Source organism: Pseudomonas sp. SA233 (assembly GCF_054792385.1).
Genome location: NZ_CP096450.1, coordinates 112,147 through 168,953 on the forward strand (window position 1 = coordinate 112,147; position 56,807 = coordinate 168,953).

Genomic DNA, 56,807 nt, shown 5'->3' on the forward strand with positions numbered 1-56,807 from the left:
TCTGGCGAAGGTGGTAGCCATCCTCAATCCGCCGCCGGTCGAGCTGGAGCCGCTTGCCCCGGCTTCCGTGAAGCAGCGCCGCCCCCGCCAGGTGAAGGTGTATGTGCAGCCAGCTACCGGCAAGCGTATCGAGACCAAGGGTGCGAACCATACCCAGCTCAAGGCATGGAGGGCTGAGTTTGGTGCTGAAGTGGTGGAGGGCTGGCGACTGGCCTGAGCCAACGCGGCCAAGCTTCGGGCAGCCTCACCCCGGCAGGGACTGACAGCTGCTCGACCTTCAGAAGCAGGCCAACAACAGCGGCCGTTAGTGCTGCGAAAAGCTGAGCTGATAGCTTGGCTCGACGGCAAAGTCATCCCGCGAGTAGGTGCTCCTCGAACCTGCCCCAGCGCTTGGCTGCAGCATCGACCGCAGCTACATGGGGCGCATCGAACGTGGCTAGGTGAACATCACCGTCGAGAAGCTGTACAATATGCGCCAGCATGCTGAGCTGTGATCCAGCTTCCCGCTTGCCTCCAGTGCGGGAGTTACGGGGCTAGTCGATTCTGGAACTCAGGAAAGTCCACAGCAGGCCATCGTCACGCTGTTCTTCTATCTTCCCGGCCAGCAGCACCTCATCGGCGGTAGGGTAATGACGCAACAGGCGACGCGCCTCAGTGCGCACGGCCTCAGGCAGTGTCTTGTCGCGAGACAAATCGACCAGAAACTCTCGGGTTTGAATGATCGAGCGGGTGCGCTCACTGGGCATCGTCATTCCGTTCTCCTTGCATAAATCTCATCTGGCTGAAGTGCTCTGCTTGGTCATTGGTGTATGGCGTCAGGCCGGCGGAGGGCCAGCCAGGGCCTTGCTCATCCAGGCGGGCATTTTGCAGGCCGCCAACTGCTTGAGTTCGGCCGGCGTCAGCTCGCTCTTGATCTTCGTTACTGAAGTCGAATTCACGCCTTTCCTGCCCAAGTAGAAGAGCGCTACAAGGGCCAGCCCCACCTTGGTTCCGGCATGCTGCAACTTTTCTGGGGAAACATGCCGGAGCCGTATCGTCAGGGCTCCGATTCGAATCTTTCGACTGGAGCCGCTCGTGTACAGCACAGGCTGTATTTGCATCTGGGTGCTCAGATGAAATGCCCTTGCAGCCTCGGCACCATGCACCTGGATCGTTTCGTGATTCTGCTTGGCGATGACCCGAATCACGGCCAAGGCACTGGGGCGGACACTGCCGACATACGGACTGATCTTCGGCCGCATGTAGATCCCGCGAGTGATCCGCTCCAGCTCGCCAGCGCTCACCAGCCGGGCTATCGCCTTGCCGACAGCAGAGCGTGCCCCCAGCCCTGCAAAACGTCGAGAGCTGAACGGTCGCCCCTTGGGCAGGTATTTCACCTGTTGCCAGAGGGTGGAGGCTATGGACATGGTGCATCCATGCGATCAGAGAGCGTGCCGCTCATGGGCGCCAACCAAATCTACATGCCGTACTTGCCGGTGTTGTCACCGCCGCCCAACCCGCTGGCCGTCGTCAGCAGCTTGTAGATCACCCTGGCGAGCGCCCGGCTCTTGGCCACATTGTCGAGCAATTCCAGCGACAGCTTTTCATGGTCGGTCATGGCATCGAGCGCGATGTCATCCACGCCCTTGGGGAACAGGCCGTGCATCACCTGTTCGGCGGGTTGGCTGTTGACCTGAACCATCACGTACTCCCAGGTGAAGCGGAGGAGAGTTCATTTGCCCGGGACGGCGAGCTATCCAAGAAAAGGTGCCAGTCCCAGAGGGCGGGGGGGCTGTCTGGCCCACTGGGCGAATGGCATCCCAAGGTGTTGATTCCAGTCTGACGTGCTCAGGCAGCCTCATCAAGAGGCTCGTCTATGCCAATCGCGGTCATCTTTGATGGAGTCGGCACTCTGCTCCGGATTCAAAGTGGTCTGCATCCCTACCCTCGACTGCTCAAGCTCGGCAAGGCCCGCGGCTGTAGTTCGCGCACAGACGACATCGATATCCTGAGGTATCGACCGCTGACGCTATCAGGCTCAACCCGATTTTTGGGGATGCGGGCCGCCTCGGATGAGTTGGCTGTTCTGGAGCAGGTACTTGCTGACGAGGTGGAGTGTATTGAGCCTTACCCGGGTGAACGCAATGCAGGCTGTCTGCTGCCGAACCGTGGGATCCGCGTGTGAGGGGGGGGGCGACTCTCGTCTCGGGAGAGCGGCCTCCGACCGACAGAAAGGCATGGCAGCCGTAGCCTGTGCGCTCCTCTAGCTCCCCATTTGAAAAGTCAACAGGCCATTGAGCAAGCGGACTCGCTCTTTACCAGTGCTTGCTGAGCTCGATCAACTGGTCGACCACATAACGGACCTTGGGTCTCAGGTGCGAGGTCTTCGGCCAGAGTGCGTAGATGTCCACCGGATCGGGCTCCAGTTCGGCCAGCACCTCCACCAGTCGTCCGGCAGTGATGTGCTGGTGGAACAGGTAGAGCGGCATCTGGCACAAGCCCAGGCCGGCCAGGGTGGCGTCGATCATGGCAGCGCCATCGCTGAACTGGTGGGTGGAGGGCGGGGTAAAGCGGATGTTCTGACCCTCGCTGCAAAGGCGCCAGGACAAGGGCAATCCACGCCTGAAACCGACGATGCAGTCATGCCGCTCCAGGCTGTGTAGCCCGTCGGGATAGCCCTGTCTCGCAAGGTATTCGGGAGAGCCGCAGATGACCCAGCGCTGGCTTGCCAACTTGCGCGCCACCAGATTGCTCTGGTCGCCGATTTCCCCGAAGCGGATCATCAGGTCGACACCTTCCTCGATGGGATCGATCAGGTGATCGCTGAAGGAGAGGCTCAACTTCAGACGCGGAAACTGTTTGGCCAGTGACAGCAGCATCGGCATGATCACCTGCCGACCGAAGGCCACCGGCATGTCCACGCGTAAGCGGCCGGCTGGCTCGTTGGCCCTGGGGCCGAGGCTGTCTTCGGCGCCCTTGATTTCATCCAGTGCCGCCGCGCAGGCGGCGAAATAGGCCTCGCCGTCGGCGGAGAGGCGAATGCGCCGGGTCGTGCGGTGGAACAACTGGGTTCCCAGCCGTTCCTCCAGCCTGGAGATTGCCTTGCCCACCGCCGACTTGCAGACGCCAAGATGCTCGGCGGCCTCGGTGAAACTGGAGGAGCGGGCGGCGGTGACGAAGGTGATGACTCCGTTCAGCGATTCGATCTGCATCATTCGGCGTTCTTATGTTGACTTATTTTCTACTCAGTTAAGAGTTTTTGCCTGTTTATCTGAATATTTGTCGACTATAGCATGATCCCCCATCAGGATTGGCGCCTTGGAACAAGGGCCACCCTTCGATAGCCCCATCTACCACCGGAGTCATCAATGACCACTGCAGACAAGCAGAAGCACGCCCTGATCCTTGGCGCATCGCGAGGCCTCGGCCTCGGGCTGGTTCAGAAATACCTGGAGCAAGGCTGGAAAGTCTTGGCGACCGAGCGTGCTCCGGGGCCGGACACTCGTCTGGGGCAACTGGCCGAGAAATCCTATCAGGCACTGCGTGTGGAGCAGCTCGACATCAATGACCAGAAGCAGATCGAACAGCTTGCCGAGAAGCTGAAAGGTGCCACTTTCGATCTGCTGTTTGTGGTCGCCGGTGTGAGCGACGATCCGCAGCAGCTGTCCAGCCAGATCAGCAACGACGAGTTTGCCCACCTCATGCTGACCAACGCCCTCAGCCCTATGCGAGCGCTCGAAGCCTTCAGTGCCAATGTTCCTGCCGAGGGGGTCGTGGCCGTCATGTCTTCCGCCCTGGGTAGCGTCAGCACCAACACTGAAGGTGGCTACGAGTCCTATCGGGCCAGCAAGGCCGCACTGAACTCGCTTCTGCGCAGTTTCAGCGCGCGCAAGAAGGATGAGCGGACCTACATTGCCATGATGCCGGGCTGGGTACGCACTGACATGGGAGGCCCAGACGCTCCCGTCGAGATCGAGGACAGCACCGATGGCATGGCCAAGGCCATTGCCGCACGCCAGGGTAACGCTGGCGTGTTCTTCATCGACTTCCAGGGCAACGAAATCGCCTGGTGATGGCTATGGTGGCGGGCATTTCCCGCCCGCCTCTGGCGATCCAGGCAAGGACATTGTCCGGCAACCGTCAAGTCTGCCCGCGCGCCTTCTTGGCCCGGCATGAAGAAACGCGGCCTGAAAGGCCTGCAGGGTAAATACATGAAGGTCTTTGTCACTGGGGTCACGGGCTACATCGGCGGTTCCGTTGCGATGCGATTGCTTGAGGCGGGACATTCGGTGCGCGGCATGGCGCGAAATGAGGGACAGTTCGACGCCCTGCGTGCCCTCGGTATCGAGCCCGTACATGGCGGTCTCGACGATACTCAACTGCTGATGCGGGAAGCGCGAGCCGCTGACGCCGTCATCAATGCAGCCAGCAGCGATCACCGTGGCGCGGTGGAGTCGCTGCTCGCGGCGCTCGCCGGGAGCGGCAAGGCGCTTCTGCACACCAGCGGCTCCAGCGTTGTGGGGGATGCGGCAGCAGGCGCCCGGCTCAATGGCAAGGTCTACGACGAGCACACGCCTCTTGATGTCATGCCGGAGAAGTCCGCACGCCACGCTCTGGATACTCTCGTCTGCCAAACCGAGGGGGTGCGGGGCATCGTGCTGTGCAACAGCCTGATCTATGGCCGGGGCAGAGGCTTGCAGCGCGACAGCGTGCAGGTTCCGGCTCTGGTCAGCCAGGCGCAGGAAAGCGGTGTGGTCCGGACGGTCGGGCCGGGCCTCAATCGCTGGTCGACCATTCATGTCGAGGACATGAGCGACCTTTACCTGCTGACGCTTGAGCAGGCGAAGGGGAGGGGATTCTATTTCGTCGAGAACGGCGAATCGTCCTTTGCCGAGATAGCCCAGTCTATCGCCCAGCGCCTCGGCATTTCTCGTATCGAGCAATGGACCGAAGCGGAAGCGATCAGCTATTGGGGGCTCAACAAGGCGCGCTATTCGCTCGGTTCGAACAGCCGCGTGCGCGCCACGCGGGCTCGCGAGGAGCTCGGCTGGAAGCCCCGCCACCCGTCGGTCATCCAATGGATCCTGGAAAACATCTGACCGGCGTTGTCTGAATCCCGCCTCAATAAATGCGGCGTCACGGGACCTGAATCATTCACCACGAATACCGAAGGCAAACCATGAGCGATGTAATCGTCAATATCTTCAATCTGAGTCTCGAGCCTAAAAACTTTCCGGCCCTCAAGGCGCTGGTCGCGGAGATCGTCGAAGCCACCCGCCAGGAACCGGGTACCTTGACCTACGAGTACAGCGTGAGTAGCGACCAGCGTTCGGTTCACATCATCGAACGCTATCGCTCCGAAGGGTTAGTTGCGCACATCGACCAGACCTTCGCCCCTTTTGCCAAGCGCTTCCTTGACCTGGTTACGGTCACCGGCCTGGTTGTCTATGGCAACCCGGACGCCAAGGCACGTAAACGCTTGGATGGCTTCGGTGCGGTTTACATGACCCCGTTCGACGGCTTCACTCGCTGAGTGATGCGGGGCAGGGCGGAGACGACCTGGCTTGTTGAAGCAGTATTTTTTCCAGCTCCGACCAAGGCTTGTCACTGAGCATCAATCGGGGGCATTTGCAAACCCGCAGGTTTGTTACTGCGGGAGCCTCAATTCTGCGGGTTTGATTCTCTTCCTCAAGGCCTCCAGCGCGAAACGTCAAGAGGGCTTAGGCCATCAAGACCCAGGATGGTGAAGATTTCCACGACTCGCTTCCCGGTTAATTGCAATGCTGCTCCGCTTATGTGAGCAGCATTGCACCACAGGTCTTCTACGGTAAATTACATTCAGATGTGACGTAGAAAGCCCGCATCACAACCAGGTTCCGCCCTGGCGTTCATCCGGCTCGTTGAGATCGCTAGCGTCGAAGCCGTGGATCCAATCGAGGTGATGCAGCATGGCATCATGTGATGCAAGACGTGCATCGCGCCGATCCCTCTCTTCACCCGGTGGCAAGTGCAACATATCGCCAGTGGTCACGGACGCATACACAACCTTGCGCGCCCGGCCACGACGCAGTCGCTCGTAACGTTCAAAGGTTTCTGCAATCGACGCGGAACCCGCAGCGGCAATGCAGTCAGCAAGGACCACGGCATCCTCGATCGACTGGTTGGCACCCTGTCCATGGTGCGGTACTAGGGAATGTGCGGCATCACCGAGCAGCGTTACCCGACCTTTGCTCCAGCGGCCAAGGGTCATACGATAAACCATTCCCCAGCGCTGATTGACTGTCTTCAATGTGTTCGAAGCAATCATCTCGACGAGAGCAGGATGCCAGTCCTTGAAGAGGCGTAGCTGTTCGCCGTCGTCTGTAGGCGCGGTCGACTGTTTTAGTGGCCAGGTCGTCGGAGTGCGTTCTACGAGAAAGAAATTGATGTCTCCTTTCCTGTCTCCGCCGATCGGGTAGTGAAGACAGTGGCCGGACTCACCCATCCAGAATTGAATGGCGGTCGGATCAGGCATGCTCGGTAGTTTATCGATTGGAACAATCCCACGAAAAGCTGTGTATCCCGCGTATATGTAATCCTCATAGCCGAGCATCAAATTCCGTACGGTGGAACGCACTCCGTCAGCACCGATGACTATATCAGCTTCCGCTTTGCTGCCATCCTTGAAATGTAGCACTACCTGTTCGCCAGTATCATCGATATTTACTAGGCGTTTATTCAGGTGGATGCGTTCCATGCCCACCTTGGTGGAGAGAATCCTTTGCAACTCGGCCCGGTGGATGCCGAGATAGGGGCCGCCGAAAAGGTCTCGATACGCCTGCCCCCCGGCGTGCCTGCCGATTTCACGGCCAGTTTTTCCGTCCCGGTAGATCAAAGCAGAAATTTCAAACGCAGCCTCGTCGAACTCCTCGCCCAAACCCCAGTGGTTGTAATAAAAACGCGTGGCATTGGCGGATAATGCGACCGCGGCACCCACCTCACGCAATTCCTCCGCTTGCTCGTATATGTCAACGTCGATACCGTGGTGGCGCATCGCAATCGCAAAGGTCAAGCCACCGATACCGCCACCGACCACAGCAATGCGGCGTATTTTATTGGTTTCTTTTTCATTCATAATTATTATCTCTTTATTATTAGGGGTTGGCGAAAGTTGATATGGTACGAATGGCATCATGCTGAGGCATTTAACAAGGGGCGGTGAGTTGCAGCGTCTCATGCCGTGGCGTGAGATCCCGCTCTGACCACACTCCCATTAATGATGCCTTGGGTGAAAAATAGAGAAGGCTGCTATATAAGTAAATAAGCGAAGTTGTATAGCCTTCATCACTGGTATGAATATTGTGGAGGGAGTATGCAACTGCATTTGTCAAGGCCGATGTAAAACTGACCCACCTGGGCTAACCTCGCGGCCTTGTCGAGGATGCTCATGTTGACCCAGGAGCAAGCAGTGGAGTTCAGGGTATTGCCCCCTTAGGGGCGCAGCATTCGGCAGATCGCCACGACGCTGGGCGTGTACCGCAATACCGTCCGGCGCTAGCTCAAGGAGCCCTAGTTGCGCGTTGTTCAGCGCTGTTCGACAACATAAAGACGGTCGTCCTGGAGTGCGACGCCTATGGCGACGCCAGCCACCGCTTCCACCCCGGCCTGTTCCAGATGGCCGACGGCCTGGGCGTTCGCATCCGCCTGTGCTGCCCGTACTGGGCACGCACCAAGGGCAAGGTCAAGCGCTTCCCCCCCCCTACCTGCGTGAGAGCTTCTACAAACCCTTGCGCAGCCGGGTGAACTCCGCGGGCCTGCTGATGGATTGCGGGACGGCCAATCGACTGGTCGGCGACTGACTGGTCGAAGTGGCCAATGTACGTGTGCACGTTACGCTCGGTGAACGTCCGATTGACCGCTGGCGTTGGGAGCGGGGCCTGCTGCCATCCTTGCCGCAGGCCCCACGGCAGGAGTGGGTACCGTTGCTGGGCGACTGACCACGGCTCGTACCGCATGAGTCCTTGCAGCATCCTCTGTCGCTCTACGAGTCGATCCGGGAGGCCTGCGCATGAACCTGCAACACCAGCGCATCGCCGAACTGTGCCCGGCCCTCAAGCTCGAGCGCGTCGCCGATCACTGCCCGGTGCTGGCCCAGCAGGCAGGGAGGAGTTCAGCTTCGGCGACTTCCTGGCGCAACTGCTGCGAACCGAGCAGAGCTTTCGCCAGCAACGCAGCTGCAAGCTGCTGACGCGAATGGCCTGTTTATCGGCGTTCAAGATGCTGGAGGAGTACGACTTCGGCTTCAGTCCCGGCGTGCCCAAGACACTGCTGCATGAGTTGGCAGTGCTGGCGTTCGTCGAGCGTACCGAGAACATCGTGCTGATCGGCCCCTCGGGAGTCGCCAATGCGCATCTGGCCATTGCTCTGGGCTATCGGGCGACGCAGAGCATCATCATGACCCGTTTATCGATCATGGTTCTCTCTCCTGCGGTGGATTAGTCAAGCTTCAGAAGTGGTCGCAACCACTGGACGAAATCGCTGACTTCTTCACTGATGACTTCGTGGCCCATGTCATAAATGTGGGTCTGATGCGGGACCCCCAAGCGCTCCAGCCATGCATCTGCCTGCTCGGCCCAGCTCAGCGGGAGTTTGTCGTCATGCTTCCCGTGAGCAACGAAGGCGGACAAGGAGCGCAACGCTTCCCGAGGGGCAATGTGTGGCTCCAGCTCCGGCAGTATCCGACCGCTGAGCAAGCCGAAGCCCGCTACACAGTTGGGGGCGCTCAGTCCGACACTGGAGCTGAGGATGCCGCCCTGGCTGAAGCCGGCGATGACCGTCGGCATCTGGGGTTGCGACTGGATGAAGCGCAGTAACCGATTACGGCTTGCCTCCGCTTGATCTGCCTGGATTACCGGCCCTGTACTGGTGAAGTTGACCTGGAACCAGGCAAAGCCTTGCGGGGCGATCTGCAGTGGCGCACGCAGCAAAATTAGATCTAGTGCAGGTGGAAGGAAGCGTGCGAGCCCAGCAAGGTTGCTTTCGTTGCCGCCTACCCCGTGGAGCAGTAGCAGGCGCGCGCGAGGGACATCAGAATTGGTCGCGCGTCGGTAGTACAGGCCGGATTGCGGTTCATGCTGCAATTCAGAGAACGCGATGTTTTGAGTCATAGCGATATCGTCTCGTGTGTGAATGGCTGTTGGGACGGGGTGCTGAACAGGTAGCTGTCCATCGCCAGCACGCCGTAGGCTACGCCCCCCTCTAGCACCTCCAGTTCATAGTCACTGCCGGCGGCACCAAGGGCTACGAACAGCGGTAGAAAGTGCTCGTCGCTAGGATGCGCTCGTTCGGCTTCCGGGGCGTTCTGCCGATAGTCGAGCAGTGTCTGCAGATCGCCTTTTCGCAATGCATCGGCAGTCCAGTCGGCAAAGCGCGTCACATAGTCCGACGCAGGCCCGTGCTGGCCACGGAACTCGTAGAGATTGTGAGTCAGGCTTCCCGAGCAGATGATCAGTACACCGGCTTCCCGCAAGGGTTGCATGGCCTGTCCGAAACGCCAGGCCCCTGCCGGGTCGAGCGGGAGCGGAAGGGAAACCTGAACGACTGGAATATCAGCTGCCGGCACCAGGTGGAGCAGGGGAACCCAGGCCCCATGGTCGAGTCCCCGGCGGGGATCGGTGATTGCCGGGAAGCCTGCATCGCTCAGCAGTCCGCGGATCCGCTCCGCCAGATCCGGGTTTCCAGGCGCCGGATAGCTGAGCCTGTACAAGGCCTCCGGAAAACCGCCAAAGTCGTGAATGGTCTCCGGCGCGGCACTGCTGCTGATGCGCACACTGCCTCGGGTCATCCAGTGCGGGGAGACCACCAGGATCGCCGTCGGACGCGACAAGTCGCGCCCCAGTTCGGCCAAGCGCGCTCCGGCAATGCCGGGGTCAAGGGCGAAGGTCGGGGCGCCGTGGGAGACGAACAGTACGGGGTAAGCGTGACACATGCTGTTGGCTCCGGTTGCAGTTACTTGTGAATCCAGGTGGGGGCGATGGATGTGCCCATCCCAGCCCCATAACCCAGGTAGATGTTCAGGCCCGCGAGTGGCTCGAGGTAGCGCGCGTTGGTCAGACCGCCGGCATCGATAACGTCGAAGCCAAGGCTCTGGGCCAGGGAAATGGCTGTCTGCTTCGCGCGCTCGCTGTTGCTGGCGACGAGCACACTGCTGCGCTGACCGTTGGCGAAAATCGGGCCATCGGCCAGCACCTGGGCGAACAGGGTGTTGAATGCCTTGACCAGCTGAATATTGGGGAATGCCTTGGCGATCTCTTCGGCTGCACTGCTACTGTGGCCGATGGTCAGACCCATGTAGTCCGGGGTTAGCGGGTTAGTGATGTCGATCACCACCTTGCCGCTGAGATCGCCCAAGCTACGCAGCGCCTCGATGGCGTCGGTATAGGCGGTAGCGACTATGACTACCTCGCTGTCTCCCAGGGCCTGTGCAGCAGGGTAGGCCTCGATCTGAGGGTATTGGTTGGCAAGCGCCTGCGCCTTACTGAGGTCGCGCCCCGTAATGCGGACTTTGTGCCCCGCCCGGGACAGTTGACGGGCGAAGGCGGAACCCATGTTGCCACTGCCGATAAGCGTAATGTTCATGCCAGCCTCTTGAGGAGTTCGCTGAAAGGTGGGCTCAGTTTATAGGTTCATCAGCCGAGATAAAGGTGGTTGAATGTGACTTATAGTTCCGATTAGTGAGACAAATATGGATCGCGCACTGGAAATGCAGGTGTTCTGCACGGTCGTTGAAAAAGGCAGCTTCATCGCTGCGGTAGAGCCGTTGAATATGTCCAAGGCGGCGGTCTCGCGACACGTCAATGCGCTGGAGGCGCGTCTTGGTGCCCGCCTTCTGCATCGCACCACACGCCGGCTTTCTCTGACCGAAGAAGGGCGGGCTTTCTACCATCAGGCACGAGAAGTGCTCGGCTTGATGGAGCAGGCCGAGAGTTCGGTGTCCTCCGGTTCACTGGTGCCCAGCGGCCTGTTGCGCGTCAACGCGCCGGTCAGCTTTGGCGTGCAGCACCTGGCGCCGCTGTGGGCCGGCTTCATGAATGCATACCCGAAGATTGAACTGGATATCACCCTGAATGATCGGGTTGTGGACCTTGTTGATGAAGGGTTTGATATGGCGGTGCGCATCGCCCGCCTGGAAAGCTCATCGCTGGTCGGGCGACGCCTTGCGGCCACGCGAATGCGCCTTTGCGCTGCGCCAGCTTACTTGGCCAGGCATGCGCCACTGTCGAGCCCGGCTGATCTCGCCGCCCATAAAGTGATCGCCTACAGCAATTTTGCGACCCGCAATGAGTGGAGTTTCACAGGTCCGCATGGTGAGACTCGCGTGCAGACGCGCCCTGCGGTGCGTTGCAACAACGGTGATACCTGTCGAGCGATTGCCCTCGATGGTGGCGGGATCTTGTTGCAGCCCAGCTTCATGCTTCACGATGACCTGCGTCGGGGGGAGTTGGTGGAAATTCTCCCGGAGTATCGCTCTGTCGAACTCGGCATCTATGCGGTATACCCTTCACGCAAGCAACTGGCGCCGAAGGTCCGAGCACTCATCAACTATCTGGCTGAGCGTTTCAGCGAGACCAACTGGGGCGATTGACGGGGGCGGACGCCTTGGCTAAGGGTTTCCAAGGCGTCTGATGATCAGGTCAGGAGAGGGCTGCATTGTGGACGTGTGCGAGTACCTGGAGCGGCAGGTGGGCTAATCACGGCGCAGAGGCGCGATGCTGATCTAGACTCCAAAGGGCTTGAAGGGGGTTGCCTTCATCGGCTTCAAGCTGCTTGCAAGGTACGCAGGGAAATCTAGCTCAGCAAGGAAAACCACTCCTCAAATCATAGGTGCTGATTCAGTCACAACTCCAGGTTGCCCGTACACGCAAAAAAGCCGGCGCAGCCCAAAGACGGCACCGGCTGTCCGACACAACGGTTCAGTCCACCGCCTTGACCATGTCCTCGACCACCTTCTTGGCGTCGCCGAACACCATCATGGTCTTGTCCATGTAGAACAGTTCGTTGTCCAGGCCGGCGTAGCCGCTGGCCATCGAGCGCTTGTTGACGATCACGGTGCGCGCCTTGTACGCATCGAGGATCGGCATGCCGGCGATCGGCGACTTCGGATCGGTCTTCGCCGACGGGTTGACCACGTCGTTGGCGCCGAGCACCAGCACCACGTCGGCCTGGCCGAACTCGGGGTTGATGTCCTCCATCTCGAACACCTGCTCGTAGGGCACCTCGGCCTCGGCCAGCAGCACGTTCATGTGCCCCGGCATGCGCCCGGCCACCGGGTGGATGGCGTACTTCACGGTGACGCCGCGGTGGGTCAGCTTCTCGGTCAGCTCCATCAGCGCGTGCTGGGCGCGCGCCACCGCCAGGCCGTAGCCGGGGACGATGATCACCGTGTCGGCATTGCCGAGGAGGAAGGCGGCATCATCCGCCGAGCCGCTCTTCACCGGGCGCTGCTCCTGGCTGCCGGCCACTACCGCACCGGCTTCGGCGCCGAAGCCGCCGAGGATCACGTTGAAGAACGAGCGGTTCATCGCCTTGCACATGATGTAGGAGAGGATCGCACCGCTCGAACCCACCAGCGAACCGGCGATGATCAGCATCGAGTTGTTCAGCGAGAAGCCGATGCCGGCCGCCGCCCAGCCCGAGTAGCTGTTGAGCATCGACACCACCACCGGCATGTCGGCGCCGCCGATCGGGATGATGATCAGCACGCCGATGACGAAGGCCAGCGCCACCAGCACGGCAAACGCCGTGAGATCACCGCTGAAGGTGAAGGCCAGGCCGAGGCCGAGGATGGCGAGACCGACCGCCAGGTTCAGCCAGTGCTGGCCGGCGAACTGCACCGGGGCGCCCTGGAACAGGCGGAGCTTGTATTTGCCGGACAGCTTGCCGAAGGCGATCACCGAACCGGAGAAGGTGATGGCGCCGATGGCTGCACCGAGGAACAGCTCCAGGCGGTTGCCGGCCGGAATGGCGTCGCCCAGCTGCGCAACGATGCCCAGCGACTGCGGCTCCACCACGGCCGCCACGGCGATGAACACCGCGGCCAGGCCGATCATGCTGTGCATGAAGGCGACCAGTTCGGGCATCTTGGTCATCTCCACGCGCTTGGCCATGATCGTGCCGGCGCTGCCGCCGAGCAGCAGGCCGAGGATCACGTAGCCGATACCGGCGCCTTCGCCCATCAGCGCGCCGAGCTTGTAGATCAGGCCGACGGTGGTGAGCACGGCGATGGCCATGCCGACCATGCCGAACAGGTTGCCGCGCCGCGAGCTGGTCGGGTGCGACAGGCCCTTGAGCGCCTGGATGAAGCAGATGGACGCCACCAGGTACAGCAGGGTGATCAGGTTCATACTCATCTCAGTGCGCCTCCGCCTTGGCCGGCTTGTCTTTCTTCTTGAACATTTCCAGCATGCGCCGGGTGACCAGGAAGCCGCCGAACACGTTGACCGCGGCCAGCGCCACGGCCAGGGTGCCCATGGTCTTGCCCAGGCCGGTTTCGGTCAGCGCCGCGGCGAGCATGGCGCCGACGATGACGATGGCGGAAATGGCGTTGGTCACTGCCATCAGCGGGGTGTGCAGCGCCGGGGTGACGTTCCACACCACGTGGTAGCCGACGTAGATCGCCAGCACGAAGATGATCAGGTTGTAGAGACCGTCGGAAATCGGGTCCATGGTGTTGTCCTTGTAATCAGGTGAGCGATCAGGCCGCGTTGCGGCGCACCAGCTGACCGCCTTCGCACATCAGGCAGGCGGCGACGATGTCGTCTTCGCGGTTGAGCTGGAAGTTGCCGTCCTGGTCGAGGATCAGCTTGAGGAAATCCAGCAGGTTGCGCGCATACAGGGCCGAGGCATCCGCCGGCACCAGCGCCGGCAGGTTGGTGTGGCCGACGAGGGTCACGCCGTGCTTGAGCACCACCTGGTCGACGACCGTCAGCGGGCAGTTGCCGCCCTGCGCCGCGGCCAGGTCGATCACCACCGAACCCGGTTTCATCTCGGCGACGGTGGCCGCGTGCAGCAAGGTCGGCGCCTGGCGCCCGGGGATCAGCGCGGTGGTGATGACGATGTCGGCCTGTTTGGCGCGCTCGTGCACCGCCTTGGCCTGGCGCTCCATCCACGACGCCGGCATCGGCCGGGCGTAGCCGCCGACGCCCTGGGCGCACTCGCGCTCCTCGTCGGTCTCGAACGGCACGTCGACGAACTTGGCGCCGAGCGACTCGATCTGCTCCTTGACTGCCGGACGCACGTCCGAGGCCTCGATCACCGCGCCGAGGCGCTTGGCCGTGGCGATCGCCTGCAGGCCGGCGACGCCGGCGCCGAGCACCAGCACGCGGGCGGCCTTCACCGTGCCGGCGGCGGTCATCAGCATCGGCATGAAGCGCGGGTAGTGGTTGGCGGCGAGCATCACCGCCTTGTAGCCGGCGATGTTGGCCTGCGAGGACAGCACGTCGAGGCTCTGCGCGCGCGAGGTGCGCGGCGCGGCCTCGAGGGCGAAGGCGGTGATGCCGTGCTCGGTCATGCGCGCCAGGTTGGCGTTGTCGAACGGATTGAGCATGCCGACCAGCACGGCGCCGGGCTGCATCAGCGCCAGCTCGTCCGAGCTGGGTGCCACCACCTTGAGCACCAGCTCGGCGCCGAAGGCGTCGGTCGCGGTGCCGATGCGGGCGCCGGCGGCGACATAGGCGTCGTCAGGAACGCTGGCCTGGATGCCGGCGCCCGACTGGACGACGACCTGGTGGCCCTGGCCGACGAGTTTCTTCACCGTTTCCGGCGTGACGGCCACGCGGGTTTCGCCGGCGTGGGTTTCGAGGGGGATTCCAACCTTCATTTCATCTCCTTGGATAGATCATGAAGCGCGCCGATAGCACGGCGCGTGCAGAAAATGTCTCCCTGGCCGCGAGCGGCAAGGGATGGCGGTCCTGGGCATTGGTGGTGTGCCAAATCACATGTTGGGGTAGGTGGGCCCGCCGGTGCCCTCCGGAGTCACCCAGGTGATGTTCTGCGCCGGGTCCTTGATGTCGCAGGTCTTGCAGTGCACGCAGTTCTGCGCGTTGATCTGGAAGCGCTGGCTGCCGTCGTCGTTGCCGACGATCTCGTACACTCCGGCCGGGCAGTAGCGCTGCGCCGGCTCGTCGTACAGCGGCAGGTTCTTCGCCAGCGGGATGCTCGGATCGGTGAGCTTCAGGTGGCAGGGCTGGTCTTCCTCGTGGTTGGTGTTGGAGAGGAACACCGAGGACAGCTTGTCGAAGCTCAGCTTGCCGTCCGGCTTGGGATACTCGATGCGCTGCGACTGGGCGGCCGGCTTCAGGCAGGCATGGTCCGGCTTGTTGTCGTGCAGGGTCAGCGGGATCTTGCCGCCGAACAGGTTCTGGTCGACGAAGTTGAACGCGCCGCCGAGGATGGCGCCGAACTTGTGCATCGCCGCGCCGAAGTTGCGGCTGCGGAACAGCTCGTCGTACAGCCAGCTGTCCTCGAAGGCCTTGACGTAGTTGTTCAGCTCGTCGCCGCCCTCGCGGCCGACGGCCAGCGCCTCGACGATGGCATCGGCGGCCAGCATGCCGGACTTCATCGCGGTATGGCTGCCCTTGATCTTGGCGAAGTTGAGGGTGCCGGCGTCGCAGCCGATCAGCGCGCCGCCCGGGAACACCATCTTCGGCAGCGAGTTGAGGCCGCCCTTGCAGATGGCGCGCGCGCCGTAGGAAATGCGCTTGCCGCCTTCCAGGTACTGCCTGATCACTGGGTGGTGCTTGTAGCGCTGGAACTCGTCGAACGGCGACAGGTGCGGGTTGCTGTAGGACAGGTCGACGATCAGGCCGACCACCACCTGGTTGTTCTCCAGGTGGTAGAGGAAGGAGCCGCCCGGGTTCTCGTCGTTGAGCGGCCAGCCGGCGGTGTGCACCACCAGGCCCTGCTCGTGCTTGGCCGGGTCGATCTCCCACAGCTCTTTGATGCCGATGCCGTAGTGCTGGGCGTCGGCCTGGCTGTCCAGGCGGTACTGCTTGATCACCTGCTTGCCGATATGGCCGCGGCAGCCCTCGGCGAACAGGGTGTACTTGGCGCGCAGCTCCATGCCCGGGGTGTACAGGCCGTCCTTGGGCTTGCCCGCGTGGTCGACACCGAGATCGCCGGTGACGATGCCGCGCACCACGCCCTGGTCGTCGATCAGCGCTTCCTGGGCGGCGAAGCCCGGGTAGATCTCCACGCCGAGGCCCTCGGCCTGCTGGGCCAGCCAGCGGCACAGGTTGCCCAGCGAAATGATGTAGTTGCCCTCGTTGTGCATGGTCTTGGGCACGGCGAAGTCGGGGATGCGGGTGGCGGCGTCGGCACTCTTCAGCAGATAGATGTCGTCGCGCTTGACCGGGGTGTGCAGCGGGGCGCCGAGGGCCTGCCAGTCGGGGAACAGCTCGTTCAGGGCGCGCGGCTCGAACACCGCGCCGGAGAGGATGTGGGCGCCGACTTCGGAGCCTTTCTCCACCACGCAGACGCTGAGCTCCTGGCCGGCTTCGGCGGCCTTCTGCTTCAGGCGGCAGGCGGCGGACAGACCGGCGGGGCCGGCTCCGACGATGACCACGTCGAATTCCATGTATTCGCGTTGCATTGTTTGACCTCAATTCTCTTCGCAGAAAACCTGCAGGCAAAAAAATGGGCAACCCGACGAGTTGCCCAAGTCCTCAGGCACACGATCAGTGCCGGAGCCAAATCCGCGGCTTGTGCCGCGAGGAGGATCAGGCGAGCAGGGCAGTCAGTTCCGGTATCGCCTCGAACAGGTCGGCGATTAGGCCGTAGTCGGCGACCTGGAAGATCGGTGCCTCCTCGTCCTTGTTGATCGCGACGATGACCTTGGAATCCTTCATGCCGGCCAGGTGCTGGATGGCGCCGCTGATGCCGACGGCGATGTACAGCTGCGGCGCGACGATCTTGCCGGTCTGGCCGACCTGCATGTCGTTGGGCACGAAGCCGGCGTCCACCGCGGCGCGCGAGGCACCGACGGCGGCGCCGAGCTTGTCGGCCAGGCCGTAGAGCAGCTGGAAGTTGTCGCCGCTCTGCATGCCGCGGCCACCGGAGATCACCACCTTGGCGGCGGTCAGCTCGGGGCGTTCGGACTTGGCCAGCTCCTCGCCGATGAAGGCGGAGACCCCGGCATCGCAGGAAGCACCGACGGCCTCGATGCTCGCGCTGCCACCCTCGGCGGCCACCGCGTCGAAGCCGGTGGTGCGCACGGTGATCACCTTGACCGCTGCGGACGACTGCACGGTGGCGATGGCGTTGCCGGCATAGATCGGTCGCTGGAAGGTGTCGGCGTCGATCACCTTGACGATCTCGGAGATCTGGTCGACGTCCAGCAGGGCGGCGACGCGCGGCAGGTAGTTCTTGCCGTTGGTGGTGGCCGGGGCCAGCACATGGCTGTAACCACGCGCCAGCTCGACGATCAGCGGCGCGACGTTTTCCGGCAGCTGGTGGGCGAAGGCGGCGCTGTCGGCGAGCAGCACCTTGGCCACGCCCGAGACCTGGGCGGCGGCCTCGCTCAGGGCGCCACAGCCGTTGCCGGCGACCAGCAGGTGGATGTCGCTCCCGATCTGCTGGGCAGCGGCCACGGTGTTGAGGGTGGCGGCGGCCAGGGCGACGTTGTTGTGTTCGGCAATGACGAGAATGGCCATCAGATCACCTTCGCTTCGTTCTTCAGTTTGTCGACCAGTTCGGCCACCGACTTGACCTTGATGCCGGCGCTGCGCGCGGCGGGGGCCTCGACCTTGAGGGTCTTCACGGTCGAGGCGGTGGAGACGCCGAGCGCGTCGGGGGTGAGCACGTCGAGCGGCTTCTTCTTGGCCTTCATGATGTTGGGCAGCGAGGCGTAGCGCGGCTCGTTGAGGCGCAGGTCGGTGGTGACGATGGCCGGCAGCTTGAGGGCCACGGTCTGCAGGCCGCCGTCGATCTCGCGGGTGACGTTGACGCTGTCACCGGCGACCTCGACCTTGGAGGCGAAGGTGCCCTGGGCGAAGCCGGTCAGCGCAGCGAGCATCTGCCCGGTCTGGTTGTTGTCGCTGTCGATGGCCTGCTTGCCGGTGATGACCAGCTGCGGCTGCTCCTTGTCGACCACGGCCTTGAGCAGCTTGGCGACGGCCAGCGAGCCCAGTTCCTCGTTGGACTCGACCAGCACGGCGCGGTCGGCGCCGAGGGCCAGGGCAGTGCGCAGTTGCTCCTGGGCGGTGTTGGCGCCCACGGAGACGGCGACGATTTCAGTGGCGATGCCCTTTTCCTTGAGGCGCACGGCCTCTTCCACGGCGATTTCGCAGAAGGGGTTCATGGACATTTTCACGTTGGCGAGGTCAACGCCGGAGTTATCCGCCTTGACGCGGACTTTGACGTTGTAGTCGGCCACGCGTTTGATGGCGACGAGTATTTTCATGGCAGCCTCCAGAAAGGAAAGAGGGCCGGAGCGGCAAAGGCGGCTCCGGCGCAAGAGCAGCGTCAGAGATCGCCGAGTTGCTCGATGACACCTTGGGCCTTGAGCTCGGCAAGGCGGACGTCATCCAGCCCGAGACGGCGCTTGAGCACGTCATCGGTGTGCTCACCGAGTTGCGGTGCCGGACGCTGGTACTCCACCGGGGTGTCGGACAGTTTGACCGGGCTACCGACCATGCGGAATCCGGGGTTCAGAGCATGGGGAATGTCGACCAGCATGTCGCGGGCCAGCACCTGCGGCTCGTCCAGGGCCCGGCCGATGTCATTGATCACACCGACCGGCACCTTGACCGCATGGATTCTGGTAACCCAGTTGTCGGCCGTATCACTCAGAAAGTGTTCGGCCAGCTTCCCGACGAGCACCACACGGTTACGCACTCGATCAGCGTTCTTGGTGAACCTCAAGTCCCGGGGCAGTTCCGGCAAGCCGATAGCCTCGCACAACGCGACAAACTGGCTGTCGTTGCCGCAGGCGATGATGAAATCCCTATCGCTGGCGGAGAACACCTGGTACGGCACGATATTGACGTGGGCGTTGCCCAGTCGGCCGGGCGAGCGCCCGGTGCTGAGGTAGTTCTGGCTCTGGTTGCCGAGCATCGCCACCTGCACGTCCAGCAGCGCCATGTCGCAATGCTGGCCACGTCCGGTTTTCTCGCGCGCAAGTAACGCGGCCTGGATGGCTATGACGGAATACAGGCCGGTCATCACGTCCGACACTGCGACACCCACTTTCTGCGGGCCGGCCCCGGGCACGCCATCCTTCTCGCCGGTGATGCTCATCAGGCCGCCCATGCCCTGGATGATGAAGTCGTAGCCGGGCTCTTCCGCACGCGGGCCCGTCAGCCCGAAGCCGGTGATGGAGCAGTACACCAGGCGCGGATTGAGCTTCGCCAGGTTCTCGTAGTCCAGCCCGTACTTGGCCAGCGAACCGGCCTTGTAGTTCTCGATCAGCACATCGCATTCGCAAGCCAGGGCACGTACCAGCGCCTGGCCTTCGGGAGTCGCGAGGTTCAATGCCACCGACAGCTTGTTGCGGTTGGTCGATTGGTAATAGGAAGCTTCGGGACTGTCCGCGCCATCCGCGGTCTTCATGAAGGGCGGCCCCCAGCCGCGGGTGTCGTCGCCCACGCCAGGCCGCTCGATCTTGATCACTTCCGCTCCCAGATCCGCCAGCACTTGGCCGCACCAGGGGCCGGCTAGTACGCGGCTGAGGTCGAGTACGCGATATCCGCTTAATGCACCCATTTTTATCTCACCTTCTTTAGCTGCGCAGTCACACGCGCTCAATGACCATCGCCAGCCCTTGGCCGACTCCGATGCACAAACTCACCACAGCGTAACGCTGGCCGCTGCGCTGCAACTGCCGCGCAGCGCTCAGCGCCAGGCGCGCGCCGGACGCACCCAGCGGGTGGCCCACAGCAATGGCTCCGCCGTTGGGGTTGACCCGCGGATCGTCGAAGGCCACCCCTAGAGCGCTCAGGCAGCCGAGCACCTGGGAGGCGAAGGCCTCGTTGATCTCGATGATGTCCATATCCGCCAGGCCGAGCCCGGCCCGGGCCAAGGCCTTGTTGATTGCCTCCACCGGACCGACGCCCATGATGCGCGGCTCCACACCCACCGCTGCGGCCGACAGCACGCGCGCCATAGGCACCAGGCCATAACGCTCACCCGCTGCTGCGGACCCGATCAGCAGCGCGGCAGCGCCGTCGTTCACGCCTGAGGCGTTGCCGGCGGTGACCACGCCGCCCTCGGACAGCGGCTTCAGGCGTGCCAGGGCCGCCTCGTCGGACTCCGGCCGTGGATGTTCGTCCTGCTTGACCACGTTCGGCGGGGTCTTGCGTCCGGTGGAGACGCTCACCGGGACGATCTCGTCGTTGAAGAAGCCGGCCTGGCGGGCCGCCTCGTAACGCGCCTGGGAAGCGGCGGCGAAGCGGTCGGCCTGCTCGCGGCTGATGCCGTATTCACGGGCCACGTTGTCGCCGGTCTGCGGCATGCTGTCGTTGCCGAAGGCGGCGACGATCTTCGGATTTGGGAATCGTGCGCCGATGGTGCTGTCGTAGACCGTCAGGTCGCGGCTGTAGGCGGCTTCGGCCTTGGCCATTACGAAGGGCGCGCGCGACATGCTTTCCACGCCGCCGGCCACGAACAGCTCGCCCTCGCCGCAGGTCACCGCCCGCGCCGCGTCGATGACCGCCGCCAGCCCGCTGGCGCACAGGCGGTTGATCGTCTGTCCCGGCACCGTGACCGGAAGGCCCGCGAGCAGTGCGGCATGGCGCGCCACGTTGCGGCTGTCCTCGCCGGCCTGGTTGGTGTTGCCGAGGAGCACGTCCTCGATGGCATCGCCCGGCACCCCGTGGCGGTCCAGCAATTCACGGATCACATGCGCGGCCAGGTCGTCCGGACGCACCGGCGCCAGGGCGCCGCCATGTCGTCCGAAGGGCGTGCGCAGGCCGGCGTACAGGAAAGCATTGAGCATTGAAGGCTCCTTATTGAAGTGAAAGTGAAGACTCAACCCAGCGCCGGTTCGGCATGGCGCAGCGACAGGCCGAGGGCGGCCCGGCGGCGCAACCAGGGTCCCGGGCGGTAGCGGGCGTCGCCGGTCAGCGCGGTCATGCGTTCAAGAATCAGCAGCAAGCGCGCGGCGCCAACGCTGTCACCCCAGGCCAGCGGTCCCTGCGGATAACCCAAACCACGGCGCACGCCTTCGTCGAGGTCGTCCACGCTGGCGATGCGCTGCTGCACGATGTCACCAGCTAGGTTGACAATCATCGCCAGCATGCGCTGGGCGATGAAGCCGACGCTGTCGTTGATCACGGTAACCCCGACCCCGTCGCCAGCCAGCAGCGCATGGGCCGCATCGCGCATCGCCGGACGGGTTGCAGGGGACTGCATCAGGCAGCGGTGCCGCATCGGGTCGAGTAGCAGGTCGATGCACAGCGTCCGTGCCGGATCGGTGGCGAAGCGGGAGCAGGCGCTGGTCGCGTCGATGCCATAGGGCGCCAGCAGGCATAGTGCCTCGCACGACGGCGTGGTGCCCTGCTCAATGCGAGCGCCGAGCTGCTCCAGCAAACCGGTCAGGCATTCGCGGTCGGTGTCGTTCTCGGCACCAATCCACACCGGCGGCAACGCCTCCACTGTCGGCACCGCCTGCGGTACTGGCGGGTCGATCATTTGCCCGTCCTGGTAGCGGTAGAAGCCACGGCCCACCTTACGCCCCACATAACCGGCCTCGAGCATCAGCCGGGTCAGCGGCGAGGGACGGTAGCGCGGCTCCTGGTAGAACTGGTTGTAGATCGACTCGATCACCGGATGCGACACGTCCAGCGCGGTCAGGTCGAACAGCTCCAGTGGGCCCATGCGAAACCCCAGCCCCTCGCGCAGGATGCGGTCGACATCCGCCGGTTCGGCTACGCCTTCCCGGAGAATCTGCAGCGCCTCGGTGCTGTAGGCGCGGCCGGCGTGGTTGATGATGAATCCCGGGGTGTCCTTGGCGCGAATGCCGCGATGGCCCATGCGCGCCGCCAGCGCCTGCAGGCAGTCGCCCACCTGCGCGTCGGTGGCCAGGCCGTCGATCACTTCGACCACCTTCATCAGTGGTACCGGGTTGAAAAAGTGGAAGCCGGCCACCCGCTCGGGGTGTCGGCAGCCACGGGCGATGCTGGTGACCGAGAGCGACGAAGTGTTGGTCGCCAGGATGCAATCGGCGGTGATCACGGCTTCCAACTCGCCGAGCAACGCCTGTTTGGCATCCAGGCGCTCAACGATGGCCTCGACCACCAGTTGTGCATCAGCCAGTTCTTCCAAGGTGCTGGCCACCTGCAGGCGCTCCAGTGTGGCCTCGACGTCGGCGCCGCTGATCTTGCCCTTGTCTGCCAGCTTGCCGAGGGTGCGCTCCAGGTTGTCACGGGCGACCTGCGCAGCGCCTTCTCGGGCATCGAAGAGTTTCACCTGGATGCCGGCCTGCGCGGCGATTTGGGCGATGCCGCTGCCCATCACACCGGTACCCACGATGGCCATGCGATCGATCATACGAGTCATGTCTCACTCCCCCTGGAAGTTGGCTTTGCGCTTTTCGAGGAAGGCTGCGGCACCCTCCTTCTGGTCACGGGAGTCGAACAGCAACTGGAAGGCTTTGCGCTCAAGTGCCAGAGCACTGTCCAGCGGCAGATCAGCACCGGCCAACATCACCTCCTTGATCTGCGCCACCGCCAGCGCCGGCAGTGCGGCTATCTCAGCGGCCAGCTCTAGGGCACGCGGCAGGGTGCGCTCATCGGCCACCACTTCGCTGACCATGCCCATGGCCAGCGCCTCCGGCGCCTTGACCAGGCAGCCGGTCAGAGCGATGCGCATGGCCTGGAACTTGCCCACCGCGCGGATCAGGCGCTGGGTGCCGCCAGCGCCGGGCATCAGCCCGAGCTTCACTTCCGGCTGGCCGAAGCGCGCCGACTCACCGGCAACGATGATGTCGCAGTGCATGGCCAGCTCGCAGCCGCCGCCCAGGGCGAAGCCGTTCACTGCGGCGATCACCGGTTTCGGGCAGCGGCTGATGGCCTCCCACAGGTACTCGGTGTGCCGGCGATACATTTCGATCGGGCTGGCCTGGGCGAACTCGCGGACATCTGCGCCAGCGACGAAGCACTCTTCGCCACCGGTGAGGACGATCACCCGTACCTGCGGATCGATGGCCAAGGCCCGGAAATGCTCGGCCAGTTGCTGACGCACATGACTGTTGAGGGCGTTCTTCGCCTCGGGGCGACTGATCCGTACAACGGCCACGCCGGTTTCCTGGAAAGTCACTAGGACCTGTTTCGCTTGCTCTGAATTCATGACGTCTAAAATCTCGCCTTTTGTTTCGCTGCACGAAATCACATTTCGAATACGAACAAATCATAGTGACAGGTTGGTGCCGATGTAAACGCCATTGATCAAAAACCGCTTAAAATCCAGTAAAATCAGGCAATTCAAACCGGAATGTTTTCCGGTTGCTCTTTGTACGGATGCTCACTACAATTTCGCCATACGAAACTTGATTTTATTTTATTGATTTTTTGGAGTTGAGGGTTCTACCATGCGCCACAACAGGACGGATTCGCAGGCATCCGTATCGACTGATCACGAGACTGAACTGGAGCTGCTTGAGAAGGGGCTTCTCGATCCGGTGTCAGCCCTGAGTGAAGAGGAAAATAGCGGCCAGTTCGTTACCGCGCTGGCGCGGGGGCTGGAGTTGCTGCGCTGCTTCAGTCCGCGTGAAAACGTGCTCGGCAATCAGGACCTGGCCAGGAAGACCGGCCTGCCTAAGCCGACGGTGACAAGGCTTACCAACACCTTGATGCGGCTGGGCTGCCTGAAGCGCGAAATTCATTCGGGAAAGTACCAGTTGGATGTGGGAGTGCTGGGCTTCGGCTATTCGATGCTCTCGAATTTGTCGATTCGCTCCGTAGCACACCCACTGATGGAGGAACTGGCGAATCACGCTCAGGCCGCGGTTGCCATGGCTGCCCGTGATCGACTGCAGATGGTTTATCTGGATGTGGTGCAAGGCGAGGGGAACATGACCATGCGCCGACAGATCGGCAGCTACCTGCCGCTGGCCCAGAGTTCGGTTGGGCGGGCGTGCCTGGCGGCGATGCCGGAGAACGAACGGGAGTTTCTGCTCGATCACATCCGCCAGCGTGAAACGGAACAATGGCCGGCCATCCGTAAAGGTCTGGACCGCGCCTTCAGGGACTACGCCGACTACGGCTACTGCCTGTCTATCGGCGAATGGCATCGCGACGTCAATTCCGTCGCCGTGCCCTTGCTACATCCGCAGTACGGGCTGCTGGCCTTCAACTGCGGAGGACCGAGCTTCCAACTGACACGGGAGAGGCTCGAGGACGACATCGGGCCCCGCCTGATCAACATGGTTAACAACATAGGCGCTGCCGCTCGTTGATCCTCGGGTGACAGTGCCTCGCCAGCCGGGCCCACCTGTGGGCCCTTGAGGAGAGCACATGATCCGTGACCCAGAAACCCTGCAGCTTCTGTTGGATTCGATCCATCAGTTCGTCGACGAAGCGTTGATCCCTCGCGAAAACGAAGTTGCCGAGACCGACGCCATCCCGCAGGACATCATCGAGCAGATGCGTGAGATGGGCCTGTTCGGTCTGACCATCCCGGAAGAGTTCGGCGGTCTGGGCGTCACCATGGAAGAAGAGGTGAACATCGCCTTCGAACTCGGCCGCACCTCCCCCGCATTCCGCTCCTACATCGGCACCAACAATGGCATCGGCTCCATCGGTATCCTGCTCGACGGCTCCCCTGAGCAGAAGGACCGATACCTGCCGAAGCTGGCGGCCGGCGAGTGCCTCAGCTCCTTCTGCCTGACCGAGCCTGATTCGGGTTCCGACGCAGCCTCACTGAAGACCACTGCAGTGCGCGACGGCGACTTCTATGTCATCAACGGCACTAAACGCTTCATCACCAACGCGCCGCACGCCGGCATTTTCACTGTGATGGCCCGCACCAATCCGGAGATCAAGGGCGCTGGTAGCATTAGCTCGTTCATAGTCGAAGCCGGCACGCTGGGCATCACCATCGGCAAGCGCGACCACAAGATGGGCCAGAAGGGTGCCCACACAGCCGACGTGATCTTCGAGAACGTGCGCGTTCCTGCCGCCAACCTGATTGGCGGCAAGGAAGGCGTGGGATTCAAGACCGCCATGAAGGTGCTGGACAAGGGCCGGCTGCACATCGCCGCGCTGTCCGTCGGCGCTGCCGAGCGCATGCTCGCAGACACGCTGCAGTACGCCATCGAGCGCAAGCAGTTCGGCCAGCCCATCGCCGAGTTCCAACTGATCCAAGGCATGTTGGCCGACAGCAAAGCGGAGATCTACGCCGCCCGCTGCATGGTGCTGGACGCTGCACGCAAGCGCGACGAGGGCCTGAACGTCAGTACCGAAGCCTCCTGCGCCAAGATGTTCGCCACCGAGATGTGCGGTCGCGTAGCCGATCGTGGAGTCCAGATTCATGGCGGCGCAGGCTACATCAGCGAATACGCCATCGAGCGCTTCTACCGCGACGTGCGCCTGTTCCGCCTGTACGAGGGTACGACCCAGATCCAGCAGGTGATCATCGCCCGCAACATGATCCGCGAAGCTCAGCGCTAACCCTGCCCGCGCGTCCATGCCATTGGCACTCGCTCGGTGGCATAGGTATCCCGGACGCGCGTCCAGATGGGTCCAGCAGCGCGGGGAGGAGGCACTTTTCCCGTTTCGCTAGAACAACAAAAGGCTTCGTTCGTTATGAGCACCACGACAGCCATTCAAACAAGTGTGGACGCCCCCAGGAGAAATACTTGGGTCATTGTCTTCGTCTTCTGCTTCCTTGGCCTGCTGATCACATCAAGGACAAACAGTTCGACCTGCAGAAGCAGTAAGCGACACGGCGTCGTCCACCGGGTGGAAACACCCCGATGGGCGCAGGCCTGCGGGGTGTTTTTCTGAGTGAAGTCAGCCCGGTATGGCTTGAAGAACGCATGTTCATATCCACAATTGCCATTGTCGTGAGGGCTGATCAAGATTCGAGCGAAGTGAGGCTTCTCGAAAGTCCTAAGTGTCTGAGGAGAAGTAACCCGATATTTCAGTCCTGCAGGATCGCCAAAGCCCGTGCTGCTCAAGGGTTGCTGTAAGTCGGAAAGCATCCCTTCATGCCTTGACGATCAGCAGGAGTTGTGGTGTGCTTTGAGGGCATGCTGGATTGATAGCTAATTCGTTTGAAATGCAGGGTTGTCGAATAGAAAAGTCATTTTTTGACTCATGCAAAATGCTGAAAAAAAATATAAGAAAGTCTTTGATGGAATGGAAAAACAATGCGAGAGAGCATTGGTTCCAGACCACATGGAGACATAAGAGGCAGAAAGTAAGATGAAAAAACTTATCTCGCCAGAACAAGTACCAAAGTGGATTCCGGGTGAACTCACCTTAGACAGCGCTCCCCTATCTTGGGAAGGCATGACGCTTAAGGGGTATCGCTACACCGATCTGGACGTAGCGATACCTGAGATGTGTGATTTCATGATCGTCATCTATAAGCGCGGCATGTCCGAGATGAGTCGGCGTAGCAGTGGGCCATGGCATTCCGAAACAGTAGAGCCCGGCGTCATGTCGATTCTCACCCGCGGCGAGCAATCACAATGGCGCTGGAACAAACCGATCGATGTTTCCCACCTGTACCTATCACAAGCCGCCGTCGCGCGTGTCGCAGGCGAGGTGTTCGAGCGCGACATCAAGGACGTCGAAATGTACGATCTGGTCAGCGCCAAAGATCCGACCCTGCCAACTTTGGTGGCGATGCTTGAAAGTGAATTGAAAGAGGGCGGGCTTGGGGGAAGTCTTTACGTGGAGTCGCTGAAAAACCAATTGTGTATTCATGTGTTGCGCCGCTACGCGAACATCATTTTTCGAGAACATTGCGCCTATGGGAAGCTCTCGTCGGCACAGTGTGGGCTCCTTGTTCAATACATTAAGGAGAATATCGATCAGAATATTTCGCTGGAGGATATGGCCGGGCTGACAAATCTAACCGTATTCAGTCTTATTCGGAAATTCCAGAACGAGTTTAACTGCTCTCCGCATGTCTATGTGATGCGGCAACGGATTGAGCATGCAAAGCAGTTAATTGCGCGCCAGGACATGCCGTTGAAGGTTGTCGCTGCCTGTAGCGGATTCTCCGACCAGAGTCACATGACGCGCCTCTTCCGAAAATTTCTCAACGTGACACCGACGGAGTATAGTCGATCGACTGCAATGCATGGATATAAAAAATAATACCTAAAGATAGGGCTTTTGAGGAAGTTATACGTGCACGGACGTGCTGATCATGAACATCCATATCGGGTGATAAGCTCCGAAAGAAAATTTTTCGCATATTTCGAGCTGTTTGCCACGCGCGCGGGTGGCGGAGCCTCCATGGGGCTCTCCATTCTCCGAAAATACGCGAAAACTTTCTTTCTCTCACTTGTTGCGCATCACAGGATTCCTCTTGAAGCCAATCATAATTGTGCAGGCAGAGCGAGGAAAACGCTCCGTAAACTCCATCTGCCGACGATGGAGTCGGTGCGTTACATTGTCGTCGCTGGTTTGTAGGCCCACGGCGGCAGCGCTTCGCAGTCCTCTACTCTGCGCGCCTGCGGTAGGCGTTCGAGGACGTAGCGCAGCCACGCATTGGGCTCCAGACCCCTGACTCGTGCGTTAAATCGGCGTTCTACAACCCCAAGCGGAGGTCGAGTCTCCGGGAAATGGCCTGAGCAAGGTCGCTGGTTGCGCACGGCAGACGGCCATTCACGATGCTCTGCGAGAGCCTAGGTGTGCAGTCCCGGGATGAGGTGGTGCGGGTCAAGCTTGAAACGGTTCGGCGTTCGAGTCCAGGCATCACAGATCGTTTTGAACGGAGTACGCCACCGTAAAGCCTTCAGATGCTTGGCAAAGTTGTATGCCGTAACAAAGGCCCGCACATGGGCCTTCAGCGCATCGAAGTCCGGATAGTGGAACGACTTGATGGTGGCCTCCTTCACGGTGCGATTCATGCGCTCGACCTGTCCGTTGGTCCACGGGTGATAGGGCTTGGTGAGCTTGTGCTTGATGCCATGCTCCTGGCAGACACGGTCGAAAATGTGCCCACCAAACCGATTGGTCAGGCCGTTGCGATACCGTGGCTGCTCGGTGAACGCCACGCCGTTGTCCGTGAGAACTGTGTGAATGGTGTACGGGTATGCCGTCACCACCTCTTCGAGAAACGCCGCGCCGTTCTGCTTTGTTGCAGCATCGAAAAACGCCACATGGGTGAACTTGGTGACGCGATCAATCGCCAGGAACATGTGCTGTTTTCCCTGCTCCAGACGGAGCTCACTGCTGTCGATATGCAGGTAGCCAATTTCGGTTGGCGCAAACTTTCCATGCTTGGCTCCGACCGGCTCTTTGCTGGGCAGTCTGCTGATGCCATGGCGTACCAGGCAGCGATGCAAGGCACTGCGAGTCAGTTGAGGGAGGGGTTCACGCAGATGCCCCAGCAGGTCGTCCAAGGGAAGCAGGGTGCAGCGCCTGAGCTCGACCACCATCGCTTCCTCAGCATCCGAGAGTCGGACGCTACGCGGCTTGGCAGGCCCCATAGGCTTGTCAGCTGTCGTCGAGCGCGTACGCCACTTGGCTACGGTTTTGACGTTCAGTCCGTAGCGGGCGGCAAGGGCGCGCGTCGACTCTTGCGACGCTTGGAGCTCGGCTCGAACTCGCGGCGTTGTGCGGGCTGAGCCATGAAGACCTGTTGCCATAGCGCATCCTCCTGATGAGGGTTCAAGAATGCACCATGACTTCCCGGGACTGCACACCTAACCCGGTGCTCGAATGTAAGGAACTGCACTTTTTTGCCGTCTGGCTAAGCCCGGATCTGTGTTTTTAGAGGTGCCCTTTGGCCGCCCGCGATTAGCAATTCTATTCCAAAAAATGTAAAAAACGTTCAATACCCCCAATCGGTTCAACAATCAGTATACGTGCTAGCTGTTCCACACTAACAATAATAATAGAGCCAATTAGCATGAATACCTCATCCGAAGCAGATTTTCTGCGCGCTCTGTATCAGTCCTGGACCGACCGTATGGCGGCCAATCCCAATCTGACAATTGCTGACTTACGCAGCCTGTTTGACGAATGGCACCAGCCTACGCTGGAGCCCGAGGGTGTGACCTACAAATCAGACGTTGTTGCTGGAGTCGAGTCCATCTGGGCGCTGCCGGAGAGCGCCGATTCCTCCAAGGTGATTCTGTACACCCATGGGGGGGGCTTCGCTGTTGGGTCAGCCGCGAGCCACCGCAAGTTTGCAGGACATCTTGCCAAACAATTGGGTGTCACAGCGGTTGTCATCGACTACCGCCGTGCACCCGAGCATCCCTTTCCCGCACAGATAGAGGATGCGACAGCCGTGTACCGCGAGCTTCTTGAACGCGGCTTCAAATCGCAAAACATTACGACAAGCGGTGACTCGGCTGGCGGCAACCTCGCAATTGCAACAGTGCTCAAATTGCGCGACGAGGGCATGGCCTTGCCGGGTTCCGTCATCGTTTTTTCCCCATGGCTCGATATGGAGCATATTGGCCAGACTCTGGAGGCCAACCATGCAACTGACGCGTTGGTGAGTAAAGCTGTTCTTCAGGGGATGTCGGGTATGTTCCTTGGCGAGACCGGTTCGCGAACCAATCCGCTTACTAATCCACTTAAAGCCAACTACCAGGAATTCCCGCGCCTGTATATCTCGGTTGGCTCGCTAGAGACGCTGCTCGATAACGCCACAGACCTGGAACAGATATCCAAGGCAGCTGGGGTGGATGTAACCCTGTCTGTAGTAGACGGCATGCAGCACGTATTTCCGATCTTGGCAGGGCGTGCCCGCGAGGCCGATGCCGAACTCAGCCGTATCGCTAAGTGGTTCAAGTCCGCGTGACGAGGTAGTCCCTAGCCATTTTCGGGTTTGGCTGCCCGGAGCTTCATCATCTCAAAAAGTTAATGCGGGCACAGGCTTCCGCCAGGCGGAGCTTTGGCCATAAAAAGGAGAAACGTCGTGGTAGCAACTAAAGATTTCGACGCCATCGTCGTTGGCGCAGGGTTTGGCGGTCTGTATATGCTGAAAAAACTGCGCGACGAGCAGGGTCTCAATGTTCGCGTCTTCGACAAGGCAGGTGATGTGGGCGGAACGTGGTACTGGAACCGCTATCCGGGCGCCCTGTCCGATACTGAAACCCATGTTTACTGCTATTCGTGGGACAAAGAACTGTTGCAGGAGATGGATATCACCAGTCGGTACACTACCCAGCCGCAAATCCTCAAATACCTCGAGAAAGTGGCGGACCGCCATGATCTGCGCAAGGATATCCAGTTCAATACTGGGATCACCGCGATGCATTTCAACGAAACGACTAACCTCTGGGAGGTGCATACCGACACGGGTGAGTCGTACACTGCCAAGTTTATCGTGACTGCGCTTGGTCTGCTCTCCGCCACTAATATTCCAAAAATTAAAGGCCTAGAGACCTTCCAGAGAGAGTGTTACCACACGGGTAACTGGCCCCAGGATGTTCAGTTCGAGGGAAAACGTGTGGGCGTGATCGGTACAGGATCCACAGGTACCCAGGTGATCACCGCCATTGCGCCACAGGTCGAGCATCTCACAGTGTTCCAGCGTTCGCCGCAATACAGCGTACCGGTCGGTAACGGCCCGGTCAGCAGAGAGTATGTCGACAACATCAAGAAGAATTACGACAAAATCTGGGAGCAAGTGAAAAACTCCATGGTCGCCTTCGGCTTCGAGGAAAGCACGGTGCCGGCGATGAGTGTTTCTGATGAGGAACGCCAGGCAGTCTTCCAGAAGGCTTGGGAAAATGGTGGCGGCTTTCGTTTCATGTTTGAAACCTTCTGCGACATCGCCACAGACGAACGTGCCAACAAGGCCGCGCAGGATTTCATCCGGTCCAAGATTGCCGAAATCGTCAAGGATCCGGAAACTGCTCGCAAGCTCACGCCGAACGACCTGTACGCTAAGCGCCCTCTGTGCGACAGCGGTTACTACGCAACGTACAACCGCCCGAACGTGAGCCTGCTGGACGTCAAGGCCAACCCGATAGCAGAGATCACCCCCAAAGGGGTGAAAACCGCAGATGGGGTCGAACATGAGTTGGATATGCTGATCTTTGCCACCGGCTTCGATGCGGTGGACGGTAACTACACCAAGATCGATATCCGAGGCCGTAAAGGCCTGACCATCCAGGACCACTGGAAGGCCGGCCCGACCAGCTACCTAGGCGTTGCGAACGTGAATTACCCCAACATGTTCATGGTACTAGGCCCCAACGGCCCCTTCACCAACTTGCCGCCTTCAATCGAGACCCAGGTCGAGTGGATTAGCGACCTGATCCAGGAAACCAATGCCAAGAACCTCAAGACGGTGGAGCCTACGCCCGAGGCCGAGGCCTGCTGGACCAAGACCTGCCAGGACATTGCGAACATGACACTTTTCCCGAAAGCAGAGTCATGGATTTTCGGCGCCAATATCCCAGGCAAAACCAACACCGTGTACTTCTACCTGGCCGGACTCGGTGCCTATCGGCAGCAGCTCACCGAAGTCCGAAATCAAGGTTATCAAGGCTTCCAGTTTCAGTAAAAAATCACTTGAAAACTAAGGGGGGCAACATGAATCGCGTACAAGACAAAGTCATTATCGTTACCGGCGGCGCAATGGGCATGGGGCAATCGCACAGCGAACTGCTCGCTTCGCACGGTGCATGGGTGTTTGTGGCAGACATGAATGTGGAATTGGGCCAGACCACGGTGGCCGGTATCCGCAAGAGCGGCGGCAAGGCCGACTTCCTGAAACTGGATGTAACAAACGAGGCTGACTGGCATGCAGCGGTGGGGCAGGTTATCGAACGTGCAGGTCGCATCGACGTGCTGATCAACAACGCCGGTATCCTTATTTTAAAGCCTGTGCAAGACACGACCAATGAGGACTGGGACCGCATCTTCGATGTTAACGCGCGTAGTGTCTTCATTGGCACGCGGACGGTCATTCCATTCATGAAGAAAGCAGGCAAAGGCAATATCGTTAACGTATCGTCCATCTATGGTTTGGTCGGCGCCCCCGGTGCCAGCGCCTATCAAGCATCCAAGGGAGCTGTACGCATGTTCACCAAGTCGTGCGCGGTGGATCTGGCCCCCTTCAACATCCGTGTCAACTCGGTGCATCCAGGCGTAATTGAGACACAAATGACGCGGGATCTGCTGGCTGACTCCGTCATCCGCCCGGCCCTGCTCGGACCAACCCTGCTCAAGCGTCCGGCTCAGCCAATCGAAGTGTCACAGGCAGTGCTCTTCCTCGCGTCGGACGAGTCGTCCTTCGTGCATGGCGCAGAGCTGGTGGTCGATGGCGGCTACACCGCCAACTGACCGTTCACAACCCTGAGAACCTGAGGACTTCCGGCAGCATGCCTGTCGGCAGCCAACCATCGGGACAGTCGGAAACCGCATTCTGCTTCGGACAACTGCTGGGCGCTGCGGGAAAATTAAAAATAAAAAATAATTAGGCATCAAGGGGAAGAAAAATGATGAAGCTGATGAAGCTGGGGCTCGGAAGAAAGGTTCGGAATTTTACACTTGTCACAACTGCTGTCCAGTGTCTGATGTCGGGGACCATCGCGTATGGGGCGGACTCGCAGCCGCATGACTTCGTGCCCGCGCCGGCGGGAACGCAGATCGGCCTATTGTATTATCTTGGCAGCACTTCAGATACCTATATCGATGGCCATGGCCATGAAGTGGATGACTCGAGCCTCGACACGAATGTGGGCCTGCTTCGCTACGTTTACTATTTCGACATTGCCGGAATGCGTGCCGATGTGAACGTGTTGCAACCCTTCGGAAGCCTGAACAATATGCGAGTCGGGGGTAGCGACATCGACACCAAAGACTTCTCCATCGGGGATGTTACGCTGGTCGGTACGCTCTGGCCGCTGAACGATCCCGAACATGAACGCTACTTTGCCATTGCCACCTATCTCACCCTGCCGACTGGCAACTATTCTGCCTCCGAACCGGGCTTGGGTTCCAACCGATGGTCTCTCTCCATTCAGCCAGCTTACCTGTTCAAGATCGCCCCTCAATGGTCGGTCGATCTTGCGGGGGACGTTACTTTCTATGGTGACAACAACGATGGCCCTGGCGGGGCGGATCTGGAAAAGGATCCAAGCTTTACCATGCTTGGCTGGCTCAACTATGAGGCGAGTGCCAAGACAATGTTCTCGCTGGGATTCACGACAACCCGGGGCGGGGAGGAGTCGGTCAAAGGCGTCGATGGCTCGGATGTGAAATCAACCACGATCCGGGCGGACTGGTCTCAAATGCTCAGCCCAACAACGCAGTTTTTGATGGAGATCGGGCATGATGTGGATGCAGAGAATACGTTCAAGCGCGATGCAACACTGACCTTCCGACTTGCAAAGTTCTTCTGAATGGTGCGGGGCGCGTGGGCCGAACCATTCGAAATGGCTCCATGAACTCCGGATCCTTGATTCAGGCCGTTTGTTTTTTTATCCGCGTGATGCTTCAGGGTAGCGCCCAAGGCTGGCCTGAGGCATCGCGCCTTAGGGTATGGCGCAGTCAGGGCACTGTGAAGCATTGCGTATTTTCATGCATTTTAGCGGGCTGCTGGTGTACCGCTTCCTGAAGACGACTGAGCTTGCATAATCAGAAAGGCCAATGCGCCAGCACGGCCGGAGCGGTTGATCGGCGTTTTTCAAGGTAGTTGTCGGTGTGCCATGAAGGCAGAGCATCTGGAGGATGCCTGCCATGCTGTATCTGTGATGAGGGCGGGCCCCTCGGATTCGCCGATCAGGCGGTGATTCCAAACCACCCTGGGCTGCATACGTAAAGAGCGTGTGTGGTGAGCGCCACGGGAAAAGGCTGACCAAGAGTCAGTCAGGTATGAGTGATTGAGACGAACGTAAGTGAACCATCGAAGAAGTGTCGATAATTGCAGACGATATCGAAACCAGAGACTCGACAACGCTCTGGGACAAGTCAGACGGGCGCCCGGGTTCTGGTCTGGCGGTATCCGGCATAGAGGTGGCGTGACGATCATTCAGGCACATGTACGGAACATGGAAATCTGTCATTGCGATGCCAAGGGAGCGATTCAACCAGAGAGGCGTTATCTCTCCGGTACTTGCGAATTGGACGCTGGATGGCCTGGAAGATGTCGTCCATGCAAGCGTGGCTTCGACAGAGCGCAAGCGTAAGCCATTCAAGATACACGTCGTACGATATGCCGATGACTTCATCATCACAGGGGCCACGAAAGCTGTTTTGCAACATCAGGTTCGTCCTGCAATTGAGGCGTTCCTGAAAGAGCGAGGTTTGGAACTCTCTGATGAAAAGACTCAGATAACGCATATCTCGCAAGGCTTCGATTTTCTGGGCCAGAACGTACGCAAGTACACCGGCAAGCTACTCATCACTCCGGCTCGCAAGAGTGTGAAACCACAGACCATCCGTAGTGACAACGGCCCGGAGTACATCAGCAGTAAGCTTGTTCTGTGGGCGGAAAAGCGCGGCGTTCGCCTGGAGTACATCCAGCCAGGAAATCCACAGCAGAACGCCTACGTCGAGCGCTACAATCGCACGGTGCGTTACGACTGGCTGGGGCATTATTTGTTCGAGTCGATCACCGAGGTGCAGGAACATGCAACTCGCTGGATGTGGACATACAATCACGAACGGCCAAACATGGCCCAGGGAGGTATCACCCCCAAACAGAAGTTGGCCCGCGCGGCCTGACCTCTACTTTTGGCGAGTGCTAAAAATGGGGGGATTACCTGCCGAAGGAACTCAAGAAACTCTTTGGCCCGGTGTCGTTGGGTAATGCGACCGATGACCTGGCCCGTCAGGATGTCGAAGGCGGCATACAAACTGGCCGTACCGCGACGCTTGTAGTCATGCGTCCTGCGTTCGATCTGACCCGGCTTGAGCGGCAGCATGGCTGGGTGCGATCCAGCGCCTGGATCTGGGTTTTCTCGTCCACGGACAGCACCATCGCATTGTCAGGCGGGTTCAGGTATAGCCCAACCACATCGACCACTTTGTCAGCAAAGTGTGGGTCGTTGCTGATCTTGAAGGTTTTCAGCCGGTGGGGCTTGAGGTCGGCAGCGGCCCATACCTGGGCGACTTGCCAGACGGTAACGCCGACGTATTTGGCCATCAGGCGCAGGCTCCAGTGAGTCGCCTCACGCGGTACACGCTGGGTCGTCAGGGTGAGGATTTCCTTAATCTTCGCCTCGTCGAGCTTGCGTGGATGTCCGCTACGCGGGAGATCGCTCAGCCCATCGAGGCCCGCTTCCTGATAACGCTTGCGCCATTTGAATACGACTGGCGACGAAATTTCCAACCGATCACTGACCTGCTTGGGCGTGAGGCCGCTAGCCAGCAACAACAGAATCCGGGCGCGTTGGCCAATGTTTTGAGGCAGAGATCCCATGCACAACCAGCTTTGCAGCGTCTCAACATCAGTGGGTTTTAAACAAAAAGAAGCCGCTGGTCGAGCCATACTACATACGCCGAAAAAGGAGGAATGCACAGTATATTTGTTATCCCTCTATAGGTAAACGAACTTTACGGACAGCCCACTAGCCGCGCACTAATAGCATCCAACGATCGGCGCTGAACCATCCTCCCCGAGCCCCCTTAGATCTTCGTCGTGATAGAGCGGCTGAAACTTCGCCACCAGCTCAGCCACAGCAAAGCCATACATTTTCAGCATAACTTCAATAGAAAATATGCTTTTCTATGCGGGCGGGTAACTTGCTAACGTAAGGCCGAAAGCAGCACCCAGAATTCCCCTGGAGAGCACTATGGTCAGATCCACACCCGCCATGACACTGGTTGACGCCGTCACCTCCAGGTTCTCGGTCAGGGGGTTCCTTCCCGAGCCCGTGCCCCGGGATATTCTTGAGCAGGTGTTCGAGCTTGCCCAGCAGTCTCCATCGAACTGCAATACCCAGCCATGGAAAGCATTCGTCGCTTCCGGAGAGTTGAAAGAGCGCCTTCGCCAGAAATTCTTGGACCGCCAGCAACAAGGTATTCCCGGCACTCCCGACTTTGGATACAACTCCGGCTTTGCAGGCGAATATCGCAAACGCCAGGTCGATTGTGCCGTCGCGCTCTACAACGAGATGGGCATCGCCCGGGATGACAAGGACGGCCGGTCATGGGCCGTAAGGCGTAACTTCGAGTTCTTTGATGCCCCCCCACATCGCCTTCCTCGGCATGGACCGGAGTTTCGGTGCCACCATCGCCCTCGACGTCGGTATTTATGCCCAGACCCTGATGCTCACCCTGCAGGCGTTCGGCATCAGTTCCTGCGCCATGGGCAGCATGCGGGCTTACCCGGATTTGGTGCGCGAGGCCTTCGGCCTTGAGGAACAGACCGGCATCCTGCTGGGCATCAGTTTTGGTTATGAAGACCCGGAAGTCGATGCTAACCGGACATGAACTGTGCGGGAGCCCCTGGAAAATTCCGTGATCTTCGGTGACTGATCGCAACACCCAGGCCCCGCGTACCGGGACTCTCTCGGGCAAGAATAATAAGCAAGCTATTTACATGTGGAGACTGTGTTTTGCATACCACCCTATCAGCAGATGATCTGAAGTTCCGGAAACAGGTTCAGAGCTTCTTCGGCAAAGCGGCTCCCGCGCATGCACAACGACTGCTTAACAAACCGGAGACCTACAAACAGGGGGTTATTCAGTGGCAGAAGCAGCTTTACGAGCAGGGCTGGGTCGCCCCGTTCTGGTCCAAAGAGTATGGCGGTGCTGGCTGGACAGTCACCCAGTCCTACATCTACGAGGGCGAGCGGGTCGCCGCCAATGCACCGGACGTAGTGCCGTTTGGCCTGAAAATGATTGGGCCGATAATCTACACCTATGGCAATGACGAACAGAAACAGCGCTTCCTGCCAGGCATTCTTAATGGTGATGACTGGTGGTGCCAGGGGTATTCCGAACCTGGTGCCGGGTCCGACCTCGCCTCACTGAAACCCCGCGCCGACCGGGACGGCGACGATTACATCGTCAATGGTTCCAAGATCTGGACCACCTACGCCCAGTATGCAGACTGGATATTCTGCCTGGTCCGTACCGATCAGACCGATAAGCCACAAAATGGCATCAGCCTTCTGCTGATCGACATGAAAACCCCCGGTATCACGGTGTCGCCGATTCGCAGCATCAATGGCGTACATTCGCTGAACGAAGTTCATTTCGATAACGTGCGGGTGCCGCTAACCAACCGGATCGGTGAAGAAGGTCAGGGCTGGACCTACGCCAAATCGCTGCTCGTCCATGAACGCACCGTCATTGCCCGGGTTGCCGAGGCCAGAAGCCAGCTGGAAAAGCTGCGCCAGCAAGCTCGCCGTGAATTCCAGGGCGGCAAGGCGATGATCACAGATCCATTATTCCGAGCCCGCTATACCGACATCGAAGTGGAACTGATGGCGCTGGAATATATGGAGCTGCGGGTACTGGCGGCGATGGCCAATAACCAGAGCCCCGGGGCGGAGTCCTCGCTGATGAAAATCAAGGGCACGGAAATCCACCAGGCCATTCACGAACTGAACATTGAGCTGGCCGGAGTTTACGGCGGCCTGATAGTTCGCGACGGCCCGACCGCCGCGGATATCGGCCACGATTTCGGTGATCAGGCCCGCAAGGACTTGATGTACGGCCGTGCAGCACACCATTTACGGCGGATCCAATGAAATCCAGAAGAACATTATCGCCAAGCGTGTACTGGGGCTTTGAGCGTAATCACGGTTTAACTGAAGGATCGGGGTGTGGACTTTTCTCTGACTGAAGAACAACAAATGCTCCAAGACAGTGCCGCGCGTTTTGTCGGCCAGGATTATCCTTTTGACCGCCGGCAAAAGGACATTGATCATCCCCAAGGCTTCGACCCGGAGCTCTGGAAGAAGTTTGCCGGGCTTGGGTGGCTGGCGGTTCCCTTCAGCGAGTGCAACGGTGGGTTCGGTGGCGATGCCACAGACCTCATGGTACTGATGGAGCAACTCGGCAAGGGGTTGGTGGCCACCCCCTATCTGCCCACCATTCTGCTGTTCGGTCGGCTGCTGGAACTAGGTGCCACAGAGGACCTGCGACAGGACCTGATCACCTGCATTATTGACGGGCAGTTGCAGGGCGGTCTGGCGTTTATGGAGCGCCAGAGTCGTTATCAGCTTGCCGATACCCGAACGCTGGCCATTGCCAAGGGTGACCAGTTCGAGATCACCGGGGAAAAAGCCCTGGCATTAAACGGACCTTGCGCCGGCAAACTGATTGTCTCTGCACGGACATCGGGCGGTCAGTTTGACGAAGACGGTATCAGCCTGTTCCTGGTGGACGCGGATGCGGCTGGTCTTGCACGCATAAACTACCGGCTCATGGACGGCCAGCAGGTGGCTAACCTCCGGCTGCAGCAGTTATGTGTCGGAGCCGACCGGCTGATTGGTGCGGAAGGTGCTGGCCTGACACTGTTGCAGAGAGTCATTGCGCGGGCTATACCCGCTATTGCAGCCGAGGCACTGGGGCTGATGAACCGGCTCACCGACACCACCATTGAATACAGTATGACCCGCCAGCAGTTCGGTGTTGCCATTGGCTCCTTTCAGGTACTGCAGCATCGGATGGTAGATATGTTTACCGCTTGCGAACAGGTGCGTTCACTGCTCTATCGGGCCATCTGTTCCGCCGACAAGCCCGACAGCCCGGCACACCACAAAGATCTCCATGCCCTGAAGGTCATTACCGGTCGCAAAGGCAAGGCCGTAGGCAATGACGCTATCCAGCTGCATGGTGGCATGGGCATTACCGATGAGCTGGATGTCGGGCACTATGTCAAGCGCCTGATGGTGCTCAACTCATTGTTCGGTGATGCGGATTTTCATCAGCAGCAACTGGCAGCCCTGTCATTAACCGCGTGAATAGCGTCGCCTTGAGCACCACCGTAGCCACCGGCTCGGCCCTGACCCGCCGTAACCTGGCGACGCTGTGTCTGCTGCTGGTGTCGGCCTGCGCCATAGCCCGGGAGCTTTCGCCAATACCCTGGTTCAGCCCGGTAGCCGGAATTGCCCTGCTGGTATTTGTCCTGCTGCAATGGTCGGGCATCAGTCTTACCTACCGCATCTTTGCGATTGTGGCTCCAGGGCTCGCGGCCGGACTGTGGTTTTCCGCCAAGATCGACAGCGCGGCGCTGGCGGCCGGGCTCGACCGGGCTGCGTTTTTTACCTTCTTCCTGACCTCCCTAGCGGTACTTAGGGAGTCGGCCAAGACCTCTTCCCTGGTACGCAGCTGTGGCAAGGTGCTAGTCAATCAGCCACCGGGGCGACGCTATCTGTTGATGGCCTTTGGTTCCCATCTGTTCAGTGTGATGCTGAACATTGGTGCCCTGAATGTACTAGGCACCATGGTACGCCGCGCCGTCCGGCCGTCATCCGATCTGGAAGCCCTGCGCATTGGCACCATCCGCCGCAAACGTATGTTGACGGCCACCATACGGGGATTCTGCGGCGTGCCCCTTTGGGCTCCCACCTCGGTAACCATGCTACTGGTGCTGTCTGGCATTCCTGACCTGAGCTGGGAGCAATACGCTCCCCTGGGCCTGTTCTGGACTCTTTTGTTTATTCTCTGGGGTGCCGTGCTCGACCGTTTTGCCTACCAGCGCCCCAAGGTTCAATCCGTCAATGGCGGCGGCCTGGTCCAACTCATCCCTCTGGTGGCACTTGTAGCCCTGATTCCCGGTCTGGCCTTTGTGCTCTCACGAATCACCGGGCTGCAATTATTCTCCACGTTGCTGATGTGCGCTCCGGCCATTGGCCTGATCTGGATCTGGGTACAGTATCGCGGCAAGCCTATCGGCATAAAAACAGGCCTGATGCTAAGGCGCATGAGGCGATCCTTCCCGGAAACCTTCACCAGCCAGCGTAACGAGGTGGTGCTGTTCACTTCTTCGGGGTTTATCGGGGTGATTCTGATTCCACTGATCGACCCAGCAGCTGCCAGCGCCTTTCTCACCCAGGCCAATATCAGCAACGCCACCCTGATGGTCTGCATTTCACTGATTATGCTGACGTTTTCTTTCATCGGCATTAACGCGATCATTACCGTTACGCTGATGCTGGGGGCATTGCAGCAGCTACCCGAGCTCAATATTCACCCGCTGATACAAGCCTCGGTTATCGCCATCACGTGGGCGGTTTTTGCCGGAGCTTCGCCGTTCACGGCCTCCTTACGCTTTATTTCCAGTTTCTCAGGAATCTCACCCTTGCGCTTCGGTCTCGAGTGGAACGGGGGATTCAGCGCCAGTGTACTGGCCATCATGTATCTGACCCTCTATCTGGTGCTTTAACACCCCGCCATCACAAACATAACAGCAGGAGAAAACTGCAATGAGCCTTCCAGATAAACTCAAAAACCGACTGACCATTCCAGTGCTGTGCTCACCCATGTTCATCATCTCCACCCCCAAAATGGTCATTGAACAGTGCAAAGCGGGCATCGTCGGATCCTTCCCTGCCCTCAACGCCCGACCGGCTGAAAAACTGGATGAATGGCTGACAGAAATCGAGGAGGCACTGGCGGCATACAAAGCGGAATACCCGGATGCCAAAATAGCGCCCTATGCTGTCAATCAGATCGCCCACCCCACCAATGACCGGCTGGAACACGACACCCAGGTGTGCGTGAAGCACAAGGTGCCGATTATCATCACCAGCCTGCAGGCCAACCAGATGATCGTGGAGGCCGCCCACAGCTACGGTGGGCTGGTGTTTCATGATGTCACCAACATTCGTCATGCCAAAAAAGCGCTGAGCCTGGGGGTGGATGGCCTGACTCTGGTCACCGCCGGCGCGGGCGGCCACGCCGGCACCCTCAGCCCCTTTGCGCTGCTGTCGGAAATTCGCAGTTTCTTTGATGGCCCGGTCATCCTCGGCGGAGCCATTACCAAGGGTAACCATATTCTTGGTGCCAAAGTAATGGGGGCGGATATGGCATATATGGGTACCCGTTTTATCGCCACCAAAGAAGCCAATGCCGAACAAGCCTACAAGGACATGATTCTGGCATCCTCGGCATCCGACATCGTCTATACCAATCTCTTTACCGGCGTTCATGGCAACTACCTGCGGGGCAGTATCGAACTGGCCGGGCTGGACCCGGAAAACCTACCAGCCTCCGACAAGAGCAAGATGAGCTTCGGCTCTGGAGGTAGCAGCAAGAGTAAGGCATGGAGAGATATTTGGGGGGCCGGCCAAGGTGTAGGTGGCATCACTGAGCTGATGTCAGTGGCGGATACCGTCGCCAAATTACGTGACGAATACGAAACCGCCAGACAACAAGTCACCCAGGAAAACTGAACACAGACGGCGAATGGCCTGGCTGCCCCCTTCCTGGGTGTTGGTTATGCTGACCACTTGCATAAGCTCACTCATTGGATTCGGAGACCGATATGGCATTTGAGCAAGAGACTCTCAGACAATTTATCGACACCGTACGTCGCTACGTGCGAGATCGCTTAATCCCTCTGTGTCTGGAAGCAGCTCAGGCGTGAGCGTTTTGATGTCGCGCGCTGCATTGTGGAGCGCTTGATGCGTCAGGCCGGTTTGCAGGGCATACAGCGAGGTCAGTCGGTGCGCATAACGGTGCCGGCCTACAAGGCTGGCTGTCCGCTGGATCGTGTACCGCGGCACTTCCATGCCGACCGACCCAACCAGCTGTGGGTATCGGACTTCACCTATGTGTCGACCTTGCAAGGATGGCTGTATGTGGCGTTCGTGATTGACGTTTTTGCGCGGCGCATCGTCGACTGGCGAGTCAGTGACCGACTTCGTGCTGGATGCTCTGGAACAGGCACTGTATGCCCGGCAACCGCACCGCGCCGGCAGCCTGATCCACCACAGCAACCGTGGCAGCCAGTACGTCTCGATTCGCTACACCGAGCGATTGACAGAGGCCGGTATCGAGCCCTCGGTTGGCAGTAAGGGCGATAGCTACGACAACGCTCTGGCCGAAGCATTCAACGGGCTGTACAAGGCCGAGTGATACACCGTCAATCATGGAAAAATCGCGAGGCCGTTGAGATGGCAACCTTGAAGTGGGTGCACTGGTACAACCACCAGCGCCTGCTGGGCTCAATTGGATATATCCCGCCTGCGGAGGCTGAGGCAAACTTCCATCGGCAACAAGCAGGTCAGGCCCAGCCTGACTTAAACGAAACGGCCTCCACAATAGCCGGTGCGATTCAGTACCCCGAGCGACCTCGCTGCTTATGCTTGTTGACCAACCAGCGTCGGATACGGCGCTCCGTGTAGGTTTGCAGGATCTGGTAGCTTTTGAGCACCGGGCCTTGATCGAAGTAACCGGCCCAGTCCCGAATGATCGAGTTGAGTTCAGCTATCCGATTTTCCGCCGTGTCCCACGTCATGCTGATCGCCGTTTCGTCGTGGATTTTACCAATGATCGCCTTCATCGCCCGCTTCGCAGGCTTGGTGCCGATATAGGGAAACTCTGAAAAAGACTTCCCGAATCTGGTGAAATACGCCCATCCGTTTTTTCGAGCAAACCAATGAAGCAGATCTCCTTCGCCGATGCTGAGTACGCTGGTAAGCGTAAGCAAACCCGTCGTGAACGCTTTCTGATCGAGATGGATCAGGTGGTGCCGTGGAAGGGCTTGATCGCTTTGATCGAACCGCATTACCCCAAAGGTGAAGGCGGACGGCCGTCATATCCGTTGATGGCGATCTTGCGAGTGCACCTGATGCAGAACTGGTTCGGCTACAGCGATCCGGCGATGGAGGAGTCACTCTACGAGACCACGATTTTGCGCCACTTTGCCGGGCTGAGCCTGGAGCGCATCCCGGATGAAACCACCATCCTCAACTTCCGCCGCCTACTGGAGAAACACGACCTGGCCGCCGGGATTCTGGGCGTCATTAATGATTACCTCGGCGACCGCGGCTTACTGCTGCGCCACGGCACCATCGTCGATGCCACGATCATCCATGCGCCCAGTTCGACCAAGAATAAGGAAGGCAAGCGCGACCCTGAGATGCATCAGACCAAGAAAGGCAACCAATTCTATTTCGGCAGTGCGACCTGAAAGTCGCATGGGTTTCTGTTCCGCAGGTTAACGCCCGACGGAACCGACTGTTCCACCACTCGTTCCCTACCCAGACAGGCGTGGCCGGTAACAGCCGGGTCTGAAGCTCTGGGGACAATGTAACCGCCGATATTTCGGTAGGTCGAACCGCGAGGCCAGACTGAATCTGCCAGCATCAAGGCGGAGAGGTGCTAGGGATGAACGGGTACGGCTAACACAAGTGAACCTCATATAAACGTCGTCATAGTAGCCAAGCCAAAGATGCTGACAGGCTTGAACCAAAAAAGGTGCGCGGCCAGGCAGGGGCTCTTACCGATAGCCCCTCGTGGATGTGGTGCCGCCGGCGAAATCGAGGAGCCCGGCCCGTTCGGAAATCCATGCGGAACAGGGTAAGCCCGTAGCGTTGCCGATTTCGGCAGGTGAGCTGTAAAGCAAGCTGTTGATGCTGCGGGTAAAGGAATGTGGAAAAAGCGAAGGTCACCCTGTAATGGGGTGAATACAGATTGAAACATCATCTGGCGCGAAAGCGAGCAGACTTCCACACGGTCTTCCATGGCGAGAAAACCTGATCAATCGTTGTACGGAGGAAAGCAGATGGCAGTGCTCGCACCCAATGCGCAAGCAACGGCGAGCACTGGTGCGCCTTCGAACTTCATATCGGCCTGGCCCCAACACTGGAACCAGATCGAGTCGCAAGTGAAACGACTCCAGGTACGTATCGCCAAGGCAACACGAGAAGGCAGGTGGGGCAAGGTGCAAGCCTTGCAACGACTGCTGACTCGCTCGTTCAGCGGCAAACTGTTAGCCGTGAAACGAGTGACGGAAAACAGAGGCAAGAGAACACCGGGCGTTGATGGCAAGATCTGGTCGACTCCGGTGGCCAAATCGACGGGAGCACAAGCGTTACAGCATCGGGGCTATCGGCCTCAACCGCTGAGACGCATCTACATACCCAAAAGCAATGGCAAGAAGCGTCCGCTGGGAATTCCAACGATGCGGGATCGTGCGATGCAGGCGCTGTGGAAACTGGCATTTGAGCCGGTTGCCGAAACGCGTGCAGATCCCAACTCCTATGGATTTCGGCCGCAGCGATCCACTGCCGATGCAATCGCACATTGCTTCAATGCACTGGCGAAACGTGGTTCGGCGCACTGGGTACTGGAAGGTGACATTCGAGGCTGTTTCGACAATATCAGTCACGATTGGCTGCTCACCAACGTGCCCATGGATAAGGTGGTTCTGCGCAAATGGCTTCGAGCGGGGTATGTCGATCAGGGAGCCTTGTTCGCAACGGAGGCAGGAACCCCGCAAGGGGGAATCATAACAGCGGAAACAATAGAGCAAACTCTCGAGTAAAATGGGGCTTGCGCATTAGCCGGGATTGCCTGGGCCCCGGGTTTGCGGGATGTCCGGATGTCGGGATTACCCTCGTCATCGATGTCGTCACCTCCACCGACGGGGAGCCTCAGCCATGACCCGACAGCCGCGCAACTGGCGCGTTCGCCTGGCTTTCGAGCCGAATCGATTCTCCGCCGAGCAGTTGGAGCGGGTCTATGAGCAGCTGAAGCCGACGGGCGCGCGTACCACGTCGGCGCCATCGAGATCCCAGCCTGCAGCGACAAAACGCACGAACGCGAAGCGGGGTGGGCGATGAGCGATACCCGGATGGTGGCGCTGTATGCCCGCGTGTCTTCGGATCAACAAGCCAAAAGCGGCACGATCGAAAGCCAGATTGCCGCGTTGAAGGAGCGCATTGCGGCCGATGGCGAGCAAATCGCCGAGGACATGCGCTTTATCGATGCGGGTGTCAGTGGCGCCACGCTGATTCGCCCGCAATTAGAACGGCTGAGGGATCGCGCGGCACTCGGCTTGATCGAGCGTCTCTACGTGCTGTCACCGGACCGCCTATCGCGAAAGTACGCGCACCAGGTTCTCCTCATCGAGGAACTATCGGCGTGCGGCGTCGAGGTCGTGTTCCTCAATCACGCCATCGGCGCGACCCCGGAAGAGGCGCTGTTGCTGCAGATGCAGGGCATGATCGCTGAATACGAGCGCGCCAAGATCATGGAGCGCAATCGTCGCGGCAAGCTTCATGGCGCGAAGCGCGGCAGTGTCAATGTGCTCTCGACGGCGCCCTATGGCTATCGCTACATCCGCAAGCAAGCCGATGGCACGCCGGCGCAGTATGTGATCGACCTGTCACAAGCGGCGACGGTGAGACAGATCTTTGCCTGGATTGGCGTCGAGCGTCTGAGCATCGGTGAAGTGGTGCGGCGTCTTGCCGAGGCGTGCGTCCCGACTGCATCGGGCAAACCGCACTGGGACCGCAGCGTCGTGTGGGGGATGCTGCAGAATCCGGCCTATATGGGCCGAGCGGCCTTTGGCAAGACGCAGGCGCGCGATCCCTTGCCCCGCGTGCGTGCACCGCGCCACAGCGCCGACACGCCCAAGAAAGGCTATTCCGCAGTGCGCACCGAACCGAGCGGCTGGATCGAAATCCCGGTGCCGGCGATCATCAACGAGGCGTTGTTTCTGGCCGTTCAGGAGCAACTCGACGAGAATCGCAAGTCGGCGCGGCAACGCCACCACGGTGCCGTCTACCTACTGCAGGGCCTGACAGTCTGCGGCCAGTGTCATTACGCCTATTACGGCAAAAAGGTCAGTAAAGCGGCGGGCAAGGGCCGCCAGCACTATGCCTATTATCGTTGCATTGGAACCGACGCCTACCGCTTCGGCGGCGCACGCCTCTGCGACAATCAGCAGGTGCGGACCGAGCGGCTCGACGAACTCGTGTGGCAGCAAGTCGTCGCGCTGCTGGCCCATCCTGACCGACTGAAGACCGAGTACCAACGCCGCCTGGACGTTCTCGAACAGACCGAAAGGGAGAGTGCCGATACGGCGGCGCTGGAGAGACAGAAGCTCCATCTGGAGAAAGGCAAGTCACGGCTCATTGACAGCTATGCGGAAGGGGTGATCGATAAAGCGGACTTCGATCCGAAGATTCGGCAGCTGAAGATCAAGCTCGAACAGATTGATCATCAGATCGAAGAGTCCCGGCGCCATGAGGCAGGACAATTCGAGCTGTTTCTCGTGATCAATCGTCTCGAAGAATTTGCCGCCGCCGTCAATGGCCGATTGAGCACGATCGACTTCGCCACGAAACGGGAGATCATCCGCGCGCTGGTAAAACGCATAGAGATCCACAAAGAAGAAATCATCGTCGTCTTTCGGGTCGACCCGGATCCGGGGTTCAATGCCGGCGAGGGCTCGCCGGATTCACAAGCGGGGGAGCAAAGTATGCAAGATCGTACGCGGAGTAATCTCTCCGGTACTTGCGAATTGGACGCTGGATGGCCTGGAAGATGTCGTCCATGCAAGCGTGGCTTCGACAGCGCGCAAGCGTAAGCCATTCAAGATACACGTCGTACGATATGCCGATGACTTCATCATCACAGGGGCCACGCAAGCTGTTCTGCAACATCAGGTTCGTCCTGCAATTGAGGCGTTCCTGAAACAGCGTGGACTGGAACTCTCTGATGAAAAGACTCAGATAACGCATATCTCACAAGGCTTCGATTTTCTGGGCCAGAACGTACGCAAGTACGCCGGCAAGCTACTCATCACTCCGGCTCGCAAGAGTGTGAAGGCATTGCTGGATAAGGTGCGGGAAATCGCGAACGCAAACAAGGCGGCGACTCAAGCTAACTTGATCTTGACCCTGAACCCGGTAATCCGAGGATGGGCCATGTATCATCGCCATGTTGTCGCTGCCAAGCGTTTCGCATGGATCGACCATCAGATTTGGCAAGTGTTATGGCGCTGGGCAGTTCGTCGGCACGCCATGAAAAATGCCCATTGGGTAAAACAACGCTACTTTCGTGTCGTGGGTCAACGGCACTGGGTTTTCGCCACTCAGGGGAAAGCGCGCGGCTTGAGTCAACCCACTTGGCTGTATGCCGCCGCCAGTGTTTCGATCGTGCGGCATATCAAAATATGCAGTGCAGCGAACCCGTTCGATCCGGCATGGACGTTTTACCTTGAGCGCCGAAGAGCGCATCGTCAGGTTGCCCAGTCTTACTCAGGCTGCTGGAAGGCTTGAGCCGTATGAGGGGTGACTCTCACGTACGGTTCTTAGGGGAGGCAGGAGTGGTAACACCCCTGCTTTACCCGACTGAAAGCGCACATTGGTGTGGATGCCGATTCGGGCCTGGTGCACAGCGTGGTTGGTACCGCCGCCAATGTGGCCGACGTGACTCAGGTCGACCAATTACTGCATGGGGAGGAAACTCACACGGCCGGTGATGCCGGCTACACCGGTGTCCACAAGCGGATCGAGCATAAAGGCCGGAAAATGATTTGGTCGATTTCCGCCCGACCCAGCTCGTACAAAAAACACGGTAAGAGATGCCCGATTGGCCGAGCGAAACGCAAGATTGAATACGCCAAGTCGCAGGTGCGTGCGAAGGTCGAGCATCCGTTCCGTGTGATCAAGCGCCAGTTCGGCTACACCAAGGTGCGCTTTCGTGGCTTGGTGAAAAACACAGCCCAGCAGGTCACGCTGTTTGCGCTGTCGAACCTGTGGATGGTGCGAAAACAGTTAATGATCGCAGGAGAGGTGCGCCCGTAATGCGGGGAATGAACCCTGCGAAGCGCTCCTCAAGGGAAAAACTATGTATTTGAAGGTTGAAAATGATCCGATTTTCGATTGAGGCTCTGTTTTTTCGAGTTATTGAGAAAAACGCCATGGAAATCGCGACTATTTCAGACCTTCCTGTGCGACACGAAGCTTTACCTGTCATTGTCCACCTATTCCGTGTTTGGAATGGTAGCGGACTCGCTGTGCGACCAGCGATAGCCTAACAAGACATGCATCACTGGTAACGGTGGGGTGTGAAGCTCTTGTGACAATGTAGCCCCTTGATTGATGGTGTGTATTCGCTGCGAGGTGAAGCACAGATGCTCGGAGCCGTACCGGGTTGAGGCGCTAGGCTGGCCAGTATGAGCAACGTAAGTGAACTGCTGATAAACGCCGTGACTGAAAACATGCCAAAACGGCTGACAGGCATGAACCAAAAAGTGTGGAGTCGGTTATTTCTGTGGGATGTGGGAATACGTCGTCATCAGACTTCCGGCAAAAAGGCAGGCTCTAACCTGGACGTGTGACAGGTAAGGAACGTGGTAAGCCCGTATTGCTGCCCTTGTGGCAGGTGAACCGTAAGGTGAGCTGTTGGCGGTGCGGGTATGGGATCGCAGAGAAAGCGAATGCCGGGCTGTAATGGTTCGGATAGGGGTTGGAACATTACTCCACGGGAAACCGGGCAGACTTCTGCGTGGTCGTTGAACACATGAGCGAAGATGAGGTTGGGCCTGAAAGGGTGCAGGTCAGCGCGTAAGAGCATGGGTTTCCCATGTCCGCGGCCTGAGTCCGTATAGCGGAAACTGACCAGCTCAGAGCGGATTGTGAAGATCCATCTGTACCCAGAAGCAATCAAGGCAGATAGATCGGCTCTTGATCGGGCTTACAACGGCTTGAGCCGTATGCGATGAAAGTCGCACGTACGGTTCTTAGGGGGCCCTAGCAGCCTGTCGGACTTGAATTCACGAGGGAGCATCAGTAGCGAAGGTAAAGCGATTCGCTCACTACTCGGGCGTTTTCGGGCGTTTTTTGCCCGAATTTTCTGAGATCGAGCGGATTTAGCCCATCTTTACCTGCATGGGGCGGATTTGTGGCGCAAAACGGCCATGCGTTTCAAATTCCAGGCCAGACAAACCAGGCGCCATTCCCCGCTCACCTTGTCCATGCCCCGCAGCAGAAACTGACGAAATCCCATGACCGATTTGATGATGCCGAACACTGGCTCCACCGTCTGTTTGCGCAGCGCATAGAGGCTGCGTCCCGGCTGACTCTTGAGTTTGTGCGCCATGCGTTGTTGGGCCGTGGCGTCAGCGTCGAGCGGTGTCGGCTCCTCGAAGCGTGCCCGCCAGCCCGGGTGATGATCGTCGCGCGCCACCGCCAGGTAGGGTTCGATACCGGCCGCCTCGCAGGCGGCGATGTTGCTTTCGCTGTTGTATCCACAGTCCCCGAGCATCGCCTGGACCTGGCCCAACGAAGCCGGTAGCGCCTTGAGCTTGGCCAGCATGGGTACAACTTGTTGCTTGTCGTTGCCCGCCTGGGTGAGATCCTGGGCCACTACCAGCAGCGTGTCGGTATCCACCGCCGCCTGGGCGTTGTAGCACTGTTCGAAGCCACCGCCGGCCACCCGCATGATGCGCGAGTCTTCGTCGGTGAGATTGATTTGCTCGTGCGCCGCAGGCCCTTGCACCGGGGCTTTCGGCGGCTTGCCGGTTTGTGCAGTACGCGCCGCACGCTTGGCGAGTTTCTCTTGGTAGGCGGCCTGATCCTGTTCGAAACGCACGCGGGCGCGCGCCTCGATCTTGGCCTTCGCGGCGTCCATGGCAAGCAAGCGGTCTTGCCGGCGCTTAATCTCGTCGGGCAAGTCGATGCCGTCGGGGAGCTCCGCCTGGTCGGCGCTCTCGGCCAGTGCCAGGAGCTCCTGCACTTCGGCCTTGAGCTGGCGCTCGAGCACCTGAATATGGCCATAGGAAAGTGCGCTGTGGCGTGAGGCGTTGGCATGCAGCTTGGTGCCGTCGAGGCTGATGGTGCCGAGCTTGAGCAGCTTCATTTCGCTCGCCAATTCCAGCACCTGGAGGAAGATGCCGGCCAACTCGTCGAGGAAGCGGCGGCGGAAGCTGGCCAGGGTATCGTGATCGGGGTGGCTACCGGCGGCCAGATAACGGAAGGCGAGCGAGTCGTAAGTGGCGCGTTCGATCTTGCGACTGGAAAAGGTCCCGCTGGCATAGCCGTAGACCAGCAGGCTGAGCAGCACCTCGGGGTGGTAGGCGGCGCTGCCGCGTCCGCCATAAGCCCGGGTGAGTGCGCTCAGGTCGAGCCGTTCGATGGCTTCGAGAATGAAGCGGGCCAGGTGGTCTTCAGGCAACCATTCGTCCAGCGATGGCGGGAGCAGGTAGTCGGTCTTGCGGTCGATCGGGCGAAAGCGGCTCATGCGGGGGCGTCGGCTGGGCGGTGCCGGGATTATCCTCGAATGAAGCGAGAAAGTCCGACAGGCTGCTAGTGGACTGTTTGGTTAGTCCAATAACTTATTTTTGATTGCGGTGAGCTTTGCGCGATTAACAGAGCTGATGATGGATTCAGCCGTTTTGTTCCAGCGAAATGGCTTGGCTGAATGTTCATTATGGGCCTCGATAAAACGGCGAATTGCCGCTTTCAGATCAGCCACGCTGCTGAACGCATCGCGATACAGCGCCCGCCTTTCCAATTGAGAAAACCAACCCTCAACGGCGTTCAACCATGAGGCGCTGGTCGGCGTGAAGTGCAGCTTGAAGCGGGGATGCTTCTCCAGCCACGCCTTGACGGTGGCAGTCTTGTGCGTCGAGCTGTTGTCCAGAATCAAATGCAGATCCAGCTCGGCAGGCGTCGCGCGGTCGATCTGCCGAAGGAACTCAAGAAACTCTTTGGCCCGGTGTCGTTGGGTAATGCGACCGATGACCTGGCCCGTCAGGATGTCGAAGGCGGCATACAAACTGGCCGTACCGTGACGCTTGTAGTCATGCGTCCTGCGTTCAATCTGACCCGGCTTGAGCGGCAGCATGGGCTGGGTGCGATCCAGCGCCTGGATCTGGGTTTTCTCGTCCACTGACAGCACCATCGCATTGTCAGGCGGGTTCAGGTATAGCCCAACCACATCGACCACTTTGTCAGCAAAGTGTGGGGCGTTGCTGATCTTGAAGGTTTTCAGCCGGTGGGGCTTGAGGTCGGCAGCGGCCCATACCTGGGCGACTTGCCAGACGGTAACGCCCACGTATTTGGCCATCAGGCGCAGGCTCCAGTGAGTCGCCTCACGCGGTACACGCTGGGTCGTCAGGGTGAGGATTTCCTTAATCTTCGCCTCGTCGAGCTTGCGTGGATGTCCGCTACGCGGGAGATCGCTCAGCCCATCGAGGCCAGCTTCCTGATAACGCTTGCGCCATTTGAATACGACTGGCGACGAAATTTCCAACCGATCACTGACCTGATTGGGCGTGAGGCCGCTAGCCAGCAACAACAGAATCCGGGCGCGTTGGCCAATGTTTTGAGGCAGAGATCCCATGCACAACCAGCTTTGCAGCGTCTCAACATCAGTGGGTTTTAAACAAAAAGAAGCCGCTGGTCGAGCCATGCTATATACGCCGAAAGGAGGGATGCACAGTATATTTGTTATCCCTCTATAGGTAAACGAACTTTACGGACAGTCAACTAGCCATGCATCTGCGTAAACAGTGATCACGCAACGCTCAAGCATCCAGGTGAGCGAACCCCGATCGACAGCCAAGGCCCGTGATAGCTTTGCTGGAGTCGAGGCCATCGAAAAACCGGCCTGCCATACCTTGCTGCCATCACACCCGAGCCTTCGCCATGGCTGACGACCATCCCTTCGATGTGGCCGCCGCAGGCCATGTCGTGCGGTGTTTTCACGTTCATCTGGCTACATTCATGCGCCAAACTATTTGGCGGTTGTTAACGGTTACATAAATCCGCATATATCCGGCGAAATAGCGGCTGCTGAAAGCCGCATGTAGATATCGAGTTTTCGGGCGGTGCGGTCGGGTGCTTGATGGCGGATGGCACAACGGGGCCGCGTGGGCCCCGTTGTGTGCATGGGTCGGTCGATTCGCTGCGATCAGAACAACTCGTCGTCGTCGGCGGCGGCGGGCGGCGGCTGGTACTGTTCGCGATAGGCTTCTATCAGCCGCAGGTCGTACAGGGCCCAGATGTGCTCGCGCAGCTCGTCGAGCAGATCGATAACGGCCATCGCCTGTGTGGGAAGAAAATAAAGTGTCATCCGTATAAATAAAGTTTCATCCTTTCGCCGATTAAGCAGCCATCTGCATGTAAAAAGCTGGAATCTGCGAGGCATTGGTATCGGAAAGGATGATACTTTAGCGATGGACGGCACCGCTGGAGGCCAGGAAAAACGGGACGCTTAGGATGAAACTTTATTTTCATCCAACAGCCTGCTCAGCGCTCCAGTCGGTGGGGATCGTGAAGGGTTTCATCGGGTGCTGGGGGTGCATGGGGGACCTCACTCGCTCGTCTTGCGCCGGGTTGGCGGTGCGCTTACGTTGTTCGGCGCGTTCGCGCGCTTACTTGAGCCGATACGATTCGCCTTCGATGGCGATGATCTCGGCGTGGTGGATCAGGCGGTCGATCAGCGTGACGACGCAGGGCGCGTTGGGGAACACCTGGCCCCATTCGGCGAACGGCCGGTTGATGGTGACGACGGTGGACTTGTGTTCGTAGCGACGGCTGACGATCTCGAACAGCAGGTCGGCGTGGCGGTTGCTGTAGGAGACAGGTAGCCGATCTAGTCGATCAACAGCAGTTGCGGCCGCGCGTAACGATTGAGCCGGCGCTTGAGCGCGCCATCGCCGCCTTGGGCGGCGCCGGCGGTGGTGAACAGCACGGTGTGACCTTTGACCACGGCCTGATGCGCGATGTTGCGGGCAATAGTGCTCTTGCCGACGCCGTTGGGGCCGATTAGCACGGCGTTGCCCGCCTCGTTCATGAGCTCCAGCCGCAGCAGCACCGCGATTGCGGCGAGGTCGCAGTGTTTTGGCCAGTCCCAATCGAAGTCGGCCAGCGGTTTGAAGCGGCCGAGCTGTGCGCTGCGCAGCCGGCGTTCCTGCGAGCGCCGGCCGCGTTCGGTCTCCTCCCAGGCCAGCAGCGGCTCGACCCAGGCGGCATCGGCGAGGTCGGGCGGACAACGGCGCACCGATGAAATCGGTGACGCTGCTGAGCAAGCTGTACGACCTGGGCATCACCCCATCGCGCGGACGCCCGCGGGTGAGCAACGACAATCCCTACTCAGAATCGCTGTTTAGAACCCTGAAATACTGCCCGCAATGGCCGCAGAATGGCTTTGCCGATTTGGACGCAGCACGCAGCTGGGTGCGCGACTTTATCCGCTGGTACAACCATGAGCACCGCCACAGCCGCATCCGCTTCGTGACCCCGGCGCAGCGCCATCGTGGCGAGGATCAAGAGGTGCTGGCCAAGCGTCATCTACTGTACCAGCAGGCTCGTCATAAACACCCGCATCGCTGGTCAGGTGCAACGCGAAATTGGCAACCTGTCGGCGCCGTCACGCTCAACCCAGAGCGGGAGCAGCCGGCACTGAAAATAGCAGCTTAAAACACGGTTCACGCGACAACTACCTTGCAAAACGCCGGGTGCGCCATTGTCCGAGTGCAGCACCAAAGGTTGGCCCGCGCAGCGCTCGCCGAGCACGGTACGCTGCATCAGTTCGGCCGCACGCTCGCCGCTTTCGTGCTCGTAGACCTCCCAGCCCACGGCCTTGCGGCTGTAGATGTCCTCGATCAAATACTTCTTCCTGAAAATCAAGGCTGCCTTCCCCGGGAAAGCGCGATGAACCTTATTTTTTACATCCATGAATTGCAGTTGAACGACGATACTCAGTGGGCGTAATGTTGAAAAAGCTTCGGAAGAGGCGCGTCATGTGGCTCTGGTCAGAGAATCCGCTACTGGCAGCGATAACCTTCAACGGCATATCCTGGCGCGCAAGTAGCCGCTTTGCATGCTCAATCCGTTGCCGCATCACATAGGCATGCGGCGAACAGTTGAACTCGTTTTTAAATTTCCGGATGAGACTGAATACGGTGAGGTGTGTCAGCCCGGCCAGATCCTCAAGTGAAATGTTCTGCTCGATGTTCTCTTTCACATATTGGACAAGGAGCCCGCACTGTGCCGACGAGAGCCTCCCATAGGCGCGATGCTCACGAAAAATGATGTTCGCGTAGCGACGCAATATATGAATACACAATTGGTTTTTCAGCGACTCTACGTAGAGTTTCCCGCCAAGCCCGTCCTCTTTCAATTCGTGTTCAAGCATCGCCACCAAGGTTGGTAGAACCGGATCTTTGGTGCTGACCAAATCGTACATTTCGATATCCTTGATGTCGCGCTCGAACACCTCACCTGCGACACGCGCGACGGCGGCTTGTGTCAGGTACAGATGGGAAACATCGATCGGTTTGTTCCAGCGCCATTGCGATTGCTCGCCACGGGTGAGAATCGACATGACGCCGGGCTCGACTGTTTCGGAATGCCATCGCCCGCTGCTACGCCGACTCATCTCGGCTATGCCGCGTTTATAGATGACGATCATAAAATCACGCATCTCTGGTATCGCAACGTCCAAATCGGAGTAGCGATACCCGGCGGCGGCAAAAACTGAGTGCAACACCTGACCTTTCCGGTAGGGTGTTGCCATGTCTTATCACGAACTCAGCGTTGAAGAACGCTCCGATATCCAGGTCAGTCTGCTGCGTGGCATGAGCCAGCGCGCCATTGCCCGAATGCTCAACCGCAGCCCCTCAACGATCAGTCGCGAGATCCGTCGCAATCGTGATGCCCGGGGTGAGTACACCACCCAGCATGCCCAACAAGCCATGCGCGATCGTCGATTGCCCTGCCGGCCCCGGCAAAAGCTGGTGCCCGGCAACGAATTGTTCGAGCTGGTCGCCCACCTGCTGCGACAGCGCTTTTCTCCCGAGCAGATTGCCGGCAAGCTGCGAACCATGAAATCCCCAAGCTTCGAAGACGCCTACGTCTGCCGCGAGACGATCTACAACGCGATCTATGCCCTGCCGGTCGGCGAACTGCGCAAGGAGCTGATCATCTGCCTGCGGCAAGGCAAAACCTCCCGCCGTCCGCGTTCTGGCGGCGTAGATCGCCGTGGCCAGATCCCGGACATGGTCAGCATCCATGTGCGTCCGCCGGAGATCGAGGATCGCGTGATGCCGGGACATTGGGAGGGCGACTTGATCAAGGGCAAAGCCAACGCATCGGCCGTGGGTACGCTAGTCGAACGCACCAGCGGCTACCTGATGCTGGTGAAGATGCAAGACGCGACGGCGACCTCGGCCGTGGAAGGCTTCAGTTCGGCGCTGAACCATATGCCGCTGGCGGCCCGCAAGAGCATGACCTACGACCAAGGGCGGGAGATGGCGCGTCACGCGGAAATCACCCAGAAGACCGGGGTGGCAATTTACTTCTGCGACCCGCACAGCCCCTGGCAGCGCGGCAGCAATGAGAACATCAACGGACTGATCCGCCAGTACCTGCCCAAGGGCACGGATCTGTCGGTGTGCAGCCAAGAGCAGTTGGATGCGATTGCCTACGAGTTGAACATCCGACCGCGTAAGCGCTTCGGTTTCAAGTGCCCCATCGAGGTCATGACCGAGCTGATGGCCAAGCATCACGAGGCTCCCGCCTCAATCCAGTAACTGTGTTGCACTCAGCTCCTGCAACCGCCCCCCTTAAGCGCCATGCCTTCCCAAGATAAGGGAGCACTGTCCAAGGTGAGGTCACCCGGAATCCACTGTGGTATTTGTTCTGGTGAGATCAATTCTTTCATATTAATGTCTGCTCCTTATGCCTCCAAGTGAGCTGGAGCCAATGCTCTCTCGCATTATTTTTCCACGCCATCAGAGACTTTCTTGTATTTTTGGTTTTTCAGACTTTTGTAAGGCTAAAGAAATTGTCTTTTTCAGTATGTCAATTCTATGTTTCAAATGCTTTAGCCCTGACACACGCATGCTGCTTGAGTATGCACAAATAGCGCATGCGACCTGGGGGGCCATTAAACCAGCCCCCAAGTCGCACTCAATGGCCAGGGTCGACCTGTATCAGACGGTCAAAATCAGCTCTGGAACCGCTTCGAACAAATCGGCCACCAGACCGTAATCAGCCACCTGGAAGATCGGCGCTTCTTCGTCCTTGTTGATCGCAACGATCACTTTGGAGTCTTTCATACCCGCCAAATGCTGGATCGCCCCGGAAATACCGACCGCAATGTACAGCTGTGGCGCAACGATTTTGCCGGTCTGACCGACCTGCATGTCGTTGGGTACGAAACCTGCGTCGACTGCGGCGCGCGAAGCACCCACAGCAGCACCCAGCTTGTCAGCCAAGGCGTACAGGTGTTTGAAGTTCTCGCCGTTCTGCATGCCACGACCGCCGGAAACGACGATTTTGGCAGCCGTCAGCTCTGGACGATCGGACTTGGCCAGTTCTTCGCTAACGAAGGTGGACTTGCCAGCATCGTGAGCAGCCGAGACCGCTTCAACAGAAGCCGAACCGCCTTCAGCCGCCACCGGATCAAAACCGGTAGCACGCACGGTGATCACTTTGACCGCAGCCGAAGACTGCACTGTCGCAATGGAGTTACCGGCATAGATCGGACGCTTAAAGGTGTCAGCACTTTCAACGGCGATGATCTCGGAGATCTGATCGACATCCAGCAGCGCGGCAACGCGTGGCAGGGTGTTTTTACCGTTGGACGTAGCAGCAGCCAGGATGTGGCTATAGGACTTGCCCAGTTCCACGATCAGTGGTGCAACGTTTTCCGGCAACTGATGGGCATAGGCCGCATTGTCGGCAACCAGCACTTTCGAAACACCAGCGATTTTCGCTGCTGCTTCGGCGACTGCGCCAACGTTGGCACCGGCCACCAGTACGTGAATATCACCACCGATTT

General features: G+C 59.4%; 45 protein-coding genes and 15 pseudogenes (2 of these 60 only partly in view). 31 read left to right on the top strand and 29 right to left on the bottom strand.

Translation table 11 applies throughout. The annotated features are described in order from the left end of the window. Window positions 1-217: the 3' portion of a histone-like nucleoid-structuring protein, MvaT/MvaU family gene (locus M1D87_RS27070; protein WP_144000621.1), read on the top strand. It extends 149 nt beyond the left edge of the window; 217 of the gene's 366 nt are visible here — the last part of the coding sequence; its start codon lies beyond the left edge, outside the window; it ends in the stop codon at window positions 215-217. A gap of 148 nt (window positions 218-365) precedes the next feature. Continuing rightward, a pseudogene (locus tag M1D87_RS27075) lies at window positions 366-437 on the top strand (helix-turn-helix domain-containing protein); the annotation flags it as partial. 96 nt (window positions 438-533) lie between these two features. Here M1D87_RS27075 and M1D87_RS27080 read toward each other — a convergent pair. The 3 genes and pseudogenes from M1D87_RS27080 to M1D87_RS27090 all read right to left on the bottom strand — a co-directional run. Further along, window positions 534-752, bottom strand: coding sequence for a BPSL0761 family protein (locus M1D87_RS27080; protein WP_144000620.1), 219 nt, complete (start codon window positions 750-752; stop codon window positions 534-536). A gap of 63 nt (window positions 753-815) precedes the next feature. Then, complete coding sequence (locus M1D87_RS27085; RefSeq protein WP_144000619.1) at window positions 816-1,406, bottom strand: DUF6088 family protein; 591 nt, start codon at window positions 1,404-1,406, stop codon at window positions 816-818. 50 nt (window positions 1,407-1,456) lie between these two features. Beyond that, a pseudogene (locus M1D87_RS27090) lies at window positions 1,457-1,690 on the bottom strand (hypothetical protein); the annotation flags it as partial. A gap of 165 nt (window positions 1,691-1,855) precedes the next feature. Between M1D87_RS27090 and M1D87_RS27095 the strand changes: the two are divergent. Beyond that, window positions 1,856-2,164, top strand: a complete 309-nt coding sequence (locus M1D87_RS27095) for a hypothetical protein (RefSeq protein ID WP_144000618.1) — start codon at window positions 1,856-1,858, stop codon at window positions 2,162-2,164. A 130-nt stretch (window positions 2,165-2,294) separates the two neighbouring features. Here the strand turns inward: M1D87_RS27095 and M1D87_RS27100 are convergent, their stop codons facing one another. Next, window positions 2,295-3,194, bottom strand: coding sequence for a LysR family transcriptional regulator (locus M1D87_RS27100; protein WP_144000617.1), 900 nt, complete (start codon window positions 3,192-3,194; stop codon window positions 2,295-2,297). A 153-nt stretch (window positions 3,195-3,347) separates the two neighbouring features. Here M1D87_RS27100 and M1D87_RS27105 point away from each other — a divergent pair, with 153 nt between their 5' ends. The 3 genes from M1D87_RS27105 to M1D87_RS27115 all read left to right on the top strand — a co-directional run bounded on the left by M1D87_RS27105 (window position 3,348) and on the right by M1D87_RS27115 (window position 5,512). Next, window positions 3,348-4,052, top strand: coding sequence for an SDR family NAD(P)-dependent oxidoreductase (locus M1D87_RS27105; protein ID WP_144000616.1), 705 nt, complete (start codon window positions 3,348-3,350; stop codon window positions 4,050-4,052). Window positions 4,053-4,190: 138 nt separating this feature from the next. Next, window positions 4,191-5,078, top strand: a complete 888-nt coding sequence (locus M1D87_RS27110; RefSeq protein ID WP_144000635.1) for an NAD-dependent epimerase/dehydratase family protein — start codon at window positions 4,191-4,193, stop codon at window positions 5,076-5,078. 80 nt (window positions 5,079-5,158) lie between these two features. Next, the gene (locus tag M1D87_RS27115) at window positions 5,159-5,512 is read left to right on the top strand and encodes a putative quinol monooxygenase (RefSeq protein WP_144000615.1); all 354 of its coding nucleotides are present in this window, start codon (window positions 5,159-5,161) and stop codon (window positions 5,510-5,512) included. A gap of 330 nt (window positions 5,513-5,842) precedes the next feature. Here M1D87_RS27115 and M1D87_RS27120 read toward each other — a convergent pair whose 3' ends face one another. Beyond that, on the bottom strand, window positions 5,843-7,093 hold the full coding sequence (locus tag M1D87_RS27120) for an FAD-dependent monooxygenase (RefSeq protein WP_090348214.1): 1,251 nt from the start codon (window positions 7,091-7,093) through the stop codon (window positions 5,843-5,845). Window positions 7,094-7,548: 455 nt separating this feature from the next. On the opposite strand from M1D87_RS27120, the pseudogene M1D87_RS27125 reads away from it, so the two are divergent. Further along, window positions 7,549-8,030: pseudogene (locus M1D87_RS27125) on the top strand (IS21 family transposase); the annotation flags it as partial. Continuing rightward, window positions 8,027-8,421, top strand: a pseudogene (locus M1D87_RS27130) (ATP-binding protein); the annotation flags it as partial. The pseudogenes M1D87_RS27125 and M1D87_RS27130, both read left to right, overlap by 4 nt. A 32-nt stretch (window positions 8,422-8,453) precedes the next feature. On the opposite strand, the gene M1D87_RS27135 reads toward M1D87_RS27130, so the two are convergent. From M1D87_RS27135 to M1D87_RS27145, 3 genes are read right to left on the bottom strand one after another with little or no spacing between them, the layout of a single operon-like run. Further along, complete coding sequence (locus tag M1D87_RS27135; protein WP_144000614.1) at window positions 8,454-9,125, bottom strand: alpha/beta hydrolase; 672 nt, start codon at window positions 9,123-9,125, stop codon at window positions 8,454-8,456. Further along, on the bottom strand, window positions 9,122-9,946 hold the full coding sequence (locus tag M1D87_RS27140; protein ID WP_144000613.1) for a dioxygenase family protein: 825 nt from the start codon (window positions 9,944-9,946) through the stop codon (window positions 9,122-9,124). Before M1D87_RS27140 ends, M1D87_RS27135 begins: the two co-directional genes overlap by 4 nt. Before the next feature lie 20 nt (window positions 9,947-9,966). Further along, window positions 9,967-10,596 (bottom strand): NADPH-dependent F420 reductase, encoded by a 630-nt coding sequence (locus M1D87_RS27145; RefSeq protein WP_144000612.1) that lies wholly within the window; start codon window positions 10,594-10,596, stop codon window positions 9,967-9,969. Between the two features lie 106 nt (window positions 10,597-10,702). On the opposite strand from M1D87_RS27145, the gene M1D87_RS27150 reads away from it, so the two are divergent. Next, window positions 10,703-11,602, top strand: a complete 900-nt coding sequence (locus M1D87_RS27150; RefSeq protein ID WP_144000611.1) for a LysR family transcriptional regulator — start codon at window positions 10,703-10,705, stop codon at window positions 11,600-11,602. 328 nt (window positions 11,603-11,930) lie between these two features. Here the strand turns inward: M1D87_RS27150 and M1D87_RS27155 are convergent, their stop codons facing one another. The 10 genes from M1D87_RS27155 to M1D87_RS27200 all read right to left on the bottom strand — a co-directional run bounded on the left by M1D87_RS27155 (window position 11,931) and on the right by M1D87_RS27200 (window position 23,298). Continuing rightward, on the bottom strand, window positions 11,931-13,367 hold the full coding sequence (locus M1D87_RS27155; protein ID WP_421091837.1) for an NAD(P)(+) transhydrogenase (Re/Si-specific) subunit beta: 1,437 nt from the start codon (window positions 13,365-13,367) through the stop codon (window positions 11,931-11,933). A gap of 1 nt (window position 13,368) precedes the next feature. Further along, on the bottom strand, window positions 13,369-13,683 hold the full coding sequence (locus M1D87_RS27160) for an NAD(P) transhydrogenase subunit alpha part 2 (RefSeq protein ID WP_041506114.1): 315 nt from the start codon (window positions 13,681-13,683) through the stop codon (window positions 13,369-13,371). A gap of 28 nt (window positions 13,684-13,711) precedes the next feature. Then, window positions 13,712-14,836: a Re/Si-specific NAD(P)(+) transhydrogenase subunit alpha gene (locus tag M1D87_RS27165; RefSeq protein ID WP_144000677.1), complete on the bottom strand. Its 1,125-nt coding sequence runs from the start codon at window positions 14,834-14,836 to the stop codon at window positions 13,712-13,714. 114 nt (window positions 14,837-14,950) lie between these two features. Then, window positions 14,951-16,606, bottom strand: coding sequence for an electron transfer flavoprotein-ubiquinone oxidoreductase (locus M1D87_RS27170; protein WP_144000678.1), 1,656 nt, complete (start codon window positions 16,604-16,606; stop codon window positions 14,951-14,953). Between the two features lie 127 nt (window positions 16,607-16,733). Then, a complete protein-coding gene (locus M1D87_RS27175) occupies window positions 16,734-17,666 on the bottom strand; it encodes an electron transfer flavoprotein subunit alpha/FixB family protein (protein WP_144000679.1) in 933 nt (310 codons plus the stop codon). Then, complete coding sequence (locus M1D87_RS27180) at window positions 17,666-18,415, bottom strand: electron transfer flavoprotein subunit beta/FixA family protein (RefSeq protein WP_461241476.1); 750 nt, start codon at window positions 18,413-18,415, stop codon at window positions 17,666-17,668. Before M1D87_RS27180 ends, M1D87_RS27175 begins: the two co-directional genes overlap by 1 nt. 62 nt (window positions 18,416-18,477) lie before the next feature. Further along, window positions 18,478-19,716, bottom strand: a complete 1,239-nt coding sequence (locus M1D87_RS27185) for a CaiB/BaiF CoA transferase family protein (protein ID WP_041506119.1) — start codon at window positions 19,714-19,716, stop codon at window positions 18,478-18,480. Window positions 19,717-19,744: 28 nt separating this feature from the next. Continuing rightward, complete coding sequence (locus M1D87_RS27190; RefSeq protein WP_144000681.1) at window positions 19,745-20,947, bottom strand: 3-oxoadipyl-CoA thiolase; 1,203 nt, start codon at window positions 20,945-20,947, stop codon at window positions 19,745-19,747. A 32-nt stretch (window positions 20,948-20,979) separates the two neighbouring features. Next, window positions 20,980-22,509 (bottom strand): 3-hydroxyacyl-CoA dehydrogenase, encoded by a 1,530-nt coding sequence (locus tag M1D87_RS27195; RefSeq protein WP_033962532.1) that lies wholly within the window; start codon window positions 22,507-22,509, stop codon window positions 20,980-20,982. A gap of 3 nt (window positions 22,510-22,512) precedes the next feature. Further along, a complete protein-coding gene (locus tag M1D87_RS27200) occupies window positions 22,513-23,298 on the bottom strand; it encodes an enoyl-CoA hydratase (RefSeq protein ID WP_023663046.1) in 786 nt (261 codons plus the stop codon). Between the two features lie 241 nt (window positions 23,299-23,539). On the opposite strand from M1D87_RS27200, the gene M1D87_RS27205 reads away from it, so the two are divergent. The 3 genes from M1D87_RS27205 (at window position 23,540) to M1D87_RS27215 (ending at window position 27,278) form a co-directional block, all read left to right on the top strand. Next, window positions 23,540-24,406 carry an IclR family transcriptional regulator gene (locus tag M1D87_RS27205; protein WP_144000673.1) on the top strand — a complete coding sequence of 289 codons (867 nt, stop codon included), beginning with the start codon at window positions 23,540-23,542 and terminating at the stop codon, window positions 24,404-24,406. A 58-nt stretch (window positions 24,407-24,464) separates the two neighbouring features. Next, window positions 24,465-25,619 (top strand): acyl-CoA dehydrogenase family protein, encoded by a 1,155-nt coding sequence (locus M1D87_RS27210; RefSeq protein ID WP_023049450.1) that lies wholly within the window; start codon window positions 24,465-24,467, stop codon window positions 25,617-25,619. A gap of 756 nt (window positions 25,620-26,375) precedes the next feature. Further along, window positions 26,376-27,278, top strand: a complete 903-nt coding sequence (locus tag M1D87_RS27215) for a helix-turn-helix domain-containing protein (protein ID WP_144000674.1) — start codon at window positions 26,376-26,378, stop codon at window positions 27,276-27,278. A 293-nt stretch (window positions 27,279-27,571) separates the two neighbouring features. On the opposite strand, the gene M1D87_RS27220 is transcribed toward M1D87_RS27215, so the two are convergent. Then, window positions 27,572-27,778, bottom strand: coding sequence for a transposase domain-containing protein (locus tag M1D87_RS27220; RefSeq protein WP_103470362.1), 207 nt, complete (start codon window positions 27,776-27,778; stop codon window positions 27,572-27,574). A gap of 33 nt (window positions 27,779-27,811) precedes the next feature. Beyond that, window positions 27,812-28,777, bottom strand: coding sequence for an IS481 family transposase (locus M1D87_RS27225; protein ID WP_031312623.1), 966 nt, complete (start codon window positions 28,775-28,777; stop codon window positions 27,812-27,814). Between the two features lie 263 nt (window positions 28,778-29,040). Between M1D87_RS27225 and M1D87_RS27230 the strand changes: the two genes are divergently transcribed. The 5 genes and pseudogenes from M1D87_RS27230 to M1D87_RS27250 form a co-directional block, all read left to right on the top strand. Further along, window positions 29,041-29,943, top strand: coding sequence for an alpha/beta hydrolase (locus tag M1D87_RS27230; RefSeq protein ID WP_041506124.1), 903 nt, complete (start codon window positions 29,041-29,043; stop codon window positions 29,941-29,943). Window positions 29,944-30,060: 117 nt separating this feature from the next. Continuing rightward, window positions 30,061-31,656: a flavin-containing monooxygenase gene (locus tag M1D87_RS27235; protein ID WP_461241477.1), complete on the top strand. Its 1,596-nt coding sequence runs from the start codon at window positions 30,061-30,063 to the stop codon at window positions 31,654-31,656. A 29-nt stretch (window positions 31,657-31,685) separates the two neighbouring features. Further along, window positions 31,686-32,438, top strand: coding sequence for a glucose 1-dehydrogenase (locus tag M1D87_RS27240; protein WP_144000676.1), 753 nt, complete (start codon window positions 31,686-31,688; stop codon window positions 32,436-32,438). Window positions 32,439-32,593: 155 nt separating this feature from the next. Beyond that, entirely contained in the window at window positions 32,594-33,499 is a 906-nt protein-coding gene (locus tag M1D87_RS27245) for a transporter (protein ID WP_144000675.1), read from the top strand. Between the two features lie 688 nt (window positions 33,500-34,187). Then, window positions 34,188-34,823: pseudogene (locus tag M1D87_RS27250) on the top strand (transposase); the annotation flags it as partial. A 35-nt stretch (window positions 34,824-34,858) separates the two neighbouring features. On the opposite strand, the pseudogene M1D87_RS27255 reads toward M1D87_RS27250, so the two are convergent. Beyond that, a pseudogene (locus tag M1D87_RS27255) lies at window positions 34,859-35,589 on the bottom strand (IS630 family transposase); the annotation flags it as partial. Between the two features lie 325 nt (window positions 35,590-35,914). On the opposite strand from M1D87_RS27255, the pseudogene M1D87_RS27260 reads away from it, so the two are divergent. The 7 genes and pseudogenes from M1D87_RS27260 to M1D87_RS27290 all read left to right on the top strand — a co-directional run. Further along, window positions 35,915-36,073 (top strand): annotated as a pseudogene (locus M1D87_RS27260) (nitroreductase family protein); the annotation flags it as partial. Window positions 36,074-36,281: 208 nt separating this feature from the next. Then, window positions 36,282-36,533 carry a nitroreductase family protein gene (locus tag M1D87_RS27265; protein WP_263398594.1) on the top strand — a complete coding sequence of 84 codons (252 nt, stop codon included), beginning with the start codon at window positions 36,282-36,284 and terminating at the stop codon, window positions 36,531-36,533. A 125-nt stretch (window positions 36,534-36,658) separates the two neighbouring features. After that, a pseudogene (locus M1D87_RS27270) lies at window positions 36,659-37,841 on the top strand (acyl-CoA dehydrogenase family protein). Between the two features lie 32 nt (window positions 37,842-37,873). Beyond that, complete coding sequence (locus M1D87_RS27275; RefSeq protein WP_144000659.1) at window positions 37,874-39,016, top strand: acyl-CoA dehydrogenase family protein; 1,143 nt, start codon at window positions 37,874-37,876, stop codon at window positions 39,014-39,016. A gap of 11 nt (window positions 39,017-39,027) precedes the next feature. Next, window positions 39,028-40,440, top strand: coding sequence for a hypothetical protein (locus M1D87_RS27280; RefSeq protein WP_144000660.1), 1,413 nt, complete (start codon window positions 39,028-39,030; stop codon window positions 40,438-40,440). A 40-nt stretch (window positions 40,441-40,480) separates the two neighbouring features. Then, on the top strand, window positions 40,481-41,449 hold the full coding sequence (locus M1D87_RS27285; RefSeq protein WP_144000661.1) for an NAD(P)H-dependent flavin oxidoreductase: 969 nt from the start codon (window positions 40,481-40,483) through the stop codon (window positions 41,447-41,449). A gap of 171 nt (window positions 41,450-41,620) precedes the next feature. Next, window positions 41,621-42,286, top strand: a pseudogene (locus M1D87_RS27290) (IS3 family transposase); the annotation flags it as partial. Window positions 42,287-42,333: 47 nt separating this feature from the next. Here M1D87_RS27290 and M1D87_RS27295 read toward each other — a convergent pair. Then, the gene (locus M1D87_RS27295) at window positions 42,334-42,561 is read right to left on the bottom strand and encodes a group II intron maturase-specific domain-containing protein (RefSeq protein ID WP_144000662.1); all 228 of its coding nucleotides are present in this window, start codon (window positions 42,559-42,561) and stop codon (window positions 42,334-42,336) included. A 96-nt stretch (window positions 42,562-42,657) separates the two neighbouring features. Here M1D87_RS27295 and M1D87_RS27300 point away from each other — a divergent pair. The 5 genes and pseudogenes from M1D87_RS27300 to M1D87_RS27320 form a co-directional block, all read left to right on the top strand. Continuing rightward, a pseudogene (locus tag M1D87_RS27300) lies at window positions 42,658-43,179 on the top strand (IS5 family transposase); the annotation flags it as partial. A 606-nt stretch (window positions 43,180-43,785) separates the two neighbouring features. Then, a pseudogene (locus tag M1D87_RS27305) lies at window positions 43,786-44,544 on the top strand (reverse transcriptase N-terminal domain-containing protein); the annotation flags it as partial. Window positions 44,545-44,841: 297 nt separating this feature from the next. Continuing rightward, on the top strand, window positions 44,842-46,596 hold the full coding sequence (locus tag M1D87_RS27310; protein ID WP_223817457.1) for a recombinase family protein: 1,755 nt from the start codon (window positions 44,842-44,844) through the stop codon (window positions 46,594-46,596). After that, window positions 46,547-47,290, top strand: coding sequence for a group II intron maturase-specific domain-containing protein (locus M1D87_RS27315; protein ID WP_263398595.1), 744 nt, complete (start codon window positions 46,547-46,549; stop codon window positions 47,288-47,290). Before M1D87_RS27310 ends, M1D87_RS27315 begins: the two co-directional genes overlap by 50 nt. A gap of 72 nt (window positions 47,291-47,362) precedes the next feature. After that, a pseudogene (locus tag M1D87_RS27320) lies at window positions 47,363-47,818 on the top strand (IS5 family transposase); the annotation flags it as partial. A 1,078-nt stretch (window positions 47,819-48,896) separates the two neighbouring features. On the opposite strand, the gene M1D87_RS27325 reads toward M1D87_RS27320, so the two are convergent. The 4 genes and pseudogenes from M1D87_RS27325 to M1D87_RS27340 form a co-directional block, all read right to left on the bottom strand. Further along, window positions 48,897-50,255, bottom strand: coding sequence for an IS1182 family transposase (locus M1D87_RS27325; protein ID WP_144000664.1), 1,359 nt, complete (start codon window positions 50,253-50,255; stop codon window positions 48,897-48,899). Between the two features lie 81 nt (window positions 50,256-50,336). Further along, on the bottom strand, window positions 50,337-51,428 hold the full coding sequence (locus M1D87_RS27330) for an IS630 family transposase (protein ID WP_421091860.1): 1,092 nt from the start codon (window positions 51,426-51,428) through the stop codon (window positions 50,337-50,339). Window positions 51,429-51,929: 501 nt separating this feature from the next. Then, window positions 51,930-52,061 carry a hypothetical protein gene (locus tag M1D87_RS27335; protein WP_263398597.1) on the bottom strand — a complete coding sequence of 44 codons (132 nt, stop codon included), beginning with the start codon at window positions 52,059-52,061 and terminating at the stop codon, window positions 51,930-51,932. 331 nt (window positions 52,062-52,392) lie between these two features. After that, a pseudogene (locus M1D87_RS27340) lies at window positions 52,393-53,021 on the bottom strand (ATP-binding protein). On the opposite strand from M1D87_RS27340, the pseudogene M1D87_RS27345 reads away from it, so the two are divergent. Next, window positions 53,006-53,440: pseudogene (locus M1D87_RS27345) on the top strand (transposase); the annotation flags it as partial. The pseudogenes M1D87_RS27340 and M1D87_RS27345 sit on opposite strands and share 16 nt — an antisense overlap. A 36-nt stretch (window positions 53,441-53,476) precedes the next feature. Here the strand turns inward: M1D87_RS27345 and M1D87_RS27350 are convergent. Both M1D87_RS27350 and M1D87_RS27355 read right to left on the bottom strand, forming a co-directional pair. Then, a pseudogene (locus M1D87_RS27350) lies at window positions 53,477-53,632 on the bottom strand (IS3 family transposase); the annotation flags it as partial. 49 nt (window positions 53,633-53,681) lie between these two features. After that, window positions 53,682-54,539 carry a helix-turn-helix domain-containing protein gene (locus M1D87_RS27355; RefSeq protein ID WP_421091861.1) on the bottom strand — a complete coding sequence of 286 codons (858 nt, stop codon included), beginning with the start codon at window positions 54,537-54,539 and terminating at the stop codon, window positions 53,682-53,684. Between M1D87_RS27355 and M1D87_RS27360 the strand changes: the two genes are divergently transcribed. After that, on the top strand, window positions 54,538-55,554 hold the full coding sequence (locus tag M1D87_RS27360) for an IS30 family transposase (protein ID WP_008435491.1): 1,017 nt from the start codon (window positions 54,538-54,540) through the stop codon (window positions 55,552-55,554). The genes M1D87_RS27355 and M1D87_RS27360 overlap by 2 nt on opposite strands. Before the next feature lie 402 nt (window positions 55,555-55,956). Here the strand turns inward: M1D87_RS27360 and M1D87_RS27365 are convergent, their stop codons facing one another. Beyond that, window positions 55,957-56,807 carry the 3' portion of an electron transfer flavoprotein subunit alpha/FixB family protein gene (locus M1D87_RS27365; RefSeq protein ID WP_144000694.1) on the bottom strand. The gene runs 79 nt beyond the window's last position, so only the last 851 of its 930 coding nucleotides appear in the window; the start codon falls outside the window, past its right edge — the gene reads right to left on this strand; the stop codon is at window positions 55,957-55,959.

Excerpts from the sequence above, each read along its gene's own strand:
- M1D87_RS27355 (WP_421091861.1), bottom strand. The coding sequence starts at position 54,539 with ATGGCAACACCCTACCGGAAAGGTCAGGTGTTGCACTCAGTTTTTGCC.
- M1D87_RS27195 (WP_033962532.1), bottom strand. The coding sequence starts at position 22,509 with ATGACTCGTATGATCGATCGCATGGCCATCGTGGGTACCGGTGTGATG.
- M1D87_RS27105 (WP_144000616.1), top strand. The coding sequence starts at position 3,348 with ATGACCACTGCAGACAAGCAGAAGCACGCCCTGATCCTTGGCGCATCG.
- M1D87_RS27205 (WP_144000673.1), top strand. The coding sequence starts at position 23,540 with ATGCGCCACAACAGGACGGATTCGCAGGCATCCGTATCGACTGATCAC.
- M1D87_RS27170 (WP_144000678.1), bottom strand. The coding sequence starts at position 16,606 with ATGCAACGCGAATACATGGAATTCGACGTGGTCATCGTCGGAGCCGGC.
- M1D87_RS27180 (WP_461241476.1), bottom strand. The coding sequence starts at position 18,415 with ATGAAAATACTCGTCGCCATCAAACGCGTGGCCGACTACAACGTCAAA.
- M1D87_RS27215 (WP_144000674.1), top strand. The coding sequence starts at position 26,376 with ATGAAAAAACTTATCTCGCCAGAACAAGTACCAAAGTGGATTCCGGGT.
- M1D87_RS27230 (WP_041506124.1), top strand. The coding sequence starts at position 29,041 with ATGAATACCTCATCCGAAGCAGATTTTCTGCGCGCTCTGTATCAGTCC.
- M1D87_RS27200 (WP_023663046.1), bottom strand. The coding sequence starts at position 23,298 with ATGAATTCAGAGCAAGCGAAACAGGTCCTAGTGACTTTCCAGGAAACC.
- M1D87_RS27330 (WP_421091860.1), bottom strand. The coding sequence starts at position 51,428 with ATGGCTCGACCAGCGGCTTCTTTTTGTTTAAAACCCACTGATGTTGAG.
- M1D87_RS27115 (WP_144000615.1), top strand. The coding sequence starts at position 5,159 with ATGAGCGATGTAATCGTCAATATCTTCAATCTGAGTCTCGAGCCTAAA.
- M1D87_RS27150 (WP_144000611.1), top strand. The coding sequence starts at position 10,703 with ATGGATCGCGCACTGGAAATGCAGGTGTTCTGCACGGTCGTTGAAAAA.
- M1D87_RS27145 (WP_144000612.1), bottom strand. The coding sequence starts at position 10,596 with ATGAACATTACGCTTATCGGCAGTGGCAACATGGGTTCCGCCTTCGCC.
- M1D87_RS27185 (WP_041506119.1), bottom strand. The coding sequence starts at position 19,716 with ATGGGTGCATTAAGCGGATATCGCGTACTCGACCTCAGCCGCGTACTA.
- M1D87_RS27155 (WP_421091837.1), bottom strand. The coding sequence starts at position 13,367 with ATGAGTATGAACCTGATCACCCTGCTGTACCTGGTGGCGTCCATCTGC.
- M1D87_RS27245 (WP_144000675.1), top strand. The coding sequence starts at position 32,594 with ATGATGAAGCTGATGAAGCTGGGGCTCGGAAGAAAGGTTCGGAATTTT.
- M1D87_RS27265 (WP_263398594.1), top strand. The coding sequence starts at position 36,282 with ATGCCCCCCCACATCGCCTTCCTCGGCATGGACCGGAGTTTCGGTGCC.
- M1D87_RS27140 (WP_144000613.1), bottom strand. The coding sequence starts at position 9,946 with ATGTGTCACGCTTACCCCGTACTGTTCGTCTCCCACGGCGCCCCGACC.
- M1D87_RS27110 (WP_144000635.1), top strand. The coding sequence starts at position 4,191 with ATGAAGGTCTTTGTCACTGGGGTCACGGGCTACATCGGCGGTTCCGTT.
- M1D87_RS27120 (WP_090348214.1), bottom strand. The coding sequence starts at position 7,093 with ATGAATGAAAAAGAAACCAATAAAATACGCCGCATTGCTGTGGTCGGT.
- M1D87_RS27175 (WP_144000679.1), bottom strand. The coding sequence starts at position 17,666 with ATGGCCATTCTCGTCATTGCCGAACACAACAACGTCGCCCTGGCCGCC.
- M1D87_RS27080 (WP_144000620.1), bottom strand. The coding sequence starts at position 752 with ATGACGATGCCCAGTGAGCGCACCCGCTCGATCATTCAAACCCGAGAG.
- M1D87_RS27310 (WP_223817457.1), top strand. The coding sequence starts at position 44,842 with ATGAGCGATACCCGGATGGTGGCGCTGTATGCCCGCGTGTCTTCGGAT.
- M1D87_RS27285 (WP_144000661.1), top strand. The coding sequence starts at position 40,481 with ATGAGCCTTCCAGATAAACTCAAAAACCGACTGACCATTCCAGTGCTG.
- M1D87_RS27135 (WP_144000614.1), bottom strand. The coding sequence starts at position 9,125 with ATGACTCAAAACATCGCGTTCTCTGAATTGCAGCATGAACCGCAATCC.
- M1D87_RS27240 (WP_144000676.1), top strand. The coding sequence starts at position 31,686 with ATGAATCGCGTACAAGACAAAGTCATTATCGTTACCGGCGGCGCAATG.
- M1D87_RS27325 (WP_144000664.1), bottom strand. The coding sequence starts at position 50,255 with ATGAGCCGCTTTCGCCCGATCGACCGCAAGACCGACTACCTGCTCCCG.
- M1D87_RS27225 (WP_031312623.1), bottom strand. The coding sequence starts at position 28,777 with ATGGCAACAGGTCTTCATGGCTCAGCCCGCACAACGCCGCGAGTTCGA.
- M1D87_RS27165 (WP_144000677.1), bottom strand. The coding sequence starts at position 14,836 with ATGAAGGTTGGAATCCCCCTCGAAACCCACGCCGGCGAAACCCGCGTG.
- M1D87_RS27095 (WP_144000618.1), top strand. The coding sequence starts at position 1,856 with ATGCCAATCGCGGTCATCTTTGATGGAGTCGGCACTCTGCTCCGGATT.
- M1D87_RS27190 (WP_144000681.1), bottom strand. The coding sequence starts at position 20,947 with ATGCTCAATGCTTTCCTGTACGCCGGCCTGCGCACGCCCTTCGGACGA.
- M1D87_RS27335 (WP_263398597.1), bottom strand. The coding sequence starts at position 52,061 with ATGGCCGTTATCGATCTGCTCGACGAGCTGCGCGAGCACATCTGGGCC.
- M1D87_RS27360 (WP_008435491.1), top strand. The coding sequence starts at position 54,538 with ATGTCTTATCACGAACTCAGCGTTGAAGAACGCTCCGATATCCAGGTC.
- M1D87_RS27100 (WP_144000617.1), bottom strand. The coding sequence starts at position 3,194 with ATGATGCAGATCGAATCGCTGAACGGAGTCATCACCTTCGTCACCGCC.
- M1D87_RS27160 (WP_041506114.1), bottom strand. The coding sequence starts at position 13,683 with ATGGACCCGATTTCCGACGGTCTCTACAACCTGATCATCTTCGTGCTG.
- M1D87_RS27210 (WP_023049450.1), top strand. The coding sequence starts at position 24,465 with ATGATCCGTGACCCAGAAACCCTGCAGCTTCTGTTGGATTCGATCCAT.
- M1D87_RS27295 (WP_144000662.1), bottom strand. The coding sequence starts at position 42,561 with ATGAAGGCGATCATTGGTAAAATCCACGACGAAACGGCGATCAGCATG.
- M1D87_RS27085 (WP_144000619.1), bottom strand. The coding sequence starts at position 1,406 with ATGTCCATAGCCTCCACCCTCTGGCAACAGGTGAAATACCTGCCCAAG.